General features: G+C 37.8%; 29 protein-coding genes (1 of these 29 running past the window's edge). 25 read left to right on the forward strand and 4 right to left on the reverse strand.

What is annotated here, in order from left to right:
• Nucleotides 1–1,325: 1,325 nt before the first annotated feature.
• The 5 genes from IEV15_RS01215 (at nucleotide 1,326) to IEV15_RS01235 (ending at nucleotide 29,373) form a co-directional block, all read left to right on the forward strand.
• Nucleotides 1,326–6,665, forward strand: a complete 5,340-nt coding sequence (locus IEV15_RS01215; RefSeq protein WP_188360666.1) for a RemA C-terminal-like gliding motility protein — start codon at nucleotides 1,326–1,328, stop codon at nucleotides 6,663–6,665.
• A gap of 428 nt (nucleotides 6,666–7,093) precedes the next feature.
• Entirely contained in the window at nucleotides 7,094–17,527 is a 10,434-nt protein-coding gene (locus IEV15_RS01220) for an NIDO-like domain-containing protein (protein ID WP_188360667.1), read from the forward strand.
• 439 nt (nucleotides 17,528–17,966) lie between these two features.
• Nucleotides 17,967–23,906 (forward strand): lamin tail domain-containing protein, encoded by a 5,940-nt coding sequence (locus tag IEV15_RS01225; RefSeq protein WP_188360668.1) that lies wholly within the window; start codon nucleotides 17,967–17,969, stop codon nucleotides 23,904–23,906.
• 874 nt (nucleotides 23,907–24,780) lie between these two features.
• Complete coding sequence (locus IEV15_RS01230) at nucleotides 24,781–28,959, forward strand: PAS domain S-box protein (protein WP_188360669.1); 4,179 nt, start codon at nucleotides 24,781–24,783, stop codon at nucleotides 28,957–28,959.
• A 12-nt stretch (nucleotides 28,960–28,971) separates the two neighbouring features.
• Nucleotides 28,972–29,373: a response regulator gene (locus tag IEV15_RS01235; RefSeq protein ID WP_188360670.1), complete on the forward strand. Its 402-nt coding sequence runs from the start codon at nucleotides 28,972–28,974 to the stop codon at nucleotides 29,371–29,373.
• A gap of 709 nt (nucleotides 29,374–30,082) precedes the next feature.
• Here the strand turns inward: IEV15_RS01235 and IEV15_RS01240 are convergent.
• Genes IEV15_RS01240 through IEV15_RS01255 form a run of 4 tightly spaced genes read right to left on the reverse strand, consistent with a single transcriptional unit; the run spans nucleotide 30,083 to nucleotide 35,431 of the window.
• Nucleotides 30,083–31,339, reverse strand: coding sequence for a tetratricopeptide repeat protein (locus tag IEV15_RS01240; protein WP_188360671.1), 1,257 nt, complete (start codon nucleotides 31,337–31,339; stop codon nucleotides 30,083–30,085).
• Between the two features lie 8 nt (nucleotides 31,340–31,347).
• Nucleotides 31,348–32,193 (reverse strand): hypothetical protein, encoded by an 846-nt coding sequence (locus tag IEV15_RS01245; protein ID WP_188360672.1) that lies wholly within the window; start codon nucleotides 32,191–32,193, stop codon nucleotides 31,348–31,350.
• A gap of 9 nt (nucleotides 32,194–32,202) precedes the next feature.
• The gene (locus IEV15_RS01250) at nucleotides 32,203–33,432 is read right to left on the reverse strand and encodes a tetratricopeptide repeat protein (RefSeq protein ID WP_188360673.1); all 1,230 of its coding nucleotides are present in this window, start codon (nucleotides 33,430–33,432) and stop codon (nucleotides 32,203–32,205) included.
• Nucleotides 33,433–33,457: 25 nt separating this feature from the next.
• Complete coding sequence (locus tag IEV15_RS01255; protein ID WP_188360674.1) at nucleotides 33,458–35,431, reverse strand: hypothetical protein; 1,974 nt, start codon at nucleotides 35,429–35,431, stop codon at nucleotides 33,458–33,460.
• Nucleotides 35,432–36,471: 1,040 nt separating this feature from the next.
• Here IEV15_RS01255 and IEV15_RS01260 point away from each other — a divergent pair.
• The 20 genes from IEV15_RS01260 to IEV15_RS01355 form a co-directional block, all read left to right on the forward strand.
• Complete coding sequence (locus tag IEV15_RS01260; RefSeq protein ID WP_188360675.1) at nucleotides 36,472–37,335, forward strand: ABC transporter permease; 864 nt, start codon at nucleotides 36,472–36,474, stop codon at nucleotides 37,333–37,335.
• Nucleotides 37,336–37,483: 148 nt separating this feature from the next.
• Complete coding sequence (locus IEV15_RS01265; protein WP_188360676.1) at nucleotides 37,484–38,728, forward strand: ABC transporter ATP-binding protein; 1,245 nt, start codon at nucleotides 37,484–37,486, stop codon at nucleotides 38,726–38,728.
• Complete coding sequence (locus IEV15_RS01270; RefSeq protein ID WP_188360677.1) at nucleotides 38,725–39,390, forward strand: class I SAM-dependent methyltransferase; 666 nt, start codon at nucleotides 38,725–38,727, stop codon at nucleotides 39,388–39,390. Before IEV15_RS01265 ends, IEV15_RS01270 begins: the two co-directional genes overlap by 4 nt.
• A 16-nt stretch (nucleotides 39,391–39,406) precedes the next feature.
• Entirely contained in the window at nucleotides 39,407–40,351 is a 945-nt protein-coding gene (locus IEV15_RS01275; protein WP_188360678.1) for a glycosyltransferase family 2 protein, read from the forward strand.
• 153 nt (nucleotides 40,352–40,504) lie between these two features.
• Nucleotides 40,505–41,746, forward strand: a complete 1,242-nt coding sequence (locus IEV15_RS01280) for a glycosyltransferase (RefSeq protein ID WP_188360679.1) — start codon at nucleotides 40,505–40,507, stop codon at nucleotides 41,744–41,746.
• Complete coding sequence (locus IEV15_RS01285; protein WP_188360680.1) at nucleotides 41,736–42,734, forward strand: glycosyltransferase family 2 protein; 999 nt, start codon at nucleotides 41,736–41,738, stop codon at nucleotides 42,732–42,734. The genes IEV15_RS01280 and IEV15_RS01285 overlap by 11 nt, the downstream gene beginning before the upstream one ends.
• 3 nt (nucleotides 42,735–42,737) lie before the next feature.
• Nucleotides 42,738–43,667, forward strand: coding sequence for a class I SAM-dependent methyltransferase (locus IEV15_RS01290; protein ID WP_188360681.1), 930 nt, complete (start codon nucleotides 42,738–42,740; stop codon nucleotides 43,665–43,667).
• 4 nt (nucleotides 43,668–43,671) lie between these two features.
• Nucleotides 43,672–44,754: a glycosyltransferase family 4 protein gene (locus tag IEV15_RS01295; protein WP_188360682.1), complete on the forward strand. Its 1,083-nt coding sequence runs from the start codon at nucleotides 43,672–43,674 to the stop codon at nucleotides 44,752–44,754.
• Nucleotides 44,755–44,775: 21 nt separating this feature from the next.
• Entirely contained in the window at nucleotides 44,776–46,602 is a 1,827-nt protein-coding gene (asnB, locus tag IEV15_RS01300; RefSeq protein ID WP_188360683.1) for an asparagine synthase (glutamine-hydrolyzing), read from the forward strand.
• Nucleotides 46,596–47,540, forward strand: a complete 945-nt coding sequence (locus IEV15_RS01305) for a glycosyltransferase family 2 protein (RefSeq protein ID WP_188360684.1) — start codon at nucleotides 46,596–46,598, stop codon at nucleotides 47,538–47,540. Before asnB ends, IEV15_RS01305 begins: the two co-directional genes overlap by 7 nt.
• Complete coding sequence (locus tag IEV15_RS01310; RefSeq protein ID WP_188360685.1) at nucleotides 47,522–48,652, forward strand: glycosyltransferase; 1,131 nt, start codon at nucleotides 47,522–47,524, stop codon at nucleotides 48,650–48,652. The genes IEV15_RS01305 and IEV15_RS01310 overlap by 19 nt, the downstream gene beginning before the upstream one ends.
• The gene (locus IEV15_RS01315; RefSeq protein WP_188360686.1) at nucleotides 48,649–50,025 is read left to right on the forward strand and encodes an asparagine synthase-related protein; all 1,377 of its coding nucleotides are present in this window, start codon (nucleotides 48,649–48,651) and stop codon (nucleotides 50,023–50,025) included. The genes IEV15_RS01310 and IEV15_RS01315 overlap by 4 nt, the downstream gene beginning before the upstream one ends.
• A gap of 276 nt (nucleotides 50,026–50,301) precedes the next feature.
• Nucleotides 50,302–51,468, forward strand: coding sequence for a glycosyltransferase family 4 protein (locus IEV15_RS01320; protein ID WP_188360687.1), 1,167 nt, complete (start codon nucleotides 50,302–50,304; stop codon nucleotides 51,466–51,468).
• Nucleotides 51,465–52,640, forward strand: coding sequence for a glycosyltransferase family 4 protein (locus IEV15_RS01325; protein WP_188360688.1), 1,176 nt, complete (start codon nucleotides 51,465–51,467; stop codon nucleotides 52,638–52,640). Before IEV15_RS01320 ends, IEV15_RS01325 begins: the two co-directional genes overlap by 4 nt.
• A complete protein-coding gene (locus tag IEV15_RS01330) occupies nucleotides 52,627–53,520 on the forward strand; it encodes an FkbM family methyltransferase (RefSeq protein ID WP_188360689.1) in 894 nt (297 codons plus the stop codon). The genes IEV15_RS01325 and IEV15_RS01330 overlap by 14 nt, the downstream gene beginning before the upstream one ends.
• A 4-nt stretch (nucleotides 53,521–53,524) precedes the next feature.
• Nucleotides 53,525–54,586 (forward strand): exostosin domain-containing protein, encoded by a 1,062-nt coding sequence (locus tag IEV15_RS01335; RefSeq protein ID WP_188360690.1) that lies wholly within the window; start codon nucleotides 53,525–53,527, stop codon nucleotides 54,584–54,586.
• On the forward strand, nucleotides 54,576–55,901 hold the full coding sequence (locus IEV15_RS01340; protein ID WP_188360691.1) for a glycosyltransferase family 2 protein: 1,326 nt from the start codon (nucleotides 54,576–54,578) through the stop codon (nucleotides 55,899–55,901). The genes IEV15_RS01335 and IEV15_RS01340 overlap by 11 nt, the downstream gene beginning before the upstream one ends.
• A gap of 42 nt (nucleotides 55,902–55,943) precedes the next feature.
• A complete protein-coding gene (locus tag IEV15_RS01345) occupies nucleotides 55,944–56,741 on the forward strand; it encodes an FkbM family methyltransferase (RefSeq protein WP_188360692.1) in 798 nt (265 codons plus the stop codon).
• A gap of 9 nt (nucleotides 56,742–56,750) precedes the next feature.
• Entirely contained in the window at nucleotides 56,751–57,569 is an 819-nt protein-coding gene (locus IEV15_RS01350) for a class I SAM-dependent methyltransferase (RefSeq protein ID WP_188360693.1), read from the forward strand.
• Between the two features lies 1 nt (nucleotide 57,570).
• A protein-coding gene (locus IEV15_RS01355) for a hypothetical protein (RefSeq protein ID WP_188360694.1) crosses the window boundary here: on the forward strand, nucleotides 57,571–57,671 show its beginning. It continues 649 nt past the right edge of the window; only the first 101 of its 750 coding nucleotides appear in the window; its start codon is at nucleotides 57,571–57,573; its stop codon lies off the right edge, out of view.

The raw sequence follows: 57,671 nt of genomic DNA on the forward strand, positions 1-57,671 counted from the left end.
AACTTTATAATTAGACTAATCACAATTCCTTATTGAGCTGTCAGTCTGAGCCGATAGAGCCATCGGGAGTCGAAGACTTATAAGTGACTTCGTAGAGCGTGATTCGTAGAGTATCAAGAGCACTTCGACAAGCTCAGTGTGACAAGCGGTGGTTTTCATTGGTTTTTGTCTAAGCTTAAGCATTTTTGCTAGTTAGCATAAACTTTATAATTAGACTAATCACAATTCCTTATCGACCTGTCAGTCTGAGCCGATAGAGCCATCGGGAGTCGAAGACTTATAAGTGACTTCGTAGAGCGTGATTCGTAGAGTATCAAGAGCACTTCGACAGGCTCAGTGTGACAAGCAGTGGTTTTCATTGGCTTTTGTCTAAGTAGAATCATTTTTGCTAGTTAGCACAAACTTTATGATTAGATTAATCACAATTCCTTATTGAGCTGTCAGTCTGAGCCGATAGAGCCATCGGGAGTCGAAGACTTTTAAGTGACTTCATAGAGCGTGATTCGTAGAGTATCGAGAGCACTTCGACAGGCTCAGTGTGACAAGCAGTGGTTTTCATTGGTTTTTGTCTAAGTAGAATCATTTTTGCTAGTTAGCACAAACTTTATGATTAGATTAATCACAATTCCTTATTGAGCTGTCAGTCTGAGCCGATAGAGCCATCGGGAGTCGAAGACTTTTAAGTGACTTCATAGAGCGTGATTCGTAGAGTATCGAGAGCACTTCGACAAGCTCAGTGTGACAAGCGGTGGTTTTCATTGGTTTTTGTCTAAGCTTAAGCATTTTTGCTAGTTAGCACAAACTTTATAATTAGATTATGTATCGTCCTAAAAAAAGTTTACAGTTTTTAATTAAATCCTAGTATTGGTTTACGGTTATAGTGTTTTCTTGATTTCTTTCGTTTTTTTAATTCAATTGGATTATTGGTTTGTTTTTAGTTTTGATTTTTTAATTTTCTTTTTGGTTTTTTCGCGACTACCTTTTTGCTTATTTTAACCCGCTACTTTTCTTACAACGCACACCTGTATTTTAACGTTAAAAAAGTGTATTACATAGAAATGTTGTACAAATGTTACCATATCGTTAAAAAAAAACCAAAAAGAGTTGCGTATTATTTAAAGATTTGGATATATTTGTTTGCCTATAAGAAGGATGCAGCTTTCAAAATACCATAAGAAACACAAGCCAAAAAAACCACTGCAACTTGATTATTTAAGGCCAACCGTACCCCAAACCCGGTTGTTTAAAAAACGCGTACTGTGTGTCATGATGCCCCACATCAAACAGAGTAGGTAAATTTATTTCTAAAAACAAAAACATACTGCATGATAACAACTTTACTATGTAAAGCTGCCCTTGGTAGACTACATTTAGGTCAAACTGTATTCAGGGCTTTCTTTGCTCTGTTGGTTTATTTTATGGTGTTGCCTACTGCTCAAGCACAAGTGGCCACCAATTATCTTTTTTCGGAAACTTCCGGGGTTGCTTATACGGAGATTACTGGAGGAACTGCACTAGTAGCTGAAGGAGTAACTTTTTCAAATGCCATTTCGGGAGCCGTTGCTCTTGGATTTGATTTCCATTTTGACGGCACCAATTACAGTCAAATTTATGTATCTGAAAATGGTTTTGTAACTTTCGGAGTAGCACCTGCTGCGACTAATTATACTCCAATTTCAAGTAATCCTCTAGCACCTTCTAATTATAATGGTGCTATTTCAGCATATGGCTTTAGGTTACATAATGCATCAGTTATAACCCCAACTTATGATGGTGTTTTTTCCAGCGTTCGATATGAAACAATTGGTGTGTCTCCTAATAGAGTATTCGTTGTTCAATATAAAAATGTAATCAGAAAGGCTCCAGCACCAGCACTTACCAATTATGTTGGACTATTAAATTTTCAAATTCGTATAAACGAGTCAACAAATGTTATAGAAACTATTTATAACACTTTCGATCCTACAGGAGCAGGTTCTATTACTACAGCACAAGTGGGATTAAGGGGTCCAAGCAATACTTTTGCAACTAACGTAAACAACAGAACTACAACACAAACCAATTGGTTGCCAACTTCTCCAGGTATTGCCAACACTACAGGGCTAGCTTTAAATACATCATTTTATAATAACTCAGTAGTCCGTTTCACATGGACACCTTGCTTTTCGCCCAGCAATTTAACGGCTACTTTACAACCGGATAATTCAACCGCTATTATGAACTGGACGGCACCCAATTTGCCACCGGCTTCTTATATGTATGAGGTGCGAACTTCGGGAGCACCGGGTAGTGGAGCCACAGGATTGTTTGCTTCGGGCACGACGGCGTTAACCACACAAAATATTTTGGGGCTGCAAGAAAATGTAACCTATTCTTTTTATGTAAAGTCAAGTTGTTCGCCTAATTGGGTGCCGGTAAATACGTTTCCGTCTTCGGTAACGGTTTCTCCGGTTTGTCCTAACGGTACTTTTCCTTATTTTGAGGATTTCGAAGGCGTAACGGTTCCCGGTTTGCCTTTTTGTACGCGTGTACAAGTGGTTGCCGGAAATGCAATGTTGACCCGCGATAATACAGCCAGTCCTTATTTTGGATTTGCTTCTAAAAATTTAGCCACACAAGGAAATTCGGCTTCTAATACTTGGTTTTTTACCCGAAAGATTCCGTTTCCTGCCGCAGGAACCTATCGAATTTCCTATAAATACGGTAGTTCGAGAGAGTCGGCTAATTTTGTTCAAAAAATGCGGGTAGCCTACGGTACTACCAATACGGCAGCCGGTATGACCAACGTGATAGCTGATCACCATACGATTAAAGAATCACCTTTAACCAATGCGATTTACATCACGTTACCGGCAGCGGGGGAGTATTTTATTGGCTTTAACGGCTATGCGAATGCTACGCAGGGGATTCTGCAAATCGATGATATTTCAGTCGATTATGGCAGTTGTGTGCCACCTACGAACTTGATTTCTGCACAGATAGGTTATACATCTGCAGTAATTAGCTGGACGCACACCACACCACAAGCTCCGGGAGGTTATCAATATTTTGTAGCCCCTACAGCTTCAGCCATTACCCCTATTAATACCACATTACCCACAGGCAGTGTTTTTGTTGGCGAAAATGTGGCTTTTGTAACTGGGTTAAATTCTTCTACACAATACCAATATTGGGTACGTTCCGTGTGTGTTGGCGGTGAGGTGAGTGAGTGGTCTTTATCGAATACTTTTACGACCAATGCACCTATTGTTTATTGTTCACCAAGTGGTGCCGGTTTTCCACAAGATCAACGAGGGATTACTAATGTGGCCTTTGGAGCCATTAACAATACTACGGGAATTGAAACAAATAATTACGGTGATTATTCGTATTTAAGTACCAATGTGCCTCAAAATACTACTGTGCCTATTGCCATCACCTACCGCACCGGATTTACTTATGATACGCAAATTTGGATTGATTGGAACAACGATGGTGATTTTGATGACGATCAGGAATTGGTTTATACGGGAATGTCTACCAACTCCAATCCAACCACCTTGTTGGCTTCCTTTTTTGTGCCAATTGAGGTAAACAATGGCGGGAATATAACCAATACTTTAGGAGAACATCGTTTGCGAATAGGAGGTATTGATTCACCATCCTTTTCAGGAGGGGCATTAACCCCCTGTAGAAACGGAGCGTATCAAGCTTTTGAGGATTATACCATTTATGTGATTCCACCGCCACCACCTTTAACAATTAACGTAGCAAATGATGTTATTTGTTTGGGTGATATAACCACCACAGTAGCTATTACTTCTGATATTGATGACTATCAAGTATATTCATGGTCGCCAAGTGCCGGTGTAAACGGAAACATCAACGATGGTTTTTCATTTAATCCGCTAATCACTACCGTATATACCTTAACAGCCACACAAACATCGGGGAATTTGGTTTCTAATTCTGTTCGATTTACGGCTGTAGTCAATCAACCACCATCACCTATAGTGATAAGTCCGGTTTCAGTTTCTACGTGTAGCGATGCACCACCAACGCCTTTGATTGCCAATGGGGGAGCTGTAGATGGCGAGGTTGTACTAGAAGATGATTTTAATGGAGCAACTACAATATTTACGACCGTAAACAATTCAACAGGAGGTAGTAATCCCGCTAATTCGGCATGGACCTTGCGTCCAAGTCCGTATCGTAACATCATCAGTAATGATGCTACACAGTTTTATGTATCGGATGGTGATTCACAGGGTTCCGGTGGTATTAACGATACGGAATTGATTTCTCCCGTATTCAGTTTATTAGGTTACACAGGAGCTACCCTAAGTTTCTGGCATTTTTACCAACGATTTAATTCAACCGGATCAGCCAGAGTTCAGGTGTCTGTTGATGGTGGTACCACATGGACTACCATACAAACTTATACTACCCAACAAGGAACGCGTCCTTCTTTTGTGAATGTACAATTGGATTTGACACCCTATATAGGAAACACCAACATGCGAATTCGTTTCAAATACAATGATATTTATGGTTGGTTTTGGGCAATTGATAATTTCAGAGTCTCAGCTTCTGCTCAAACGGATATTACATGGTCACCGAGTGCCGGTTTATTTACCGATGCAGCCGGAACAAATCCTTATAACGATGGGGAGGCTGCGGCAGTAGTTTATGCAAAACCCAATGTGCCAACAACTTATACTGCAACTGCAGAAAACCCGATAACTTTTTGTTTTACAACAACCACTGTGAATGTGTCGTTTATAGCACCGGGTAATGCATCTGGAGCACAATCCAGTTGTAATCCTGCCGATTTTACACCAATTACCTTAGCTGGTAATTCGGGTAATGTTGTGCGGTGGGAATATGCTGATAATGCTGCTTTTACAGTAAATTTAACTACAATTAATAATACCACCACAACATTAACGCCCGCTGAATTTGGCACTATAACTTCCAACCGCTATTTTAGAGCTGTTGTAGGCTCAGGTGGTTGCAGTAATGTGGTGTCTAATGGCGTTTTGGTTAGTGTGCCTTCTACAGTTTGGAATGGCGCGTGGTCCAATGGAAATCCTACTTCAGCAACAAAAGCGGTATTTAATATCGCAGGTTCTTATACACTGCCGGGTAGTTTATCGGCTTGTACCTTAGAAGTTGTAAGTGGTACGATTACAGTGCCTTCCAATGCCACCATGTGGGTTAAAAATAATGTGATTGTACAACCGGGAGCTACCTTGATATTTGAGAACAATGCCAGTTTAGTTCAGGAGGAAGATTTTGTCAATAGCGGCTCTATCATTTATAGAAGAGATGCCCAGCCTATGTATAAGAACGATTATACCTATTGGTCAAGTCCGGTAACGGGTCAAGACATTCGTTTGTTTTCACCGCTAACCAAACAAGATAAATATTTTACTTTTAACAATGTAGTGGATAATTGGAGTTCGGTGTTTACTGCCTCTGACCCGAGTCCGTCGCATATCATGGTGCCGGCACAAGGCTATATCATCAGAGCTCCCGAAAATTTCGCTACGTTCCCAACTACTAACAATTTTACCGGCGTATTTACGGGCGTACCAAATAATGGTCCTTATACGGCATCGATTAATGCTACGGGTACAAGCAATTGGAATTTAATCGGTAATCCGTATCCGAGTGCTATTGATATTCATCAGTTTTGGCAAGATACCTCCAATTCAAGTGTTGTAGATGCTACCATTTATTTGTGGACACATAACACACAGTATGCAGGTGGTGTTTATAATCCGAATGATTATGCGGTTTATAATTATACAGGAACGGCTGCTACTGCACCGGGACTCAATACATCAGTTCCAACACAGTATATTGCTGCAGGACAATCGTTCTTTATTGAAGGAGCTACAAATGGTGTAGCTACTTTTAGAAATTCCATGCGTGTGTCAGGTTCCAATAATTTGTTTTTCAGAACAATGAACACCCCTGTTACGGAAGATGCTTCTCATAGTTGGGAACGTCACCGTATTTGGTTGGGTATTTCGAATACTACTACCGGTGCTTATAAACAGGCCTTGGTGGGTTACATACAAAATGCTACCAATGGTATCGACCGCGGATTTGACGGGAAGTCGATTGAAGCAGGAAATACGTTGAACCTCTACACCTTTGCTGCTAATCAAATTTTAACCATACAAGGAAAAGCGTTGCCTTTTAACGATTCGGATTTGATTCCGGTGGGTTATCGAGCGGCCACTGCCGGTGGTTATTCTATTTCGTTGGATCAGTTTGATGGGTTGTTTGCCACACAAGCTATTTATTTAGAAGATTTGTTGTTGCAAACGGTTCATGATTTAAAAGTTAGTCCGTATCTATTTACTACTACCAGTGGTACACACAACCAACGTTTTCAATTGCGATTTACGAATGTGACTTTGGGTGTGGATGAGGTATTGTTGGGCTCCAATCAAATGATTGCTTTTAAATCAGGAGATGGATTGGTGGTGAAAAGTTCGGAAACACTATTAGAATCGGTTGCGGTTTATGATTTACGCGGTCGCTTGTTAGTTGCTAAAACGGCTGTCAATGCTTTGGAAACCCAGTGGGAACAATTGCCTTTTGCACAACAGGTTTTGTTGGTGAAGATGGTGGATGTTGATGGGGTTGAGGTGGTGCGGAAGGTGGTTTTTTAGTCGGGAGTTTGGAGTATGGAGTATGGAGTTTGGAGTAGGGGGTTTGGAGTATGGAGTTTGGAATATGGAGTTTGGAGTTGGGCAGAAATGGGTTTTTGTGACGTTTTTAGAGGAGAAGGTGGTGTTTGACGGAAATGTGATTGGCTTAAAATCAAAGAAAATAAGGATAAATACCTACAATATAAATAATTTGTATAAAAAGTGCTAAAAGTTACCCAAATGGCTTGTAAACACTAAGAATAACTAACTAAATAACCGTGTATGACTACAAAAAAACTAACTTTTTAACGATTTTATTAACTTTTTAACGATTTGTTAAGATTTGGTTAAAAACAAGGGCTTTCCTTGTGTATCTTGCTAGTCAGTTTTATACCGAACGGCGACCCCAAATCGAAAAACAAATTTCTAAACCAATTTATTTACGTACTATGAATGACAATTACCAATTGTTGGGTACACGTTTGGGGACGTGGCTCAAATTCGCAAAGCAAAAGAGCCATTTATTGGTGTTGCTTTTTCTTTTGACAGGAATTTCACAGGTGCAAGCACAAATGACTGTATCGGTCATTAATTCATCAAACACTACACCTGTATTGTCTCCCACTTATCCATCTTTAGCTTTGGCTTTAGATGATATAAATGCCGTGACGGCTATGTCGGGACCTGTGACCATCATCTTATCGGGAAGTGAAACGGCACCCGAGAAAGGATTTACTATTGGAAGCCTTACGCTAAACAATGCATTAAGTGCCACCAATACTTTGACTTTCCATGGTGCAGGCACTGCAACAATCAATGCAGGAGTGGGAACAGCAACCCCTGGTTCAGCTCTACCCGATGGTATGCTGAAATTGGTTGGGGCTGACTGGGTTACCTTAAGTGCTATTGTTTTTACGGATAGCAATGTTGCCAATCCTGCCACTATGGAGTTTGGTGTCGCCTTGTTTAAGTTAAACACCACTGATGGAGCACAAAACAACACGATTGTAAATTGTGTTTTTAATATGCAACGGGTTAATAATGCTTCAGGTTCGGGCCCAATGGCTGACGGAGCTGCAGCAATTACGTTAGTGAATGCAGTTCCTACTGCGGCTACTACAGCTTTAAGCGGTTTGACGGCTGCTTCAGGTTCTAACTCTTTCAACAAAATTTACGGGAACACAATTAATGGTGGGAATACTGGTATCTATATGTCCGGATTTGCGGCGTCAAGTCCTTTTACTGCCGGTGATTCTGGCAATGATGTGGGAGGAAATTCGCTAGCTACCGGAAATACTGTATTGAACTTTGGTGGTGGTGGTACTACGTCTCCTGCTGTGGGTATTCGTGCCAATAACCAGTGGGGAGTTTCTATTCGTTACAATACCATTGATAATAATAATGGTTCCGGAGTTAATCATGCAACTACCTTGAGGGGTATTTTTGCTCAAGCAGGAACTTCTGCTAATGCAACTGTCAGCAATAATTCAGTTACTATTCGTGGAGGTGGAACTACTACTTTGTTAACTGCAATAGATAATGGAATCGGATCAACAGCAGCTTCCAATACTATTGATATTAATAATAACACCATTCGTTTTTCATACACTACCGCAACAACAGGGGTGTTTACCGCGGTAAACAACTCTTCTTCAGCGGCTACTGTCAATATTAATAATAATAACATCCAACAACTAGGATCAACTAATTATCCATCAACCGGCACAGTTCCGGTTATAGCTGGTGGTTCTTCAGGGGGAACCTTAAATATTAACAACAATAGTATAGCCAACTTTACTATGACCGGTGCCTCGGGAACATTACGTGCAATTACTGCGGGTACTCCACCAACATTATGGAATGTTGACGGTAACACGATTGAGAATTTGAGTTATTCCACAGCGGGTTCAAGCGGAAGTATTGATGGTATTTATAATTTTGCAAGTGCACAAGCTATTGCAATTAATAATAATACCATTCGTAATTTTTCGACACCCGGAACCGGAACGTTACAGGGTATATATGTTTTTACCTCTAGTGGTACTCAGAAAAATTGTAACAATAATGCCGTATATAATTTCAGTACATCTGCCGGAGGGGTAGGAGGAGCAACAATGAACGGGATTCGTTGGGCTGTTGGGCCAATAGCACTTTCGGGTAATCAAGTTTATAACCTAAACAGTACCGGAAGTACAGGTGGAACTGGTGGTTCTATCAACGGTATATTTGTTTCGGGAGGTTCAACAAACTTTAATACGATATTTAAGAATAAAATTTATAATCTAAGCACTACCAGTACTAATCCGGTTGTATCCGGTATCTTAATTTCCGGAGGAACTTTCGGAACCACTGTATTTAACAATATTATAGGTGATTTACAAGCTCCGGCTGCTAATGCGGCTAATCCATTGAATGGAATTAATGTAACAGGCGGAACGGCAGTTCTTATTCATTTCAATACGGTTTTATTGAATGCCAGCAGTACGGGAACCAATTTCGGTTCGAGTGCTATTAGTGCATCAACTACTCCAACTGTAACATTGCGAAATAATATTTTCGTAAATAAATCATCGCGAAACGGAACGGGTGTGGCTGCTGCTTATCGCAGAAGTTCCACTTCTCTTGGAACTTATGGAGCGGATTCCAACAACAATTTGTTTTTTGGAGCGGCTATCTACTTTGATGGCACCAATACTGATGGATCCTTAGATGATTTTAAGGCTCGTGTTACGACAAGAGATACCAATTCAGTCACTGAAGACCCTACATTTGTTAGTACATCAGGGGCTAGTGGCCAATTTTTGCACATCAACACAACCGTTGGAACGCTAATAGAAAGTGGCGGTATTCCAATTGCAGGTGTAACAGATGATTTTGATGGTGATTTGAGAAATGAAACTACACCGGATATCGGAGCAGATGAATTTGCAGGAACTGCCGCTTCGGTGGTTGAAATTAATTCTGTGGCTGTAGCACCGGCAGTTAATCAGTGTATTGCTACCTCTCGCTTAGTTTCTGCCAATATTACAGCAGGAGCAGGAGCTATAAGTTCCGTCACTTTGAATTATTTCTTTAATGGAGTGGAACAAACACCAATTGCCATGACGGGAGGCTCTATCACTCCGGGAAGTACTTCAACGTTTACTGCTACAATTCCAGTAGCCAGTCCTGTTAATGCCACTGTAACGTGGAGTGTTACGGCAGTTGACGGTGTTACTTCAAAAAATTTAGGAGGTGCCTCTTATAGCGATGAACCCTTCTTTGGGGCTACTGCTGTTGCCTCCGCATCAACTGCTGCGGTATGTAGCGGCTTCTCCACTACGTTATCTGCATTTCTTGAAATTGTAACCAATAAAGCTTTAGGGAATGGAGGGACCAGTTCCTCCTCGGTGGGACAATCTTTCCTTCCCGGGTTTTGGGGTGGTGCAAAAACGCAGTATATTATTAAAGCCTCTGAATTAGAAGCTTTGGGATTGTTGCCGGGTTCTATTACCGCTTTAGGTTTTCAACCCACCTCTTCGGGTCAAACTTATCAAGGATTTTCCGTTAGTTTAGGTTATACTACACAGGAAACTGCTACCACCACATTTGTAACCGGTGGATTGACTCAAGTTTATAGCGGAACTGAAGCTGATGCCGGTTTTACACCTGTTGCCAATGTTTTAAACACACTTGCTTTCGGAACTGGAGCAGGTTCTGCCTCTAGTTTTGAGTGGGATGGAACGTCTAATATTTTAGTTTCCATTTGTTGGAGTAGGGTGCCGAGTGCATCTACTTCTTCAGCATCAAGCATGTTAGTGGATAATGTTGGATTTGCCAGTACAAATTACAGACAAAGAGACAGTTTAACACCTGAGACCATGTGTGCGGAGACTTCAGCTTCTTCAACAACTAATTTTAGACCTCGATTTACTTTTTATGGTACTTTTGGTATCCCTGCCGATTCGGTAGTGTGGTCTGATGGTACTTCAACAGTTGGCTCTACGGTTTCACCAACAACGCCAACTACCTATACCGCAACCTTATTTATTGATGGTTGCTCTATAACAACAAATGGTGTGACTATTGGTGTAAATCCATTACCTGCTGCACCTACAGCGTCCAATTCATCACAATGTGGTGTTAAGGTGCCAACGGCGTCAGTGGCAGACCCTAACGGATTTGTTTCGCCACAATTTAATTGGTATGCCAGTGAAGATGCCGAAACGCCTTTACAAACGTCAACAGCCACCACTTTTGCCGGTGCTATTGATGCTACTACTACTTTTTATGTTAGTGTGGTGAATCCTACTACTTTGTGTGAAAGTGCCAGAGTGGCGGTGACTGTAACGGTTGTACAACCAACACCTTTAACGTTGAATCCGGCTGCGGGCGTAACTTGTGTGGGTCAGCCAATTGTGTTGAGTGCCAGTAGCACTAATCTTGCTTATAATTATACTTGGACGGTAAGTCCACAGGCAGGAAGCGGTGTGTTAGGTACCTTGTTTGGTCCTTCGCAATCCATCACGCCTACTGCATCAGGAACGTATGTATTTACGGTTACCGCAGCCGATGCAAGTTGTACTATAATTGAAGAAATTACAGTGCAAGTGAACGGTTTGCCGGTTTTAAATGATGTAACTACCAATGACAGTTCGTTATGTGAGAATCAAATTGCAACTTTAAACGCTGTAGTACCTACAATTTTGACTTTTAACACCGGAACCGGTGCTGCTTTAGTACCAATGAGCGGAGCTACACAAGTTATAGGAAGTAGCGTTGATGATACTGTAACACCTTCAGATATTGCCATTGGTTTTGATTTTGTATTTAACGGTGAGGTTTACTCGCAATGTAGAATTTCGCCTGACGGTTGGATTCGTTTGGGAGGCGGTACCGCATCCAATCAATTTTCTAATTCAGTAACGAGTACTACCAATATTCCAAAATTATATCCGTATTGGGATGATTTGGCTACGGGAACAACAGGAAATGTAAGCACCTTAGTTGTTGGCACCGCTCCAAACAGAATTTTTGTTGTAGAATGGTTTGTAACTGTTCCAAGAGTTTTGGCAGGAGATGCTAATTCTACTTTCCAAGCCTTGTTGTATGAAGGAACGAACCGCGTAGAATACCGTTATGGAGCTATGGGACCTGCTACAGGACAAAGTGCTTCAGTGGGTTATACTATTGACGCTTCTACCTATTCCAGTATTACTTTAACTACCAATGAAACCAGTACAACGGTTGCAAACAATTCGAATGCGATAGTGCCGGAAGCGGGAAGGTTCTTTACTTTCGATACGGTTCAAAACAATATTACCTGGACTCCACTTACCGATTTATATTCTGATAGTGCCGCTACCGTTCCTTATGCTGGTGAGGCTACTAATCTAGTCTATGCAAAACTAACCACTGACAGAACTTTTACTGCCCGATTAACAGACGGTAATGGTTGTTTTTCAGAAGATTCGGTTGCTTTAACCTATTTGGGTGAATATATTGCACCTATAACCGGTGGGGCTGCTACGGTATGTTTGGGGTCTCCTACCGTTGTTGATTTTGATACGACTTCTATTGAAGCGTCGTGGTCATCAAGCAATCCTGAAGTGGCAACGATAGATCCGGAAGGCGTAATTACTGCTATATCAGCAGGAACGACAACAATTGGAGCTTTTTATTTTAATGAAATTACGGGTTGTACGTCCTATGCGGCTAACCCTCAAACGATAACTGTTTATGCTCCTGTTGCTTTTAATTTAGGAGCAACCAACGGCGGTCAACCTTTGAATGCCAGTATTTTGCCGGGCGGAAGCACTTCATTTAGTGTAGCTACAACGGGTGATGTATCGGGTTACCAATGGTTCCAATCTACTAATGGCGTTACTTTTTCACCTTTAGCTAATGATGCTACATTTAGTGGTGTAACTAGTGCTACTCTTACAGTTGCTAACGCACCAGAATCATTAAATAATACGTATTACAGATGTGTTGTTTATGCATTTAGCCCTTGTGCACCTTCCATTCAATCTGAATTCGCCTTTTTATCAGTTGCTAATTTATCCATTACTGCCAACCCACAATCTACAACCATTTGTTCAAGTGGACTTAATGCAGGAACGGCTTCATTTACAGTTGCTGTAGGTGGCCCTACTGATTTGGTAGTTTGGGAACTATTTGATGGAAGTGATTGGTTGGTAATTGATGACCAAGGCTTATCATTTGGAAGTGTAACTTTTGGAGGCGATGTGTTTTCAACAACCTTACTTGTTAATGGATTAGCTAGCTTAAACAGTGGATGGAAAGTAAGAGCCAATGCATTACTTTTTGATCCGGAAACTATTGTTACTTCTAACGAAGCTACTGTTACGGTAAACAACCAAGCTGTGGTAAACAGTTCGCCTGATAACAAAGTAGTTTGTTATTCGGGTGGGGTATCAACTTTTACGGTGGTATCCAGTGGTGGTACCGGTTTCCAATGGGAATATTCTGCTGATGGTGCGACTTGGACTAATGTAGCCAATGCTACCCCGGTTGGAGCATCCTATAGTGGAGCCACTACTGCAACTTTGACTGTAACAACTACCGGTGCTGTGGCACCAGACGGCTTGTTTTATTACAGAGCTAGAGTTAATTCACCTACTTCTTGTGAGCCTGCTTTTTCACAAGCGGCCACTTTGACCGTTAATGATCCTCAGATTGCTATTACTGCTTCTGCAACAAGTATTTGTTCGCCAGGAAACGAGCCGGTTAAATTAACGGCTTCGGGTGGTGCCACTTATAGTTGGGCACCTTCGGCTACTTTATCAGCTTCCACCGGTTTTGAAGTTTTTGCTAATCCAACGCAGACAACCACTTATACGGTTACTGCTACTGATGCCACCGGATGTGTAAAAACAGCTACGGTTACTGTAGTGGTATATCCTGCAGTAGTTGCTTCTATTGCAACACCCACCGATGAAGTATGTTTGGGAGATAGTGTCTCCTTAAATGCATTAGCTAATGTGTCTTCAGCTGTAAAAGATTATACTTTTCAAACGGAATCCGGTACTTATCAAGAGGTAAGTGCAGGTGCTACAACGATTCCGGGTGTATTAGCTGATACCTTTATCAGTACTGCACAACCTATTGGTTTTAGTTTCTATTATGAAGGACAAGAGTATACTCAATTTAAGATGAGTTCGAATGGCTTCCTAAGTTTGAACATGACGGGAACTAATGCTTTAACAACAAATAACTTATCTACTTTAAATTCCACGTCACGACCAATTATTGCCCCATTATGGGATGATTTGGACGGTAGAGCCACCGGAGGTTCTGTTGCAGCTTATGAAGTTACAGGCGTTGCTCCTAATCGTGTTTTAACCGTGGAGTGGAGAAATTTTGAATGGAATTGGGTATCTACTGTACCGGTTATCAGTTTTCAAGCAAAATTGTATGAGTCGACCAATATCATAGAGTTTGTTTATCGCTCAGAAACAGGTGCTGTTAACAATGGTTCGGCGAGTATTGGACTTAACTCCATTACCGGTTCCGGTACAGGAAGTTATATTAATGTTACTGATGTTGCTACTGCTGCAGTTAGTAGTACTACTGCGACGACCAATATCAATACAAAACCTGCCACCGGCACTATTTATCGCTTTGCACCTCCTTCCTTTACTTATGAATGGAGTTCGGAGCCGGCCGGTTTTACTTCTAATTTAATGAGTCCAACGGTTGTAGTTTCAGAAACGACAACATATACTGTGGTGGTCACCGCTAACACCGGATGTTCTGATACGGCTACTAAGACGCTGACAGTTAGTTCGGGAGTAACATTAACTGAGCAGCCTTTGGCAGTAGGACCACTTTGTGAAGGAGTGGACACATCTTTTAGTGTGGTAGCTTCCGGTCCTAGTTTACAATACCAATGGCGTAAAGATGGTTTAGCGATAGCAGGTAATGCTTCTGCAACAACAGCCACTTTAGAATTAAATGGCGTGTTGCCGTCGCAATCCGGTGCGTATGATGTATTGATTACTCCGGCTTGTGGTGAACCACAATTGAGTGCATCACAGGCTTTAGTGGTTTATCCAACACCAACGTTAGAAGCACTTGTTGATCAAGACTATTGTAGTGGTGAGACAGCAGGTGTTACTCCTTTGTCAGGAACACCATCGGGTGTAACCTATGATATTGTGGGAGGTGCCGCTGTTGGATTAGCTGATCAATTTGGGGTTACGGAGATTCCTTCGTTTGCCGTAGTTGTTGGTACCGCTACAGTAACTGTTACGCCAAAAGCCAATGGTTGTGAGGGTACACCTCGTAGCTTCACCATTACGGTAGGTCAAAAACCATCAGACATCAGCTTGAATACTTATAGCGATGCTATATGTTCTATAGATAATGGCGTATTATTGACCGCTTCCGGTGGTTTAGATGTTGCGGCCACTATCTTAAGTCAAGATTTTAATAATGGTTTGCAAGGATGGACTGTTACTAGCGGTGCAACGTCACCAACTCAAAGTAATTGGGCTATTTATACTGCACCTTATTCTTATTCTACGACATTCTCAGGTTTTAGTACTCAAAATGGAGGTGGTTTTATAAAAACAAATTCAGATGCGGGCGGTAGTGGTTCTACAACCAACACTGTATTAACTTCACCTGTATTTAGTACGGTAGGTTCTACATCTGCGGTATTGTCTTTTGAACATTTATATCAAGTATGGACTAGTGGCGACACTACAGTTCGTGTAGAAATATCCACTAATGGAGGTAGTACTTGGTCTTCATTAAACAGTTATTTAGGAACCAATGTGGGGGTAATTACTTCGAATAATCAAGTAACTGCACAATCTGCATTGAGTTTGGATGGTTATTTAAATGAAGGTAATTTAAGAATTCGATTTAACTATGTTTCTACTTGGGGTTACTACTGGATTTTGGACGATATTAAAGTTATAGGTGCCGGTCAAGGTGCGTTTACTTGGAGTCCGATTGAAGGTTTGTATACTGACTCAGCAGCTACTATACCTTATCAAGGAGAAGCTACTGCTTCAGTTTATGCCCGTCCTGCAGCTACGCAATCATTTGTAGCCACCGTTAATTCAAACAACGGTTGTTCTACTTCATCTGCACCGTCACAGATTAATGTTACGCAAGCCACCCAGTGGTATGCTGATTTAGATGGGGATGGTTATGGAGATGTATCGAATCCAACCAATTTCTTAAGCTGTAATGCTGCAGAACCCGGGTTCTCTTCAGTTCCAGGTGATTGTAATGACAACAATGCCTTAATTAATCCGGGTGTTGCTGAGATCTGTTTTGACGGTATCGACAACAACTGTGACGGTTCATTATTTGCTGATTGTACACCTATTGTTGTGAGTATTACCTCTAATGTTTGTGGTAGTGTAAACAACGGATTGAACAATACGATTCAAAGTAATCAAGTGAATTTAGGTCCGGGTTATGTAATTGGTTACCGTTTTGAAGTAACTAATACTGAAACCGGAGAGGTTCGTACAATAGACAGAAACATCCACCACTTTAAATTGACTATGTTTGGTGATGATTTCTATAACTATGGCACTACCTATACGATTCGTGTAGCAGCCATAATTAATGGTGAAGTGCAACCTTACAACGGAACTACCTGTAGTATTACCACTACTTCAGTGGGAAGTACTTCTATTGTTCCCGCTCAGTGTGGTAGTACTTTAGCAACGATGTCTTCGTCTATTAATGCGGTTGCGGTTAATCCAACACCAAGTAAATATCGCTTCCGAGTGGCTAGAGCGGATGCTCCAACAACCTTCTACTATGTAGAGCGTACGGTTCCTAATTTCAACTTAACGTTGGTTGCAGGATTGCCATTAACTTTTGAGACCGAATATTTGGTATCTGTACAGATTCGAGTAAAATTAGCCGGATTTGAGTCGTGGTCACAATGGAGTGCGGCTAGTTGTTCGGTATTTACGCCGGCGGCTCCAACTACAGCAGTAACGGAAGCTGATTGTGAATTTGTTGCGACCAGTAACACCGATGTGATTCATGCTACACCACTTGCCGGGGCTACGATGTATCGTTTCTTATTATTAGGATTTGATTTTGATGTTAATGATGACATGATCATCGTTTATGAGCAATATGTCGATACACCGAATCCTTACTTTACATTGGATATGTTTACCGGATTAATACCGGGCGTAAACTACAGTGTTTCTGTTGCTGCTGAATTATTTGGCACCTTTACTCCTTATGGAAAAGAGTGTTCGGTGACGACGCCCACAATTGCAGGTTGTATTGTTACTACTTCTTTTGGAAGTTTAACACCAGCGTGTACAGGGGCAGTTCAAACCATTAGTTCATGTACGTATGCAGGTGAGTTTAATACGGTTACTTTAACTGCCGAAAATACCTATACCTTTAGTTCCAGTATTGTTACTGATTTCTTAACAATTACTACTACTGACGGTGTAATTTTAGCAGCAGGAGTTCAGCCTGTGGTGTTCACTCCATATACCAGTGGTGCATACAGGTTGCATGTGACTACTAATTCCTCTTGTGGTACACAAAGCTCTTGTCGTACAACTCGTGTTTCTTGTCTTAGCGGTGTTGCTCGTCAAATTCCAACTGAGGATGACTCAGCGGATGCGACTTTAGTAACCGTTGATTTCAAGGCAGTGGGTTATCCGAATCCGTATGTAGATTATTTCTCTATTGCTATTCGTTCGAATAGTACTGAAACGGTACGTTATGCGATTTATGACATGACGGGTCGTTTGTTAGAGACGAAAGAAGTGAATCCTTCAGAGCTTCATAACAGTCGATTAGGTATGGCTTATCCATCGGGAATTTACAATGTGATTGTAGTTCAGGAGGATCAGACACAGACGATTCGAATGGTTAAGAAGTAGTTAGTGACTAGAGACTAGTGACTAGTGATTAGTAATTAGTGATTAGTGATTAGACTGATTTATTATAAGGGACCTCCGGAGAAATTCGGGGGTCTTTTTTTTTGGGTGATGGGAGATGGGTAATAGGTAATAGATAAAATAGGTGATGGGTAATAGGTAATAGGTAATAGGTAATAGGTAATAGGTAATAGGTAATGTGATGGTTGATAGGTGATGGGTAATAGGTAAAAGGTGAGATTTAGTGTTATAAGGTGGCTAGTTAGAGGTTGGACGACTCTATATTTATAAGATTTTGCTACGCAACAAAACGACGAAAGGCATAGATTGACGACTAACTGCAAAAAACGGCAGATAGTGTAAAAAAGGACTTTAAAGCTTTTATTTTCAGTAATTTATTATGTAATTTAGTGTCTTGTCAAAAAATTAAATCATACACTTTATGAAATCATTTTTATCTTTTTATCTGCTGCCTTTTTTGTGCTTTTTTGTGAGTGTGAGCTGGGGGCAACCTCTTCCAATTTCAGGACCTTATTCCCAAAATTTTAATTCTTTATCTTCCTCTACGTCCCCTTCCGGTGTCTTTCCTTCTGGTTGGGCTACGGCTGAAGTAGGGTCTGGAGCTAACAATACTTATTCTGTGGGAACAGGCTCAAGTAATGCCGGTGATACCTATAGTTTTGGTTTATCAAACGATGCAGATAGAGCTTTAGGAAGTTTGAGGTCAGGTTCTGTAAATCCGGTTCTTGGAGCACATTTCACAAATAATAGTGGTGCTACTATTACATCTATTACTATAAGTTACGTTGGTGAGCAATGGCGTTTAGGTACCTCCGGAAGAACTATTCCCGATCGCATGGATTTTCAATATAGTACTGTGGCGACATGTAATTTATGTCCTGGACCATGGATTGATGTTGATCAATTAGATTTTACAGCTCCAATTACCTCAGGTACAGTAGGTGCGTTAAATGGCAATTTACCTGAAAATCGCACTACAGTAACGCACACCATAACAGGCTTATCTATTCCTGTCGGCGGTAATTTGTATTTAAGATGGTTAGATTTTGATGCATCAGGAGCAGATGATGGTTTAGCTATTGATGATTTTACAATGTCATTCACAAATCCTCCGGCAACACCCAACGGCGGCATATACGAAAGCTATGCCATTCTAAGCACCGGAGGAAATAATACCTACTATGATTTGAATACAACTACCAGCAACCCCGATTTTCAAGGAGCAAATTTAGGTACGTTTTCAACCAATCAACAATTGTTATTAAATGGTGGTGAAAGTAAAACATTTGAATGCACACCCACAATAATCAACAACAGTGCGATCTTTTTCAGAGTCTATCCTAACGGAGGTACTCCAGGAGATTTTCAATCCATTAGCTTAGCCGGTCCTAATCCAATAAGTGGTGCCGGTGCGGGTTGTCAAAATAAATTCTGGAGCACAAGCAATGCGTCTGTAAATCTTTTAAACGGTCTATGTACCAATGGTCTCTATGTTTTAGAAGTCTTTATGACAGCTGATTACACAGGTGCAGGTGCGGGTACATTTTACGCCAGTAACGACAGTAACAACTACAAAGCAACTTTCACCGTCAACAATATAACCAATTCCGGTATTTATGAAAGTTATGTTTTATTAGATGCAGGTTCAGGAACTACCTATTATGATGTACAAGCCAACACGGGAAATCCTGATTTCGCAGGAAGTTTAGGGAATTTTTGTGCTACGGGTGGCGTGCTGACTTTAAAAGGAGGTCAAAATAATACTTACAAATGTGGTAATAATGATATTACTTTTGGTACTAATAAATTATTTTACAGAGTATATCCCGGCACTACTGCAACAGGTAATTTTATAGAAGTAAATTTGTCTAATGATCAAAATATTGGTGGGGCAGGAGTAGGTTGTCAAAACCAAAGTTGGTTAAACAACGGACTAAACACCAATCTCTTAAACGGTCTTGCTGCCGGTACTTATACACTGGAAGTATATTCCCAAGCAGGTTACACCTTTGGGGGTACCTGCCCTAGTATTCATTATGCTAGTAATGGAGGTGCCAACTACAAAGCGACATTCACCGTGGTAGCTCCAGCTTTTACCGCAACGCCAACAACTCCAGTCACTGCTGCTGCTGCTGCTAATTGTCAAGCAACAGTAAATTATACGGTAACAGCAGTAGATTTTACTTTGATGACCTATGCGTTTAGTGGAGCGACTCCGGGCAGTGGCAACGGTAGCGGTTCAGGAAGCACATTCAATAAAGGAACGACTACAGTTACAGTATCTATTCAAAGTTCTTGTGGTATGCAAGCTACTGCATTTGATGTAGTAGTAAATGATATGACACCTCCTACAGCGGTTTGTCAAAACATAGCTGTTAACTTAAATGCCCAAGGACAAGCAACCATTACCCCACAAATGGTAGACAATGGTAGTTCTGATAATTGCGGACCTGTAACATTGACTTTAAATAAAACTAATTTTACCTGTGCTGACGTCACGATTCAAGGATTACCCGTACCAACCGATTTATTTATTTCGGAGTATGTTGAAGGGTCGAGTAATAATAAATATATAGAGATTTATAATGGAACACCCAATGCCATAGATTTAGGGGCTTATGAATTGCATTTGTTTTCCAATGGTGTAGCCTCACCCACTACAATTAATGTGCTTTCAGGAAATCTAGCGAGCGGAGCCACAATTGTTTATAGAAATTCATCGGCTAACATTTATGGCGGGGCTACAGTTGTAGCATCTTCTATTAATTTTAATGGGGATGATGCTTTTGCACTATTCAAAAATGGGCAACCAATAGATGTGATTGGTCAAATTGGTGTCGACCCCGGTACAGAATGGAACAATAATGGCGTTTCCACGCTTGACCGAACGCTTCGCAGAAAAAACACAATAGTTTCCGGTGACACGAATGGCTCTGATCCATTTGATCCTTCAGCAGAATGGGATAGTTTTCCAATCGACACAGTAGATGGCTTAGGATCACACGCCATCGCCAATTCCAACGGTACACCCGTAACTTTAACTGTTTCCGATGGTGTGAATACATCCACTTGCCAGGCATTTGTAACGGTGAATGATGTAACACCACCAACGTTTACTACAGCTTTAAATGCTTTAAACCGAACCGTGGAATGTGGAAACACAAATGCTTTAAACGATGCTTTAGCATTAGCTCCGCAAGGAACAGATACCTGTGGAAGTGTAACAATTACTTTGGATTCAGATGATATAACTCCGGGTAATGGAAACACATATACACGCGTACGTATATGGAAATTAACCGATGCCTCAGGAAATCCGGCGTTGACAACGTATACTCAAACTATTACGGTGCAAGATACAACAGCACCTACAGCAGTTTGTCAAAACATTACCGTAAACCTTTCCCCAGAAGGTATAGCAATCATCACCCCGCAAATGGTTGACAACGGTAGTGCTGATGGATGCGGACCGGTAACGGTAGCAGTAAGTCCAACTACCTTCACTTGTACCAATGTAGGGACTTCCTCGGGAATTGCTAGTGATTTATTTATTTCAGAATATGTGGAAGGGTCATCTAATAATAAATACATTGAAATTTATAATGGAACGGGAAGTTCAGTAAATCTGGCTAATTATAGTTTGAGAAATTATGCAAATGGAAGTACTTCATTCACATCGGCAACATTATCCGGCACATTAGCGAACGGAGCTACTGTAGTTTACAGAAATACAAATGCTACAATTTATGCAGGTGCAAGTACAGTTTTATCGGTAATCAATTTCAATGGGAATGATGTGGTTGCCCTCTTTAAAGGGACAAGCCCTGTCGATATAATCGGTCAAATAGGTAATGATCCTGGAACATCATGGAGTGCTAATGGTGTTTCAACAGTGAATCAAACACTTCGTAGAAAGAGCAATATCACTGTCGGAGATACAAATGGAGCAGATGCATTTGATCCTTCATTGGAATGGGATAGCTTTCCAGAAGACACGGTAAGCGGCTTAGGTTCTCATACTATTACTCCCGGTCCACTAACAACACCTGTAACGCTTACGGTTACCGACGCTAGTGGAAACATCACAAGCTGTCAGGCTCTCGTAACTGTTTTAGATGTCACTGCTCCGGAAGTAACCACACCACCAAATGCGTTAAATGTAACACTACAATGTAGTGATACAGCAGGTGTAACGGCTGCATTAGCGATGGCTCCACAAGGAACTGATGCTTGTGGTACTCCTGTAGTCGTATTGACCAGTGATTTAGTAGCCAATGGTATTGGAAATGCGTATGTACGTACGCGTACATGGGTAGTAAAAGATGCCTCAGGAAACCAATCGCTTCCTTATACACAAGTGATTACAGTAATTGATACTGAAAACCCAACCTGGACAAACGAACCTGTGAATCAAAGCATCGAATGTTTAGCCGGGCAACCGAATGCAAACACGTTCAACAGTTGGTTGACTGGTTTCTCAGGAACCGATAGTTGTGGAAATGCCACAGTAACAAACAATTATAACGGACCGGCCATTACTTGTGCCAATCCGGGTACAGCAACGGTAACGTTCACGTTAACAGATGCTAATGGAAACTCTATTCAAAAAACAGCAACGTTTACTTTGTTTATCCAAGCACCAACGTTTGCATCTATTACGCAAACGACAGCCGAATGTGATAATCCAAATAGTCAATTTGCTTTAACCGGTTTGTTAGCCAATGCAACGGTAACGCTGGTATACACCATCAACGGTGGTGCCGAGCAATCAATTAACGGTGTGACAGCTTCAGCAGCAGGTACAGCAACGGTAACGATTCCATTACCTTCCAACGGTGACGGTCAAACGTTAACGGTTGTTCGTTTGGTTCGCACGGACGTACCAGGAGTGCAAGTAGAACCTACCACCGGAAATACCGTCGTGATTGAAGTGAATAACTCGACCATTTGGTATGAAGATGCAGACAATGACGGCTTTGGTAACCCTAATGTTACGATTCAAGATTGTGACCAACCCGCAGGTTATATTGCGGTTGCCGGCGATTGCAACGACAACGATGCCTTAATTAATCCTGGTGCTTCTGAGATATGCTTTGACGGTATTGATAACAACTGCGACGGTTCGTTATTTACCGGATGTACACCAATTGTTGTGAACATTACCTCAAATGTTTGTGGTAGTGTGAATAATGGATTGAACAATACGATTCAAAGTAGTCAAGTGAATTTAGGTTCAGGTTATGTAATTGGTTACCGTTTTGAAGTAACCAATACTGAAACCGGAGAGGTTCGTACAATTGACAGAAACGTTCACCACTTTAAATTGACCATGTTTGGTGATGATTTCTATAGCTATGGTACAACCTATGCGATTCGTGTAGCAGCCATTATTAATGGTGAAGTACAACCTTACAACGGAACTACATGTAATATTACTACTACTTCAGTGGGAAGTACTTCTATTGTTGCCGCTCAGTGTGGTAGTACTTTAGCAACGATGTCTTCGTCTATTAATGCGGTGGCGGTAAATCCAACACCTATTAAGTACCGCTTCAGAGTGGCGAGAGCGGATGCTCCAACGACATTCTATTATGTAGAGCGTACGGTTCCTAATTTTAACTTAACGATGGTTGCAGGTTTGCCGTTGACTTTTGGTACACAATATTTAGTAGCTGTTCAAATCAGAGTTAAATTAGCGGGATTTGAGTCGTGGTCACAATGGAGTGCAGCGGGTTGTTCGGTATATACACCGGAAGCTCCAACTACGTCCTTGACAGTAGCTTATTGTGAATATGTGGCTAGCAGCAATGCTGACCTAATTTATGCTACACCGCTGCCGGGTGCCACTATGTATCGTTTCCTACTATTAGGATTTGATTTTGATGCTAATAATGAGATGATTGTAGTTTATGAGCAATATGTTGATACACCGAATCCGTACTTTAGTTTAAGTATGTTCACTGGATTAGTTCCGGGTCTGAATTATAGTGTCTCTGTTGCTGCTCAATTATTTGGCACCTTCACGCCTTATGGTAAAGAGTGCTCTGTAACTACGCCAGGCGGGGCTCGCAATGCTCAAGATAATAACAACACAGCACCAAACCAAATACCACTAAACTTCAAAGCTACTGCAAATCCGAATCCGTATGAAGATTCTTTTGTATTACAAATACAATCCAATTCAAGTGCAGTAGTCCAGTACACCATTTATGACATGACGGGTCGTTTGTTAGAAACAAAAGAAGTGAATCATTCAGAGCTTCAATACAGTCGATTAGGAATGGCTTATCCATCCGGAATTTACAATGTAATTGTAGTTCAGGAGGATCAGACACAGACGATTCGAATGGTTAAGAAGTAGTTAGTGATTAGTGATTAGACTGATTTATTATAAGGGACCTCCGGAGAAATTCGGGGGTCTTTTTTTTTTGAGTTGCTGAGATGCTGAAACAAGTTCAGCATGACAGGGGTGGAGATAAATATAGTTGGGTGATGGGTAATGGGTGATGGGTAATGGGTGATGGGTGATGGGTAATGGGTAATGGGTGATGGGTAATGGGTGATGGGTGATGGGTAATGGGAGGAGTATGGAGTTGGGAGTATGGTGTACGTTGTACGTTACACGTTGTACGTCCCTGATATAGGTTGACCACAAAAGGCGAGTTATAGATAAAACCATTTTAGGGGGGTGATGATGACTTTGAATATGGCAGTTGGAATGGACTTTAGTTATCCTAAACATCAAAGAGGATTTGATGGGAAAGTTGAATAGCGTTTTTTTTTTTTTTTTGGAGGTGTGTTCTTTTAGTTTCAAGTGGGTTTTAGGGATTGATTATTAGCAGTTTGATATACAGTTGGTTGCTTTAGTTTTACTTCGTGTCAACTGATTTTGTAGAATTAATTCTATATCTTTGTAGGCCTTATTTACCTACTAATTGTTTTTCAGCCACTTGCTTAGCCTTTCCCCAGAGGATAAGAAGGAGTTACTGAGAAAGAACGACCCTTTCATTTATCCATTCATTTGGACCGTTAGTTCGTAAGTACAGCAATTATTATACAGAACGAAATGGATAAACGAAAAAGACCTACTTATTTGCCTATTGCCACTTATCAACTTGTTTTTTATTCTTGTATAAATAAAAAACTTGAACGAGGAGCACTTCTTTTGAATCGAGCACATCAAGTAGCGACACCTTATCCGTTATTAATATCCAGTTGCAAACCCTACTTCATTTATGCCACAAGCACATAAAAATACCGTTAGTTGGTGGACTATTTATAAAGAACACGTTCAAGCTGTTGTTTTGAACAAGGTCCCTAACGACCCAGAGAAAGTGTATTATTGGAGGAATACTGTTTTTTGTACTATTCTTATTTACCTCACGCCATTAAGTTTACTTGCCTTAGTGCCCAGTGTTTTTGTTGCCTTTGCTAATGGCGTTCCTGTGGTTGGGTTTATGGATTTGTTTGCTTTTTTGATGATTGTACTAGTTGCCGTAGTTCCCGGAATACAACTGGCACTTCGAAAAGCCATTTTTATCTTTGTTATTTATTCGTTGTCACTGGTTTTACTCTATTATTTGCCCTTGCCGGGTCCCGCATTACTTTTTTTATTGGCCATTACTATTTTTTCAGCACTTATTTATTCTACAGCTGCGGCGTATTTTTCAGCCTGGATCAATACGATTGTTTGTGTGATTTTTGCTCTTTTGATTTATTTTGAAGTGGCATCTCCTGTTACTTCCGACTATAGTATGGGAGCTTGGATTGCCGTGTCGTCTAATATGGTTTTGTTGAGTTTTGCTTGTGCCAAATGTTTGGATTTATTGCTTGGGGGCTTAACTAACGCCTTACAAGAAAATAAGGTTACTGAGGAAAAACTGGAAAAGGCCAATCGTCTTTATCATTTTATCAGTCAAATCAACCAGACTATTGTTCACGTAAAGGATGCCAAAACGCTCTTTCGAAAATCGTGTAGTATTGCCTTGGAATTCGGCAGGTATAAAAAAGCATGGTTGTGTAGTTATGAACCTGCTGAGAGAAAAATAGTGCTATTGGATTCCTCCGGTTTAACGGAACAAGAGGTTAAACGAATAACTGAAGAGCCTTATGAAGAAAATGGTCCGTTGGATTATGTGCTTCGCACCGGCCATTATTTTCTTAGTAACGATTTTGAACAAGAGGTTGAACATGTGAATTGGAAACCCTATGCTGAAAAACACAATATTGGTTCCTGTATTGTTTTACCCATCAAAAAAGGAGGTGCTGTTTTTGGGGCTTTTAGTCTTTATGCTACGGAATCCAATTATTTTGATCAGGATGATATTGCTTCTTTGATTGAGGTAACCGGAGATATTTCATTTGCTCTTGATTTCTTTGACAAAGAAGCCAGACATCAGCAAGCAGAGGAACGTTTGGTGCAAAATGAAAAGCGTTTTAGGGCTTTGATTGAAAACAGTTCGGATATGATTGTACTTTCTTCATTGGAAGGAAAAATCATTTATGGAAGTCCATCAGTGCCTAAATTTTTTGGTTATACCATTGAGGAGGTGGTAAACACGTCGGCTTTCGATTTTATTCATCCTGAAGATTTTTCCGTTTTATCCAAAAAATTAGAGGCCATTTTAGAAACTCCGGGTCATTCTTTTTCAAATCAACACCGGATACTGCACAAAAACCAACAATGGATTTGGTGTGAAGGTACGTTTGTAAACATGCTTCATGAACCGGGTATCGATGCGGTGGTTTTAAATTTCAGAGACATTTCTGAAAAAAAGGCAGCGGAATTGGAATTGCAAAAAAACTTTGAAGAATTGGAAGCCCTTTCTCAAGAGCAAACCACTATTTTAAATACGTTACCAGCCAGTATTGCTTTGCTGGATCATGAGGGGACTATCGTAAAAGTAAATGAGGCTTGGGTTCATTTTGGCAAAGCAAATGGCATGCCTGATTCTTATGAACATCTCCATAAAAATTACATTGAAGTAGCTGAAAAATCATTAGGGTCTGAGGCTAAAGACGGCAAGCATATGGCAAAGGGTTTACGCGGAGTATTGCGAGGAGAGCGGGATCATTTTACCATGGAATACCAATGTGATTCTCTTGATGAAAAAAGATGGTTTAGAGCGGAAGTGCGACCTTTCAAGAGTAAGCAACTCACAGGAGCGGTTGTTATGCATACTAACATATCCGAACGCAAAAGGGCAGAAGCAGAGATGTTGCTTCTTATCAATAATACCGAAGAGTCCTTTGTATTACTCAATCTGGATTTGAAAATTGTATCTTTTAATGTCCAATTTAAGAATTTGTATAAAAAATACATGGGTATACCTATTCATAAAGGAGATTTTATTTTGGACTATGTATTACCGGAAAGAAAAGAACTAGTGGCGGCTATCTATGAGCGAGTTTTGGCGGGGCATGTGGAAGAATCGGAATTGCATTTCCCCGGACCTGAAGACACAACGTATTATTTCTGCCTCAAATACAATCCTGCTAAAGATGAGTTTGGCAACATCTTTGGTGTTTTTGTCACCGCGGCAGACATTACCGAAAAAAGAAGAGCTGAAGAACAAAAAGAATTTGAAAGAAGAAATAAGGAAGCACTTATTAACAGTACCGATGATTTAATTTGGAGCATTTCACAGGAATTTAAACTCATAGCCGCCAATGTTTCATTTGTCAATGAATTAAAGAAATTCACAGGAGTAGCTATTAAACCGGGTGATGATGTGTTACTACAAGGCATTTATCCTGCTGACTTTATCGCTTATTGGAAATTACTTTACAGCAGGGCACTTACAGGGGAGTCTTTTAGAACTGAAATTTATACACCTCCAACAGAAGGAAGGGAGGAGACTTGGACGGAAACAAGCTTTAGTCCGATACTTCATAACGAACAAATAGTTGGTATTGCTTGTTATTCCAGGAATATGACCGAAAATAAAAAAGCGGAACTCGAGCTTCGTGCCAGTGAAACCCGATTAGCGGAAGCCCAGTCATTGGCTAAGGTAGGAAATTGGGAAACAGACTTAAGGAATTTCAACGTGATCTGGTCGGAACAAACGTTTGTCATTTTTGATTGTCAGCGAAACGATTTTAAATCCTCTCATCCTGATTTTCTTAATTTTGTACATCCCGATGATCGGGCAAAAGTAGATGCTGCTTTAAAAAATTCTTTGCCCACAAAAGGCATCCATTCGATTGAACACCGAATTATTACGAAACAAGGCGAAGTTAAATTTTTGGAAGAGCGTTGGCAAGTGCTTCATGATGAACAAGGTGTTCCAATCAAAGCGGTTGGTACCTGCCAAGACATCACGGAACGAAAAAAATCGGAGTATGAAATTCAATTTAAAGCGGAACTCTTAGATACTATCGGACAGGCAGTGATTGCAACGGATATGAATGGTAACGTAACTTTTTGGAATCAAGCCGCTGTTGCCATTTATGGTTGGACTTTTGAGGAGTCTTTCGGTAAAAATATTCTTGATTTAATTTCCGCCGATCCTACAAAAGTAGAGGGAGCGTTACTGATGCGAAAGTTGTCCAGGGGTCAAACGTTGTCCGGCGAATTTTATATGAAAAGAAAAACCGGCAATTTCTTTCCTGCCTATGTTTATTATTCTCCTGTATATGATGAATTTGGTAAACAGATAGGTGTCATTGGTGTATCTAACGACATTTCAGAACGCAAGGAAAACGAGATGGAACGGGCCAAAATTACCAATGATTTGTTGCAGCGAAATCGCGATTTGGAACAGTTTACCTTTATTATCTCACATAATTTGCGAGCTCCAACGGCCAATATTATCGGTTTTACAGAACTCTTACAGGATGAAATGCTGACAGCGGAAGAACAAAAGGAGCTGCTTTACGCACTTTCTTCTTCAGTAGCAGGTTTGGATGCTATTATTAAAGACATAAACGGCATCTTGCAAATGAAAAGCGATAGTAATGATAAAAAGGAAGATCTTCACTTTTCTAAATTAGTTGGTGATATTCGTACTACTATAGAGCACCTGCTTGAAAAGCATCAGGTTCAGCTACTCGTTGATTTTACGGAAGTGGATCAAATTTATACTTTAAAGGCCTATATGCACAGTATTTTTTATAATTTAATCAGCAATAGTATCAAATACAGTAGGCCGGATGTCTCTTCACGTATAGAAATTAGCACTAAATTCGATAATGGAAAAATAATTCTTATCTTTAAGGACAATGGATTGGGTATCGATTTGAAAACAAAGGGCGATAAAGTATTCGGATTGTACAAGCGATTCCATTCGCATGTAGAAGGAAAAGGAGTGGGTTTATTCATGGTCAAAACCCAAGTAGAAGCCTTGGGAGGCATAATCACTATTGCCAGTGAAGTGAATAAAGGAACAACTTTTACCATTATTTTTGAACCCTAAAAAGGAGCTAGTATGACTAAATCAACTAAGCAATTTATCATCGTTGACGATGATCCTTTTAGCAATTTTCTGTCCAAGACCGTATTGCTAAAATCATTTGGAGAAGTAGCGGTAAAGGACTTTTTGGTTCCTGAAGAGGCCTTGGATTATATTAAAGAGGAATATGAATATAGCTCACGTGAAGAAAAAATAGTTTTATTTTTAGATTTGAATATGCCCACTATTACAGGCTGGGAATTTCTGGAATTGTTTAAAACCTTTTCGCCCAGTGTAAGGAGTCAGTTCCGAATTTACATTCTGTCTTCTTCTATTGACCCTTTAGATATTGAACGAGCGAAGCAAAACCCATTGGTTATTGATTTTGTTGAGAAGCCTTTGAGTAAGGGGGCTTTGGTGGAGTTGTTTGGGGGATGAGAGGGTGATGGGTGATGGGTAATGGGTAATGGGTGATTGGTAATGGGTAATTGGTAATTGGTAATGGGTTTTGGGTAATCTTGATTAGACGTATTGTTGTAACGAATTTTCACCCATCATACTATTAAAATGGATTGTCAGTCTGAGCATGCCTGCCTTGAGTTTATCGAAGAGTCGAAGACTTCGCGATGTATCCTTCGACAGGCTCAGGAGGACATACTGCTATTAATTGATATGTATCTAAGGTTATGATTTTTACTAGTAGCACAAATTTATAACAACAAGAAATACAACAAAACAAAGTACTGTCAGTCTGAGCTTGTCGAAGGATGCATCGCGAAGTCTTCGACAGGCTCAGGTTAAACTACTACTTCCGCTTTTTTTTAATTGTGAATTGGAGTAGTTATTTGCTAGACGGAGTATTGATATCGTTTTTTGGAATGTACTGTTGTCGTAAGGGTTGAAAATTCCTGAAGCGGATAAAAAAACAATAAAATAATTACGCTTTTTATCCGCTGCAGGAATTTTTAACTCTTACTTAGACTGACTCTTGATTTTTGAGGGTGCCGAGATGAGTTATGATTTAAGAATAGTGAATTTTGAATGAGTTTCAAACGGTATACTAGTTGCACCTTCAAAATTAATTGAAGAATTTGGAATGTTTTTTATATTGATTAAATTTAACATGTTATCCGTTAAATTCTTTTCACTACTTTGCAGAACTCCATTTTTTTAGCCACTCATCTGCAAGCTTTCTGTCTTTGTATTCGTAATATTTAAACAATCCATACATCGCATCTTTATCACCTTTCGACGCATTATCATTCAACCATGCAATTGCAAAATCTGTCTGTATATCTAAAAGTTCACCTTTTTTCCATGCATCACCAAGTTTACCCATTTTATTTTTATTTCTTGAATATGCCTTTTCATAATAACTGAAAGATAAATTGAAATCATTTTCGTCAAAATAGATATTCCCTAAGTATCTCAATCCATCAGTGAGGTTTTTATCAGCTGCCATTTTTAACAATTTCAAGCCTTCATTTCTATTTACCGCTATACCATAACCATAATATGTCATTCTACCCAGTTCGGCCATTGCTTCTAAGCTGCCTGCTTTGGTAGCCATCTTATAAAACCTGACAGCTTCCTGAAGATCTCTTTGAACACCCTGTCCACTGTGATAACAGATGCCAATAAAATAATAATTTCCAGATGCATATGGACCGAGTAAACCCATTTCATAGGCTTTTTTAAAATACTTAAAGGCCAATTCATAATCTGTTGCAATTTTTGAAAAACTGTGAATTCTACCAAGCCAATGGTATCCTACTGGATAACCATTGTCACCAGCTTGCTTGAACCAATAGCTTGCTTCTTTTTCATCTTTTAAACTCTCGTTAAAGCCGTATAATATCCCAAGGGATATCATTGCTTTGGGATTTCCTTTTGCTGCCGAAGCTTTAAATTCGCTTACGGCAATACTATAGTCTTTATTTTTTAATGCGTTCGTACCCCTTACATATTCAAGCATCTCATCGTAAATTTTCTCTTCGTTCGTAAATTTGCTCAAATTGTTGAGGTTTTCTTCAATTTTATAAACTATTTTAAATTTATCTAAATCAACTTCAGACTGATTAGTGGTTGCATAAGACATGTATGCCTTCACTTCTTTTACTTGTTGTATAGTAAGGCTATTGTCTAAGTTGTGATAATCAGCCAGATTATCCAATGTCAGTATTTTTAGATGGCCTGTTTTAGGTGTCCATTTCCCAAGTAAGGATTCTGCCTTTTTTACTTTTTCAAGTGCTAATTCATAGTTGCCTTCTGCGTATGCTTTTTCCGCTTCCTCAAATTCAATACGAGCTTTTAATCCGTTTTCCTGAGCAAATATGCAATTGCATGAAACTATAAAAATTATTAGTAAAGTCTTTTTCATTTTTAAAATTTTTGAAGGTTTCATTTTTTAAATTATCCTCTTATACACATACAAGCTGGAGAGAAATTTTTTCCTTTAGACTCACCTTCTAGTTGAGAGTTGGAATTAATTTGTTCATTAACCCATTGCTTGACTCTGTCAATTACCGACTCCGGTTGTTCAGTTGCTGTGTTTGGAAACTCAACGAAAATATCGAAATTACCTTCATTAGTGATAACAATCTTTTGAACACCTCCAGGTTTAATTTGGGTAGGGTAGTGAAGAATTTCTCCTTTAGTAGTCACAAGTGCCACAACCGCTGTTTTAGTGGTGTTTTTATTGGTAAAAGTGGCTTGAAGCACTTTTTTACTTGTTGTAGTTGGCTTACTTATAATATGCACTTGTACTCCACCAATATTTTCATTAAAATCTTGAGTACTTGTATTCTTTGGATTCCATGTAAACACAATTTCAGGCTCAGCATCCCTAGTTGCTTCATTTTTTTTTATTCTGTTTTGAAGGTTTTCTGTAGCAATTTCAAGAGTGGCACCATATTCAATGGTTATGCTTTTGAAGGTGCAATTAAAGCTCCAGTCTTTAACGCTAATTTCTGCAATCACTGCTGCCGATTTTGGTGAAAGCAGGTATGTGGATGACCATTCAGGCTTTTTCATAAAAAAATCGTCTTTAGCTTTATTGTATTCCATTTCATTTGATACCGGAACTTTTTCTATTTTATTTCGGTCAAGACACCAATAGCCCTTTTTTGCATCTTTAACAGCATAGGTTCCAATAAACATATAATCTTGGCCAATTACTCTTTGGGAACTGAATAGAATGGTTGTTAAGATTAAGAAAAATAAAATATTTGTTTGTGCTGGAATTAGTATTTTTATCATTTTCATTAATTAATTAGTTTCTGAAGCGACCTCTGCCTTTTTTTTCCATTCATTAGCAATTTTCTTGTCTTTTTTGACTCCATAGCCATCTTTATACATGACGGAAATTGCTGTCATGGCATTAATATTACCTAATGATGCAGATTTTAAGTAAAAATCCATGGCTTGACTATAGTCAATTGTTGTTCCAAATCCAAACTGATAATAACTTCCTAATATATAAAGAGCTGTCGCATTCCCTTTATCTCCTGCCATCTTATACCATTTAATAGATTGCTTATAATCTTGAAGCTCAATTTGATAAATATAGCCCAAGTAGAACATAGAAACTTCAAAGCCTTTATTTGCACTGGTCTCAAACCACTTGATTGACTCATTGATATCTTTATATTCTGTATTATTTAATCCTAGGTAAATAGACCCTAAAGCCTCCATACTGTAAATGGACAATTCGTCTTCAAACTGTAATCCTTTTTTTAGCCATATAATGGCTTCTTTTAAATTATTTTGATAGTATAAATTAAGACCGTAGGAGGAATACATTGATTTATCTCCCTTTTCAGTCAATATTTTCATCCATCGACCCGCCTCTTTGTTACCTGAGTTTTGATGGAAGAGTAAAACTGCCAGACTTTTGATAGCATTTGGATCACCTTTCAACGCAGCCTTCTGATACCATTGCATAGCCGTTTCAACATTTTTTTCCACGTCTATACCTTCTTCATAGAATCTCCCTAAACAATACATAGAAAAAGCACTACCCTTATCTGCACCTTTTTTAAACCATTTCAATGCATCTGCATATTGCATCTTTTCCCAACTTTTTTTACCTTCAACATTCTCAGTCATTTCGTCCTCTTTTACTAGAAAAAGAATGTAGTCCTCTATTTTAATCACTCTTTTAACCTTATCGATGTCAACTGATTTCTCATTTGCATTAACATATTTCATATAACGATCCACTTCTTTTCGCTGCATTTTCGTATATCTGTCTTCTAAAGTAGTATAATTACAAAGTTCGTCAAGTGCTATAATTTTCATATACCCGGTTTTGGGTGTCCAATTGCCGAGTAATTCTTCTGCCTTTTTTGCTTTTTCGAAAGCCTGTTCAAAATTGTTCTCTGAGTAGGCGACCTCTGCTTCTTCATATAATAGCTTTGCTTTTAAATTATTGCCTTGACCATAAAGATTGGCAGAGCAAAAAAAACCTATAAACATTAAGAAAGTTAATAATTTCATTGACATATATTTTGGTAGTTATAAGTTAGTTATTCCAAAAATCATCTTTTTTCTTAATATCCTTTTTTTCGTCTTTTTTTGTTCCTGTTTCCCAAAAATCTGTATTCTTTTGAACACTTGTTGCTTTCTTACCTTTATAAACAAGATCCTTTTGGACAAAACCTGATTTTATTGATAAGTCTATTAAAGACTTTCGGTATTCCTCTGCAGTTTCTTCAGATCCGTAATAACCCACAAGCACAAGTTTTCCATTTGATACCGATGCTGTTTTTTGTAACTCGCTTGTGATTGCATTTTTAAAGGGCCATGTGCCATCATTATATTGTGCAATGGGAAAAGTATTCGTTATAAATATATCAGGGGACATATTATTTATTTTTGCCGGATCATAGATGTAAGCAAAAAAATACAGTTCATTTACTGGGATTTTATCTTTTGACAACGGCACACCTCCCTCAGGAAATTGATTAATTAAGTTAACCCTGAATTCTCTCATCAGTTTTGCTTTTTCTTCGGCCATTTCAGCTTCTAGTTTTTTCTTTAATTCAGCACGCTCTTTTTCGAGTTTTTCTTTGCGATATCTTTCCTCACTTTTAGCAGAAGCACTATTGATAAGTGTACCAAATGTTGAGACTAGTTCTCCAAAAGCTTTGTCTGTTTCATTAGAGTTTCTATAGGCATTTTGTACATCGGTTTGCCATTTCTGATTTTTGGCAGCTACTTGTTCAGAAACCAGATTATTCACTGCATTCATTTTTTGTTGAAACTCTCTCTCCAATGACTCAATTGAACTGTGATCTTTACTGAGTGTGCTCCCTTGTGAAAGATTATTTTTTGCGTTTCTTAGTCTTTCTGCTGCGTAAAAACTTTGCTCACGAGCAACCCAACTACGCTCCTCTTTTTCTTTTTGCTCTTTAATTGAGTTCATGAAGTTGTCGGTGTAGGCTTGTTGTTTTTGCATTGCATCTTGATACGCTTCGGCATCTAACTGTTCTTTTGTCTTTGATCTACTACTCGAAGTATTATTGGATGGTTTGTCATTCCAAAAATCATCATTACTAGAACTTGCAGAAGAACTTTTGCTATTCTCTTTTGTGTTGACAGTTGAACCTAGTGCTTCAAGCGATTCGAAAATTTCAGGAATTTCATCATCTTCAGGGTTTAATTTTTCTGCCTTTTTCAGAAGGTCCCTTGCACCGGCATAATTTTTTTGTTTGATTTGTGTGTTTGCCTGGCTTTTAAGTTTGTCTGCTTCTGCCTTGTTATTCTTTTTTACCAGATCTTCTTTCTGTTTTTTCTGTATTTGCTCAACTTCTTTTATTTTTTCATTTATCCACGGATCATTGGGGAATAAATTTTTTGCCGAACGTAGGTCTGCCATTGCACCCGTAGGATCCTCATTATTAATTTTTTCGCTTACTAGTTTTTTGATATTATCAAGCTTTTCTTTTTTCTCTTTTTCTGATAAAATCTTTTCGATTTCGGCATAAGCAGGTTGTGTATTTAAGTACAAAACAGAAACGACATGCTCTACGATCACATCAAAATCCTTAACACCATTTGATGAGGCATTCCCTAAAATCAACGAGTTTATACTGCCGAAACCACTACCACTACTTTTTCCTTCGTGAACTTGAACTTGTACTCGTTTGTTTACGCCAGGGCCGGTTATTTTAATTGATACGGTGGGGTCAGTACATTTGATATCTCTAATCTTTTCCTGTAGATATTCATAAGATAGATTATCCGAACTGCTATAACCTGTATAAGTTTTCCCTCTATAATTTAAATTGTTACTACCATTACATTCCGAGTCATATGATAAAACGATTGAACCCTGAAATACTGAAAGTTTCCAATCAAAATTTACTCTAACCTGAGCAATACCGTTTTGACTTGTAGGTAATGAATAGTCTAACACTTGTGATCCTTCAAGTGCTTGTGATTGAACCGAATTTGTAATCATCATGATCACAATAGCTAAAATTATTTTTTTCATATTTTATTAATGATTTCCAGTTTATTAAATTTCACTAATAGTAATAGATAATGAGAAAAAACTCTAAATAATATAAGTACTTGATACATTTTTATTAATCTGCTCTAGATGTCATTTGTTCGGATTTGATATACAGTTTTTGCAAATAAAGTCTTGCATGTATAAACTACACTTTATCAATCTTACAGCATAATTATCTTCTACTACTTTTTTTAGGAAAAAAATATTTTTGAAAAAAAATTAACAGTTAGATATATTTTGTTTTTTTTTGAATTCAAATATATAATTTTTTTTAAAAATTAACATTTAATACGAATAATTAATTTTTAATTATGAATTTGGTTATATGCACAAAAGATTTAATGTCATTTGAAATTTTCTTTAAGCAAGACCTGTTTTGCTAATAATATGCCTTGCAAGAGTGGTGGTTTCGTTTTTTGAAATGTGCTGTTGTTGTAAGGGTTAAAAATTTTTGGAGCGGATAAAAAAACCATAAAATAGTATCGCTTTTTTTTCCGCTTCGGAAATTTTTAACTCTTACTTTGACTGACTCTTGATTTTTGAGGGTGCCGGAATTTTCCTTTGAAAACCATATAACCGTGAACGTGAATCGGAGGGAAGTGACACCTTCAAAAGTTAATGACCTTCGACAGGCTCAGGAGGACATACTGCTATTAATTGATATGTATCTAAGGTTATGATTTTTACTATTAGCACAAATTTTATAACAACAAGAAATACAACAAAACAAAGTACTGTCAGTCTGAACACGCCTGCTCTGAGTTTATTGAAGTATGCATCCTTCGACAGGCTCAGGAGGACCTACTGCTATAATTTGCTATATCCATATTAATCATTCTTACTACTCAGCACAAATTTTTATATATTATCCATTACCTTTTACCCATTACCCATTACCCATTACCCATTACCTATTACCAATCACCCATCACCCATCACCATCTCATCACCCATTACCTTTTACCAATCACTAGCATAATTCCAATTAAAATTTTACATTTGACTTCCAAATAAAAACCATGGAAGAAGAGAACGAAAAATGGCTGTTTGAGATTTCGGGAAAGAAGTCGTATTGGTCCATTAATTACAAAGAAATCTGGCAGTACCGCGATTTATTGCTTTTGTTTGTGAAGCGGGATATTGTAACGTTTTACAAGCAGACCGTTTTAGGTCCGATTTGGTTTATCATTCAACCCCTTTTAACTTCGGTGATTCAGTTTGTTATTTTCAGTAAGATAGCAGAGATTCCCTCTGATGGCGTGCCTTACTTTCTATTTGTATTAGCGGGAAATATTTTGTGGTTTTATTTTTCGGATAGTATGAAATCTACTTCGGAGACGTTTACTGCCAATCAGAGTATTTTCGGGAAGGTGTATTTTCCACGAATTATTATGCCGTTCAAAGTTATACTCTCTAATCTTATCAAGTTTGGAATTCAATTCGCTTTTTTTCTGGTTGTTTTACTTTATTATTTCGCGCAAGGTGCCCCGTTACTACCTAATTGGTCTGTGCTTTTATTGCCGGTTTTACTCTTGGTAGTTGCCTTGATTGCGTTGGGTTTTGGGATGATTATTTCGTCTTTAACCGTAAAATATCGTGATTTGAACTTTGTGATTACGTTTGGCATTTCGCTGTATATGTATATCACGCCTATCGTTTATCCCACTTCTTTGGTTTTAGAGAAGATAGATCCGAAATACCACCCATTGATTTATATGAATCCGTTAACCGCCTTGTTTGATTTCTTTAAATATGCTTTTCTGGGTTCCGGTTCGCTGGACTTGTGGGGTTTGGTCTATTCGATTGTTTTTTCGGTAGTGGTTTTCTTTTTGGGTTTGTTGGTTTTTAATAGGACGGAGAAGAGTTTTATTGATGTGATTTAGGAGGTGCTGAGTGGCTGAGTTTCTAAGTGACTGAGGCTCTTAGGTACTGAGCTAATTATTATTCACTAATCACTCCCAACTAATTCCTCCCAACTCCTATTTCCCATTACAAAAAATAATGCTACTTTTAACCCATTGATAAAAACAAATGAGTCGCACGATATTAAAGGTAGAGCAGGTTTCCAAACAGTACCGATTGGGAAAGATTGGTACGGGAACGTTATCGCATGATTTGAACCGCTGGTGGCATACGGTGCGGGGAAAGGAAGACCCTTACTTAAAGATAGGTGAATCTAACGACCGCAGTACCAAAGGCGACAGCCAGTACGTTTGGGCTTTACAGGATATTAATTTTGAAGTAAAGCAAGGCGAGGTATTGGGGATTATTGGGAAAAACGGAGCGGGGAAATCGACTTTATTAAAAATATTATCACGGGTGACTTCACCGACGACGGGTTCGATAAAAACCCGAGGGCGTATTGCTTCTTTGTTGGAGGTAGGTACGGGTTTTCATCCCGAGATGACGGGAAGGGAAAACATTTATTTAAACGGTGCTATCTTGGGCATGACTAAGAAAGAAATCGCTTCTAAGATTGATGAAATCATTGCTTTTTCGGGCTGTGAACGTTATATTGATACCCCTACAAAACGCTATAGCAGTGGAATGACTGTGCGGTTGGCCTTTGCAGTGGCTGCTCATTTAGAGCCAGAGATTTTAGTAGTGGATGAGGTATTAGCAGTGGGTGATGCGGAGTTTCAGAAGAAAGCAATTGGCAAGATGCAGGATATTTCAAAAGGGGAAGGGAGAACGGTGTTGTTTGTGAGTCATAATATGGCGGCGGTGAAGAATTTGTGTACGAGAGGCCTTCTTATTGATAAGGGAAAAGTACTGTTTCAAGGAGCCATTGATGACGTGGTAACTAAATATTTGGAGACCGAAGAGATGTCATATTCTAAAGTATTTATAAACAGTAGCATTGTTTATAAGCTCATAAGAATTGAAAAATTTGAAATTTTATCGGAGATTGTCACCGGCGGTTCGTTTGAGTTCGAAGTACTCGTTGTTTCGGAGGTTGAGCAGTTGGTTGAGTTTTCAGTTGGTTTTCGCATGGTTGACACTACTCCTGTTTTTCAACTTTATTCAGGCCATGTTGGTGAATTGTTTTCGATGAAAATAGGAGAGAATAGGATAAGAGGGAGGATAAACAGCTTGCCGGTTATTTCCGGAAATTATAACATAACGCTTTGGTTAGGATCAAAAGGAACCAGTTATGATTTGCATAAAAATGTATTGCGTGTACTCGTTAGAGAAGGGGCAATAAAAGAGGGTGGTCCAATTTCTTCCAAGAATGGATACCCTGTAATCCATCAAACAAAATGGGAAATCGTATGAATTTAAAGTATGTTACGCACAAAAGAGAAGTGTTTTTTGAGGTTGCCACAAAATATATAAACGATACTACAGTTGTTTTGGATGTTGGAGCCGGCAAAGGTGATTTTTCAAATTTCCATAAAAGTTCAGATTTTTATTTGCTTGATGGAAATGAAGAGACTGTAGCTTTTTTAAAAGAGAAGCAACACAAGAACGTATATTCAGGAATGTTGCCACAATTGCCTTTTGAAAGTAATTTTTTTGATGTTATTCATTGTAGTCATGTTGTTGAACACCTTTATCCGGAACAATTTTATGAAACCTTAAAAGAAATGAATCGGTGTTTAAAAGCCGGTGGGGTTCTTATTATTTCTGCCCCTTTATTTTGGGATGACTTTTATAATGATTTATCGCACATCAGACCTTACCCGCCTGTAATTTTTAAAAATTATTTGTGTACTAATTCAAATGGACCAAGAACAAGAGTAGTTATTGATAGCAGTTATGAAATGCTTGAAGAAATTTATAGGTATAAAAAAGAGAAATTTTTTGCTGATTTAACAATCAACTCTACCAGTTTCTTATCAAAATTAGTGCTCAAAATTTTAAGTGGGTTTGAGCGTATGGGGTTAAAGTTCTATAAAAAGACAGGTTATACCATCGTATTGAAAAAAAAACATTAATTTTTTACATACCCGTATGACATTATGTGTCTCCATAATTATTCCCACTTATAACCGAGCTCATTTGATTGGTGCCACTTTGGATAGTGTTTTGGCACAAACGTATTCGCAATGGGAATGCATCGTGGTGGATGATGGGAGTATGGACGCTACTTCAGAACGTGTCATGCCTTACATTTACAATGATTCCAGATTTCAATTTTTAGTTAGACCGGATTCCCGTAAAAAAGGTTCAGCAGCCAGTAGAAACATTGGTTTTGAAGCCTGTAAAGGTGATTTGATTTATTGGTTAGACAGCGATGATTTGTTGGTCCCCAATGCTTTTGAAACGTATATTCAAGCCATGAATGAGGAATGTGACGCTGTGGTAGCTCGTGTGACGCAAACTGATTTAGCGACCGGTGAACCAATCAAATTAAACACTATTCAAAGTGGTAATTTACTGGAAGATTATTATGCAGGCAAGGTTACTTTCTATGTTTGTGGCCCTCTTTGGAAACGAGCCTTTTTGGAAAAACAACAGCAATTGTTTGACGAATCGTTGTCTATTTTAATTGATTGGGATTTTACAATGCGAATGCTGTATCAGCATCCGAATTTGATTTATTTAGAAGAATCTTTGGTTTATTACAGGCAACATGCAGGTTCTTTGAAAACGAATATCATTCAGTTGCATCCAGAAAAATTGGAAGCCGCTTTTGGTATTCGAAAAAAGCATTTAACGCTTATTCAAGAAAAAAAAATTGGCAATGTAGCCTCATTCAGAAAGCATTTCAGGGATTTACTTCTTCAAATTCTACGATTTACTTTAGAACAGAAAAATAGTGCTATGCAAATCAAGTATTTTAAAGCAGTAGTTCGGGAGGATGTTATACTTTGTGATTTTTTGCATTTGGGGACCACGGTTTTCGGGTTTTTGGTTTTTAAGATTTCAGGAAGAGGGTATCGGTGGTTGAGGTAGGTATGTGAGAATAGTGATTAGTGAATAGTAATTAGTGATTAGAAAAACGGAATAAGTTTCACGTCTTGTTTTTTTTGTAACACCTATTCGGAACTATTCTATTTCAATAACTCAGTAACTCACAAACTCAAAAATAATCCCTAAGTTTACACTATGAAACCCTTACGCATTTTATACGTGGTCACTACTTTTCCGAGTGTAACGGAAACGTTTGTGGCTACACAAATAGCAGATATGCTGGATAGGGGACATGATTGTACCATTTTTGCTTACAACGCAAGTAAAGATAACATTCGCCACCAACTCATTTCCGATTATAAATTAGAACAAAGAACCTTTACGCATTTTAAAAATGCCGATTCAAGATGGGAGATGGTAAAAGGGCTTTCACGGTTTTTTAAAACTTATGCTACCCAAATAAATTATAACTTGTTGTTTTCGCTTTTCAATCCCTTTACTTTTCAGTCAAAGGCAGTACATCGTAAATTGTATTGGGACCTACCCGTCTTCTTGTTGCAGAAAAAATATGATATTATCCATTGTCATTTTGGATTCAACGGCGTTAAAGTGGCCCGATTGAAAAAAGCAGGAATTTTAACCACTGAAAAATGTATTGTTTCTTTTCACGGTTCCGATTTGACACCGTCGAAAGTAGCCTCATATAAATTAATTTACCATGATTTGTTTGCCTATTTTGATGTGTTTACTATAAATACTCCTTATTTGAAAGGAATATTAACACAGGTAGCTTCAAATTTAAGAGATGTTCATGTGATTCCGGTGGGGTTTCATGAAAACTACCTGAAACCTTATTTGGATTTGCCTAAAAATGAAGTCTTTACTTTGGTTTTTTGTGGGCGTTTCATGGCGTTAAAAGGTCCAGATAAAGCCTTAGCAATAGTATCTGCTTTGGTGCAACAAGGTGTGACGGATATCCAACTTTTAATGATAGGAGAAGGCGAAGAGGAGTTGAATTTAAAAGCTCAAGCCCGGCAATTAGGCATCGAGAATCACATACAATGGTTGGGGGCTTTGTCTCAAGAAGCTGTTTTTGGTTACATGAGTACTGCATCAGTATTTATTTATTCAGGCAGAACAGAAGAAAGTACAGGAAGAGCTGAAACCCAAGGGCTGGTAATTCAAGAGGCACAGTTTTTTAAAGTTCCTGTGGTAGTTGCAGATGTAGGAGGCGTGAAGTATGGAATGAAAGATGGTGAGACAGGATTTTTAATTGCTGAAAATAATTTGGAGGCTTTTGTGGAAAAAGTACTATTTTTATGCCGAAACCCTATGGTAAGAGAAGTGATGGGAGCAAAAGGGCATCTATGGGTACAGGAGCATTATAGCATTCAAAAATTAGGTGACGTTTTAGTCGCTATGTATTATGGAAGTTGACTTACATTCACAAGAAGTACCGCAAGAAACCCCATTGGTTTCTATTATTATTCCTACCTATAATAGAGCTCATTTAATTTGTGAAACTCTAGACAGTATTCTTGCTCAAACCTACCCCAATTGGGAATGTATCATTGTTGACGATGGAAGTACAGACGATACGGATGCAGTGGTGGGAAAGTATGTAGATAAAGATGTACGTTTTCGGTATTATCACCGACCTGCTGACCGACCTAAAGGAGCGAATGCCTGCCGGAATTATGGGTTTGAAAAGAGTAAGGGGGCGTTTGTGAATTGGTTTGATAGTGATGATTTGATGGTTGATAGAAAATTAGAAGTTCAATTAAATAAATTATTAACTGATAATTTAGATTTTACTGTTTCCAAATATGTTAATTTTAAATCAGAATCAGAAATTTTTGAAGAAATTGCATTTAACAGAAATTATAATAAGGATTTAAATGCGGATAATTTTATAAAATACAAAGTATATTGGGCTACAAGTGATTTATTGTGTTCCAGAGGTTTAGCTTCAACTTATAAATATAATGAAACATTAAAATCATCTCAAGAATTCCATTTTTTTATTGGATTACTTTTAACGAAACCAAAAGGGAAGTATATTGATGCAGTATTAACCTTAAAAAGATTTAGTTCAGTTTCAATTCAAGTTGATCAATCAAAAGATCATGTTTTAAAATCAAAAAATTTAATATTAACTTATTCTAGTGTACTAAATGACTATGATGATTTGTTAAGTATTCAATCTAAACAATTTTTGGCAAAAAAATTAATGCTATACTGTACCTTTTTATCATATCATCTTAAAAAAAATCGTATAATTTTTTTAAACAATAATTTGAATAAAAAAATATTTGGATTAAAAAAATATATCTCAATTATAATTTTTTTATATATAATAAAACTAACAAATAACTATCATCTAATAAGTGAAGGACGAATTAAAAGGTTGTATTTTAAATTATAGGTTATGATAAAATGTATTTTGTGTGGGAGTTTAAATTTAAAAAAACATAATAAAATTAAAGTTGATGATTTAATTAATCTTTATATTGAAAATTTATGTATTGATGTGTCAAATGAATTCAAAGATATTAATCACATTTTTCCTTTAGAATGTAATAATTGTAGTCTAATGTTTTTTTATCCGTTAGTTGCAGGTTCAGAAATGTTTTATCACAATTTACAGATAAAAAATTTTAATTATTATTCTGAAGATAGATTAGAATTTAATCTGGCTAGTAAATATATAAGTAAAAATGATAATGTGCTAGAAGTAGGATCTGGTAGTGGTTATTTTGCCAGTTTGTTAAGTACTCGATCATACACAGGTTTAGAGTTTAATGATGAGGCAATATTGAAAGCTAAAGTAAATGGAGTAAGTTTAATAAAAGAATCTATTGAAGAGTTTTCAATAGAAAACCCAAATCAATTTGATGTTGTATGTTCATTTCATGTATTAGAACATGTAAGGAATCCGCATGATTTTATTTTATCAAAGTTAAAAGCTTTAAAACAAGGAGGAAAACTAATTATTTCTGTTCCATATGCTGATTCAATTTTAACAACTGATTTAAATCATACACTAAATTTACCTCCACATCATATATCTAGATGGAAATACAAAACATTTTTAAAATTAGAAGAGATTTTTAATATAACTTTAGACAAGCTAATAATAGAAGATGTTCATGATAAAAGAACCTATTTTGAGGTTTATATCAATTCTGTAATTTTAAAATTATTTAATTTAAATAAAAAGTTTCTTGTAAATCATAATTTTTATTTGAAAAACTACAGCTTTGTCAAGAAAGTAAATCGTAAATTAAATATCTATAAATTTATCAAGTTTTCTAAATATTCAGGAAAAAATATTTTGATAATAGCTACTAAAAATTAGAAAAATGAAAATCCTTTATATTTTCGAAAAATATCCTGGGACATACCAAATGTATATTCATAATTTGATAGAATTGCTTCGTAAAAAAAATTCTTTAAAAGTTTTAAGCTATTCAGTCCATAAAGAATCAGATATTGTAATCAATACTTATGGTTGGTTAGATCAATGGTGTAGGTTTAGAAATTATTTAGGTTTTAGCAAGTATAGATCCTTGGATATAAAGAAAATGATGTCTTTTGACATCGTTCACGTTCAACACAGTTTTCTTTTTTCTAAAATAATACCACTTTTTGAATTGCAGGATAGGCCAAAGATTATTATTACATTGCGTGGGGGTGATACCTACATAAAACCATGGGTAGATAAAAGATGGGTTGATTTTTATTCAAACTATGGAACAAAAGTTGATGCTTTTATCACAATGAGTCAACATCAGAAAGAGTATTTAAAAAAATGGGGTATTCCAGATGAGAAAATATACGTGGTCCCTATTTCCTTTGGGACGTATTCAAACGCTAAACCAAAATACCCAAACAAAGAAAAATTATATTTAGTATCTGCTTTTCGAATGACTTGGGAAAAAAATATTGCAGGAAGTATACTTTTAGCTAAAAAATTAAAGGATAAAGAAATTAATTTTGAATATGATATTTATGGTGATGGACATGATTTTGGGCAATTACATTATCTTGTTGATAAATATGAATTATCTGGATATGTAAATATAAAACATAAAATAGCAAATAAAGATTTGAAGCAAATTTTACCACGTTATGATTTTTTTTTGCAACTAAGTTTATCTGAAGCACTACCTACAAGTATTCTTGAAGCACAATCCCTTGGGGTTAACTGTGTTGTGTCTGATACTGGCGGGATGCCTGAAGTAGTTAATCAAGGTAAAGTAGGTGTGATTTCAACATTTGATGACTATGATTACTTCGTCAATCAAATATTAAATTTATGGGAAGATGAAGAAGCTTATTTCTATAGTTCTAAAAAAGCAATTGATTTTGTGAATAGTAATTTCACGATAGAGTTAGAGACTGAACGTCTAAATAAATTATATAAAACACTGCTAAATTGTTAAAATATAATAAACATTCACTTTATGTGTGGATTTCTTCTTGATTATCAATCATCCCAAAATTTTGGCAAAGTAAACTTTGTTGAACTCCTTTCGCTGTCTCAAAAACGTGGACCGGATGCGCAGGGCTATTGGAATCAGGAGTCTCTTATTCAGATGGGTTTTAATCGGTTGGCCATTTTAGAGCTCTCTTCAGCGGGTGAACAGCCGATGCACAGTTTTGGTGGACGTTATACTTTGGTTTTTAACGGGGAGATTTACAATCACTTGGCTTTGCGTAAACAATTGGACTTTACAAATTTTAGAGGACACAGTGACACTGAAACCATTACGGCTTGTTTGGAAGAGTGGGGTATTGAACAAACCATCCGTGTTTTGGACGGTATGTTTGCTTTAGGGATTTATGATCATGAAAGCAAAGCACTTCACTTGGTTCGTGATTTTGCCGGGATTAAACCACTTTTTTATGGTAAAAAAGGTAAACATATTGTAGCCGCAAGTCAATATGATCAGATTCGAAAACATCCTGATTTTGCTAATGAGGCTATTGACGTTCAAGTTTTGAAATTGTATTTGCAGCAACATTTTGTACCGGCACCTTTTGGATTGTATGAACATACATTTCAAGTATTGCCGGGAGAACACCTTACTTTTTTTCAAGACGGTTCGATGCAGCAAGAACGTTTTTGGGAGTTCTCAAATGCAGGAAACGATTTCATTACTGATGAAAAAGAAGCCTTACAACTCCTTGACGAAACGCTTGCTACTTGTGTTCAGGATCAACTATTGGCTGATGTACCACTCGGTGCTTTTTTATCGGGAGGGGTTGATTCCCCTTTAGTTGCTGCAAAGGCATCAGCAATTGATACCCAATTAAAAGTGTTTTCGATAGGTTCAGACAGTATTAAACACGATGAATCGGAAAGAGCTGCTGCCTTTGCCAAATCGTTAGGATGCTATCAAAAGACTTGGACTTTATCGGCACAAGAGGTTGTCCCTTATTGGAATGAAGCTATGGCGTCGCTTCACGAGCCTTTAGCTGATTTTAGTATTTTGCCCACTTTTTTGGTGGCTAAACTAGCTAAAAAAGAGGTGACTGTGGCTTTAAGTGGTGATGGTGGTGATGAATTGTTTTTTGGTTACGAGCGTTTTTGGAGTATAGGAAAAAATGCTCCTTATCAGCATTGGCCTTCTTTGCTTAAAAAAGGAATGTATGGAGCTGACAAATACTTGTTTAAAACGCGTAAAATAAACAGTGTTATATTGGCCAAAAGGCAAGATACAGCACATGAAGCCTTACATTCCAGGTTTAGAACGAACTGGATGGAAAGTATAGCTCCTGATTTGATAAATAGTCGATTACCTGAAAGCTGGAACGTTTATGATTATCCGAATACTTCAGACGAGCGAGTGTTGTTGCAGCATATGCAAAAAGCAGAATTTTATGGCATGATGCAAAAAACATTACGCAAAGTGGATTTAGCGAGTATGGAGAACAGTCTGGAAGTTCGCGTCCCTTTTTTGCAAAAAAAAATGATTGAAGCGAGTTTGCGAATTGACCCACTTTTAAATGGAGGTGGTGGGAAACAAAAGGAATTATTACAACAATTGCTTCAAAAAGAATATCCTTCTATATCAAGAGAAGCCGTTAAAAAAGGATTTTCTGTACCTTTAACAAAATGGATACGAGAAGATTTGAAAGACACATTTTTTGAAACTTTATTAGAAAGCGATGTATCCCGGTTTGGTTTTGAACGAAAAGAAATGGAAACCTTATTACAAAGCCATATGCAAGGCAAAGTGGATGCGAAATGGGCCTTGTTTACTTTATATACTATATTAAAATGTTAAGTATTATTATTCCTCTTTATAATAGTGAAATGTTTATCATCGGTTTGATAGAACAGCTTAATCAAGTTACCTATCCTACTTTTGAGGTATTATTTATTGATAACAATTCAACAGATAACACCATAGAAGTGTTGCATATAGAGCTACATAATGTGAAGTTTTCTTATCAAATCCTCAGTGAGTCTAAACAAGGAGCCGGTCATGCCCGCAATAAAGGAATAGCTGAAGCTCAAGGTGAGTATTTAGCTTTTTTAGATTGTGATGATAAAATTCATAAAGCAAAATGGGAAAAAGATATAGCTATTTTAGAAAAATATCCTGTTGAATTTGTGTTTTGTCGAACGAAACGATTTTATGAAGATGGAAGAGAATTATTACATCCTATTAATGGTTTTAGAGAGGGAATTAACAGTCCCCCAGCTTTAGGTCTAATTTGGTTACAACATTATTTTTATTTGCAAGGACCCGGTGCTATTGTTATAAAAACAGAAACAGTAAAAAAATTGGGAGGGTTTCATAGTATTAAAACCGGTGAAGATGCCTTTCTTTTTATTCGATTAGGATTGTTGTATACAGGTTTTTTTTATAGTGAAACGTTGTTTTCTTATTTCAGGCATGCTCAATCTACTATTTCAAAAACAAATGCCGCTAAAGATGGAACGGTTTGGTCGTATTTTAATTTAAAAAAACAACTTTATGCCGATAGTATTATAAAAAGCAATTCGGAGGCATTCAAAATCGTTCAGCGACAACTCCAATTGGATATATTGCTATTGCATCGTTCAGGGAATTCTTTAGAAAGCATAATCAATGACCCCATATTATTTGATTTCAAAAGAGATTTTTTACTTTTCAACCCAATTAGTTTGTTAATTAATCGCTTGTCTTCAAAACTAAAATTTAATCCTTTTTTTCAAGTATGGAAAAGACTAAATTAAAAATCCTTTACACCATTCCCAATTTTGATACGGCCGGAAGCGGCAAGGCTTTGTTGCAATTGGCAAAAGGTTTAGATGCTTCTTTATTTGAAGTAGCCATCTTGTGTCTGCACGACCGAGGAGCTTATTTTGAAACGGTTAAACAATCCGGGATTCCTATCTATATAGCTGATTTTTTACCTAAAGAACGGCCTTTGCTTTCCATGTTTCAAGCGTGTTGGAAGTTGGCTCAGTATTTTAAAACCTTTCAGCCGGATGTCATTCACAGTTTTCATTACAGTTCCAATTATACGGAACCTTTGGCGGCTAAAATGGCCGGAATACCGTGGGTGTTTACCAAAAAAAATATGAGTTGGGGTGGTGCGTCAAAAAACAGTTGGCGGTTGCGGTCTTTTTTAGCGACAAAAATAGCGGTTCAAAATACGGATATGCAACAAGCGTTTTATCCTTCGAGCAGTAAAACCGTTTTAATTCCCAGAGGTGTTTCTTTAACCGCATTCAAACCGGATGTCCCTAAGCCAGAGATTCGAACCAAGATGACAACGGACGCTGATAAACGCATTATTATTTGTGTCGCTAATTTAGTTCCTGTAAAAGGTATTGAAGTATTGATTGCCGCCTTTGAAAAAATTGCTGTTGCATTTCCCCAATGGGTGGTTTGGATTATAGGTGATGATAACAATGCGTATGCCGACCAATTAAAACAAACGGTTGTTGCAAAGCAATTGGAACATCAAATTCTTTTTTCAGGAAAACAGCTTGATGTGAAACTTTTTTTAGATTATGCCGAATTGTTTGTTTTGCCCACTTTGAATGAAGGAAGGAAAGAAGGGTCACCTGTAGCACTTTTGGAAGCAATGGCTAATGGTAAAGTAGTTTTAGGTTCCAATGTCCCCGGAATAAAAGACCAGTTGGCTAGTTTTCCTGAATTTCTTTTTAAAGCCGGAGGTGAAATTGATTTGAAAGAAAAATTAGAAAAATTACTTTTGTTAGACGCTGTTTCCTTGAAGAAAATGGGACAACAGTTCCAACAGCATGTTGCTTCTCATTATTCTTTATCTTTAGAAATTGAACGCCATAGTGCACTTTATAGATCGATCTCAAAAAAATGACAACCATAGAAACGCCCATCCTTCCTCTACGTCAACAGTTTATCGGTAATCGTGAAACTCTTGATTTGAAAGCCATTTGTATCTTTGCTGCAACCGGTTTTTTTATGGGTGCTGATACGTATTATCAGGAGCAAAAGGTGTTGTTGCCCGGAAAGCGGTATGTGTTGGATGGTGAAAAAATTGTTTCGGAGTCTGCTGCTTTTACTTGGTATCATACCCCTGTGGAACGACCTTTTGAGCAAGTTGTTACTGAGTTTGCTCAACTTTTTGAAACCATTATTGAGGAACAAGTGGGGAATCAAAAAGTGATTTTGCCTTTGTCGGGGGGATTAGACAGTCGCACACAAGCTGCTGCTTTACAGTATTTGCAAAAAGACGTTCATGCTTACAGTTATGAATTGGCTCATGGGCATCCTGAAACCCGTTACAGTGAACAAATTGCTGCCGTTTGCGGCTTCCCCTTTCAAAAAATGACGATTCCCGAAGGTTATTTGTGGGAAAGTATCGAAAAAATAGCGTCCATCAATGGGTGTTATACCGAGTTTACCCATCCGCGTCAAGTGGCGGTGATGGAGCAATGGGAGACCATGGGTGATGTATTCTGTTTAGGCCATTGGGGAGATGTTTTGTTTGATGACATGAAAGTGGCAGAGGAGTTGTCTTTTGAAGGACAAGTAAATGTATTGTTTCACAAAGTGCTCAAAAAAATGGGGGTACCTTTTGCAGAAGCGTTGTGGAAGCATTGGCATTTAGAAGGCGATTTTTCCACGTATTTGCGAGAACGAATTACAGCAGGATTACGAGCTATTAACATTCCAAACAGTGCAAATGCACAGATTCGGGCATTTAAAAGTTTGTATTGGGCACCGCGTTGGACGGCAATAAATCTCAGTTTTTTTGAAGCCATGAAGCCTATGGGGTTGCCTTATTTTGACAATCGCATGTGTGCATTCATATGTAGTGTTCCGGAACGTTATTTGGCTGGACGTCACCTTCAAATCGCGTACATTAAACTTCGGAATCCTGCCTTGGCAAAAATCACTTGGCAAGACCATCGACCGTTCAATTTGTACCATTACAGTTGGAATAAAATGCCTTGGAATTTACCGTTTCGTGTATTTCAGAAACTAAATCACACCGTTTTTACTAAAAAGCTGGTAAAGAACAATTATGAAAACCAATTTTTAGGAACCGCCAATGCTACTCAATTGCGACAGTGGTTGTATGAAAATCCGGCTTTTGACTCTTTGATAGACCCAGCTATTGTGAAACATTTCTATTCCGGTTTTCAACAAGAGCATTTGAAGTATTCGCATGTGGTGAGTACGTTGTTGACGTTGTCGGTGTTTGCGAAGAGAGAGGCTGCAGAGTAGTAGAGGCACCGAGGTGATGATTTTTTTTACCATATAAGGCATAAAAGTTTAAGGAATAAGTTCATTTAAGTTTTTTGAAATTGATACTTTTTACCTGATTTTGTTTTGCCCCGTCCCTAAAGGGAGGCAAAATCAGGACGTTCAGCGTTACCTAGTTTTCAGTTGAAATTTTCTTCACTAAACTTTATTATGAAAATGGGTTTTGCCTGATTTTGTTTTGCCTCAACTTTACCAACCAATCCCTTTTTTTTCTATTTTTACCCAATATGTTGTTTCATGAAAGTAGCTTTATACACCGGAGAATTGCCACCACCTGTTTTTATTGATCGTTTGATACAGGGTTTGGCTAAAGAAGGCGTGGAATTGATCTTGTTTGGAGCAATGAAGAAAAAGGTTAGTTATGCGTTTCCTACTATAACCGTAGTAGGCTATCGCGGAAAAATGCATAAGTCTTGGCAACTTTTTAAATACACGGTTTTGTTGCTGTTGTTCAAGGCCAAGGCCAAAAAAAAACTGGATAAAATTCTAGACCAACAAGAACGTTCGGGAACTTTGCAAAAATTAAAATGTTATCCTGTTTTGTACCACCAGCCTGATGTTTTTCATTTGCAATGGGCTAAATCTATAGGTGATTGGATGTGGGTGCAGGAGTTTGGGATGAAATTGGTGTTGAGTGCAAGGGGAACCCATTTGACAATAAGTCCGAAGGTATATCCTAAGTATGCGGAAAGTTATGCTTTACATTTTTCTAAAGTAGATGCCTTTCATACGGTTTCCAAAGCAATAGCAAAAGAAGTAGTATCCTATGGTGTTTCTCCCGAATTAATTCATGTTGGTTACAGTGGTTTGAATCTTAAAGATTTCGCTTTTAAAGTTAAAGCGGCATCAGCAAAAAAAATACATATACTCTCTATTGGAAGAGCACATTGGGTTAAAGGTTATTCGTATGCGATTGAGGCCATGTGTCTTTTGAAAAAGGAACAAGTTTCTTTTTCTTATACTATAATCGGTCTTGATGCCAATGAAGAATTACTTTTTTTACGAGCTCAATCGGGTTTAGAGGGTTGTATTCAATTTGAACCTTATTTATCTTCGGATGAGGTGTTGGAAGCGATACAACAGGCCGATGTTCTTTTACTGCCAAGTGTTGAAGAGGGAATTGCTAATGTGGTTTTGGAAGCTATGGCTTTAGGAACAGTTGTGGTAACGACAGCTTGTGGCGGGATGACGGAGGTGGTGACAGATGGTGTGAATGGATTTGTAGTACCTGTTCGCGATCCGAAAGCAATAGCAGCGGCACTTGTAAAAGTTTCTGAATTAGCTCTTGAAGACTATCAACGTATGAGTAAAGCTGCCCGAAGCACTATTGAAAAAAACTTTACGGAGCAACAAATGGTTGCAGCGATGCAAAAACTATATCAATCCTTAGAAACACAAGCATGAGAATTGGCCTTGTTTTGCCGGCGATTCCGGCCTATTCGGAGACTTTTTTTCGTTCGAAAATAAGCGGACTGGTTGTGAACGGGCATGAAGTAGTGTTGTTTGTGAATGGAGAAACTATGGAAACCCATTATTGTGGGGCACGTGTGGTGAGTTCTTTTTCTACACAAGGAAATAGCATACTTCTTTTGTTGAGGGCAAAAGTTACGTTGTTTGTTTTATTGGTCAGCCATTCTAAAACAGTGTTTCGGTTTGTAAAAAGTGAACGAAAGGAGCATACCCCATGGTTGACATTAATTTCCCGTTTGCTGCTGAATGCGGCACTCTTATCGGAGCGATTGGATTGGCTTCATTTTGGGTTTGCTACGATGGCTTTAGGACGAGAGCATGTTGCGGAGGCTATTGGAGCCAAAATGGCGGTAAGCTTTAGAGGGTTTGATTATTATGTGTACCCTATTAAAAACTCAGGTTGTTATTCGAAGTTATGGTCTAAAACCGTGCGGTATCATGTGTTGTCTGAATCCATGAAGTTAGGTTTAATTTCTTATGGAATCCCTGATTCAAGCATTTTTATAATACCACCGGCAATTGATACCGCTTTTTTTTCACCACACCCTGCTTTTCAACCCAACAAATCGTTACAGATTCTAACAATTGGACGATTGCATTGGATTAAAGGATTGGACTACACACTTGAAGCCCTTGCTTTATTACACCTAAAAGGAGTAGCCTTTCACTATACCATTATTGGAACAGGACAGGAAGAAGAACGCTTGCGGTTTACGGCCCATCAATTGGGTATTGACCCTTTTGTAACATTTGCCGGCAAACAATCATCAGAATACATTAAAAAGCAATTGGAGCAGACGGATGTGTATGTGCAATACAGCATACAGGAAGGGTTTGGCAATGCGGTGCTGGAAGCTCAAGCGATGGGGGTCTATTGTATAGTGAGTGATGCAGAAGGATTAGAGGAGAATGTAATGCATGGGAATACCGGAAGTGTAGTGCCCAAGCGAAATCCGAAGGCTTTGGCTGACGGTATCAAAGCATTTCTTGGAATAGCAGCAATAGAAAAGGTAAAAAGTAGTGAACAAGCTATAGCGAGAGTGAAACGTGATTTTTCGGTTGAGAAACAAGAATTGAAATTCAAAGCATTTTATGAAAATAGTTAAAAAGTTAAAAAAAAGGTATACTGAATTTAAAAGACATCCAGTAACTTCATATTTTCCAATTGGTGCTATTTACAGGTATGTTTACTTTAATGTAAAGGTTTTATTTTTAAAAGAATGTAATTATGATTGGATTAACGGGCTAAAGTTTATTGCCCGAAAAGGTGACGCCGGTATTGTAAGCAATATTTATCATGGTTTGTATGAATTTGAAGATTCCATTTTTTTACTTCATTACACAAAATCAAGCGATGTTTTTTTTGATATTGGGGCAAATTTAGGTCATTACTCTTTAATTTTATCAGGAAGCAAGAATTGTTTGTCCTATTCATTTGAGCCTGTGCCGGAAACTTTTAGTCAATTAAAAAAGCAAGTTTTACACAATAAATTGCATGATAAAATTTCTATATTTAATCTAGGTTTTTCAAATCAAACAGGTTTTCTATATTTTTCAACAGACAAAGGAGTTATGAATCATATTGTGTCTTATCAGGAAGAAAAATCAATACAAATTCCCGTAACTACTTTAGATGATTGGTGCAAAACTGTTCAGCCTACAATTATGAAAATTGATGTTGAAGGTTTTGAAAAATTTGTTATTGAAGGTGGAATACAAACTATCAAAAATACAAACTTGAAGGTAATCTTAATTGAATTTAACAAATCAGGCAAAAAATATGGTGTAACGGATGAAGAAGTTTATCAACGATTACTGGATTTTGGTTTTTCCCCATATGCATACAGTTATCAAACAAAAGAGTTACTTCTTTTAGAGAAGTATAACTTAAATAGATTTAACACGTTAATGGTTAGGGATTTGGCTTTTGTTGAAAAGCAACTTCTGTCCGATTACAGAGTTAAAATATTCTCAAAATGGTATTAGATTTATGATTAAAATTTTTATTCCTTCTATTGATTTTACAGGCACAAACAAACTCCAACTTTTTGTGTTAACCCGACCATTTTATACTGCGGAAGGTTGGCGTAATGATTTAAAATTAAAAGAACGATGGGGTATTGCGGATACGTTTCACTATACCGATAGTCCTGATGAAGCTTCTTTTATGCTTTTGCCCCTGCCTGTGAATTATTATGTCAATAGCGGACAATTGAAAGAACTGAAAGCCTATAATCTTCTGTGTCTGGAGAACGACATTAAAGGTTTTGGCTATATTTCAGGAGATTTTGGAAAAGCGTATCCTGAATTTTCTCAGTTTACCTATTTTAGAATGGGTGGTTTTAAAAGTCAGCTTTCTGATAAAAATCATGGTTTTCCCGTGTCTTTATCCGATCATTTCCAAAAAATATATGGTTTGGAAGAACCTATACCTCGCGATAAATCAGCGACTCCGAGTATTGGATTTTGCGGACACGCCACAGATTCAACGCTAAAAAGAGGAAAAGAATTGCTCAAGTGTGTACTGGAAAACGGAAAACGTTTTTTGCAAAACCCTTTTCGAAACGATTGGGAACCGCTTTTTGCTTCGGCTTTTGAACGATGGTATTTGTTGCAAACCTTAGCAAATGCTAGGGATTTGCACTGTAATTTTATTTTTAGAAAGCACTATCGGGGGGGAGTTGATAACCTAACAGAACAGAAACGTACCACTAAAGAATATTACGACAATCTTATGCAATCGGATTATGTGCTTTGCGTTCGAGGTGCCGGTAATTTTTCCGTGCGTTTGTATGAAACCCTTTTGATGGGTAAAATCCCTATATTTGTCAATACAGATTGCTTGTTGCCTTTGACCGATGAAGTGGATTGGAAACAACATGTGGTATGGGTGGAATGGGAGGAGCGGCATTTGATTACCTTTAAGTTATTGGAATTTCACAAAGCGATTTCAAACGAAGCCTTTAAAGAAATGCAATACAAGAATAGGAAACTATGGAAAGAAATTTTGACAGTGGCTCATTACATGAAAAAAACAGGAAATGCTCTTTAATTTTTTAACCTATATTCGGCCTATTTGGTATTTTAACCTCAAATCCAAAAAAGAGTGGGGGTACTTTCCAACTACTGAAGGTTTGGAGGGATTAGGGGGTTTGTTTCCAATTGATAATGGCTATACTTCAAAAGCCGGACAACAACGTGACCGAGCCTATACGGCATTTCAATCCGGTTATATAGCGTTTCAGGAGGAAACGGGTATAAATATTTGGGACTTAGAACAAATCCCGGTCATAGATGAATACCGTTTTCTCAGAAAAAACGTCCATACAGCTTGGGTGTTTTACACGTTGCTGCTTCGATTAGTTACTTTTCACAACCCCATCAAAGAGTTTTCCGGTTTTTTTAAAACGAGAAAAGTGAAACGTTTGGATTATTCCAACCAAGTTTTTGAGTACCCGGAATACGACACTTTTGAGAGTCCGTTAGTGCAAAGTCAACCGTTGGTTTCAATAATTATTCCCACGTTGAATCGGTATGACTACTTGAGCGATGTGCTTCGGGATTTAGAACAACAGGACTATACAAATTTTGAAGTGCTTGTAGTGGATCAAACCGACCCGTTTCAGGAATCGTTTTACCAAGGATGGCAATTGGATTTGCGGTATTGGTACCAAGAAGAAAAAGCCTTGTGGAAAGCCAGAAATGAAGCCATTCAATTGGCCAAAGGCGATTGGATTTTGTTGTATGATGATGATTCCCGAATTGATTCCAATTGGATATCGGAACATTTAAAAGCGATTGATTTTTTTCAAGCCGATATCTCTTCCGGAGTTTCGTTAAGTGTTGTGGGAGCTGAAATCCCAAAACATTACAGTTATTTTCGTTGGAGTGATCAGCTGGATACGGGCAATGTGTTGTTGAAAAAGGCCATTTTTCAGGAGATTGGTTATTTTGATTTGCAATTTGAAAAGCAACGCATGGGCGATGGGGAGTTTGGGTTACGTGCTTATTTGAACGGCTATAAAAATATTTCTAATCCGAAAGCGAAGCGAGTTCATTTAAAAGTCAGTCAAGGTGGGTTGCGACAAATGGGCAGTTGGGACGGTTGGCGACCAAAAAAGTTGTTTGGACCCAGACCGGTACCAAGTGTGTTGTATTATAGTAGGAAGTATTTTGGTAGAAGATTATCATTTTTTTACTTATTGCATTCTATAATTCCTTCAATCTTACCTTATAAATATAAAGGAAACAGAATTTTAACTGTAGTAGTGTATTTAACTTTTCCTTTGTTTTTTCCATTAATCGTTTTTCAAGTCTTTTATTCATGGCACCTGTCAACAGATAAATTAAAAAATCAACTAAATTAGTTGATTTGATATAATTTAATACATTTATTAAAAATACAAAATATGAAAATAAGGAAGCTGTTAAGTAATATCAAACACCGTTTATTACACAAAAAAGAGCAATGGGATATTGTTGAAGTGAATGGTAAAAGTATAAAATGTTTAAAAAATTCTTATAGAAAGACTAAAGATTCAGATGATGATTGGTTTAATGATTTATCAAAAAATTCTACTGTCATTTTTGATATTGGTTGTAATATTGGTTATACAGCATTACTTGGTTTAACTAATGAAAATGTAAAAAAAATACTTTTAGTAGATCCTAATCCTGAAGCTTTGTTTATTGCCCATAAAAATTTAATTGAGAACAATTTAATAGGGAAGACATCAACCTTTGTCTCTTTTGTTAGTGATACCAATGACAATGAAATTGACTTTTATACCATTGGTCATGGTGCAGCAGGCAGTATTTATAAAAGTCATGCGGAAACAGCAGCATCTCTTAATAGTTTCATTAAAGTTAAAACTGTAACTTTAGACTTTTTGAGTTCCTATTTTGATTTAGCTCCTGATTTTGTTAAGATTGATGTTGAGGGAGCTGAGTTTCAGGTTTTGGGGGGAGCAAAAGAAACAGTTTTAAAGAACAAACCTAAAATATTGGTTGAAATGCACTCCAACAAAGAGCTGTCAATGTTTGAAAATACTAATAATGTATTGAAATGGTGTCAAGAAATTGACTATGATGCTTGGTATCTAACAAACAAAGAGCTATTGACAACCCCTGAAACTGTCAAAAAAAGAGGGAAGTGTCATTTTTTATTGTTGCCAAAAGGTCATTTATTTCCAAGTTATTTAAATTAAGTAGAATTTATGTCTGAATTTTTAAAATGCAAAATCTGTGAATCTCAAATAGAGCTTCTTAATGAGAAATTCAATTTAGTTCAATGTACCTCTTGCAGTTTAATTTTTGCTAAGAAAATTTTTACTGAGGCGGAATTCATAGCTACTTATGATCAATTGTATAATCAAACTTCACAATATGGAACTCACGGAAATGAGTTTGAAAAACTAAAAAAAAATGGCACTGTTTTTATAGGACGACCCAAATTGAAAGTACTCCGTTATATTTTAAAATCGGATAATAAACACATCGTTGAAATTGGAGCCGGAGTAGGAATTGTAGCTAATTATTTAACTAAGTTGGGTTTGAATTATACCGGAATTGAGTTGGATGAACCTACTGCAAAAAAAGCACAGTCATTGGGCTATAATGTTCGGGTAGGTGATTTTTCAAAAGTGGAAACAATCGAAGGAAAATTGGATGCCATTGTTGCTTTCGAAGTGGTGGAGCACCTTCAGGATTTGCCTCTTTTTTTTGAATTAATTCAATCAAAATTAAAAAAGGGAGGCTATTTTGGCTTTACTGTTCCTAATTATAATAAACGTTTGAATTATGATAATCCGGGTAGTAAAATTTATCAATCGGGTCCACCTATTCATCTCAATTATTTTACCCTTGAAAGTATTGAAAAGATTGCGAAACGATTCGGTTTTAAGATTCATTTTTGTGAAACCAAAAAGTATCCTTATTTCAATTGGAATAAAAGAGATACGTATAAGTTCATTTTGAAATCATTACTTGGCAATTTTCATGGTGCCACAATCATGTGTGTTTTAAGCAAAGAATAAGATGCAGTTAGTTTTAAAAAGAGTAGCCGCTAAAATTTACAGTTTGCTAATTGCTTTCAAAGGCTTGCTTGGAAGGAAGACAGATACAACGCACTATTTTAC

It is taken from the genome of Flavobacterium orientale (assembly GCF_014638005.1).
Classification (GTDB): domain Bacteria; phylum Bacteroidota; class Bacteroidia; order Flavobacteriales; family Flavobacteriaceae; genus Flavobacterium; species Flavobacterium orientale.

Bases quoted from the DNA above. Each gene is read 5' to 3' on its own strand.
- IEV15_RS01215 (WP_188360666.1), top strand. From the start codon at position 1,326: ATGATAACAACTTTACTATGTAAAGCTGCCCTTGGTAGACTACATTTA.
- IEV15_RS01220 (WP_188360667.1), top strand. From the start codon at position 7,094: ATGAATGACAATTACCAATTGTTGGGTACACGTTTGGGGACGTGGCTC.
- IEV15_RS01225 (WP_188360668.1), top strand. From the start codon at position 17,967: ATGAAATCATTTTTATCTTTTTATCTGCTGCCTTTTTTGTGCTTTTTT.
- IEV15_RS01230 (WP_188360669.1), top strand. From the start codon at position 24,781: ATGCCACAAGCACATAAAAATACCGTTAGTTGGTGGACTATTTATAAA.
- IEV15_RS01235 (WP_188360670.1), top strand. From the start codon at position 28,972: ATGACTAAATCAACTAAGCAATTTATCATCGTTGACGATGATCCTTTT.
- IEV15_RS01240 (WP_188360671.1), bottom strand. From the start codon at position 31,339: ATGAAACCTTCAAAAATTTTAAAAATGAAAAAGACTTTACTAATAATT.
- IEV15_RS01245 (WP_188360672.1), bottom strand. From the start codon at position 32,193: ATGATAAAAATACTAATTCCAGCACAAACAAATATTTTATTTTTCTTA.
- IEV15_RS01250 (WP_188360673.1), bottom strand. From the start codon at position 33,432: ATGAAATTATTAACTTTCTTAATGTTTATAGGTTTTTTTTGCTCTGCC.
- IEV15_RS01255 (WP_188360674.1), bottom strand. From the start codon at position 35,431: ATGAAAAAAATAATTTTAGCTATTGTGATCATGATGATTACAAATTCG.
- IEV15_RS01260 (WP_188360675.1), top strand. From the start codon at position 36,472: ATGGAAGAAGAGAACGAAAAATGGCTGTTTGAGATTTCGGGAAAGAAG.
- IEV15_RS01265 (WP_188360676.1), top strand. From the start codon at position 37,484: ATGAGTCGCACGATATTAAAGGTAGAGCAGGTTTCCAAACAGTACCGA.
- IEV15_RS01270 (WP_188360677.1), top strand. From the start codon at position 38,725: ATGAATTTAAAGTATGTTACGCACAAAAGAGAAGTGTTTTTTGAGGTT.
- IEV15_RS01275 (WP_188360678.1), top strand. From the start codon at position 39,407: ATGACATTATGTGTCTCCATAATTATTCCCACTTATAACCGAGCTCAT.
- IEV15_RS01280 (WP_188360679.1), top strand. From the start codon at position 40,505: ATGAAACCCTTACGCATTTTATACGTGGTCACTACTTTTCCGAGTGTA.
- IEV15_RS01285 (WP_188360680.1), top strand. From the start codon at position 41,736: ATGGAAGTTGACTTACATTCACAAGAAGTACCGCAAGAAACCCCATTG.
- IEV15_RS01290 (WP_188360681.1), top strand. From the start codon at position 42,738: ATGATAAAATGTATTTTGTGTGGGAGTTTAAATTTAAAAAAACATAAT.
- IEV15_RS01295 (WP_188360682.1), top strand. From the start codon at position 43,672: ATGAAAATCCTTTATATTTTCGAAAAATATCCTGGGACATACCAAATG.
- asnB (WP_188360683.1), top strand. From the start codon at position 44,776: ATGTGTGGATTTCTTCTTGATTATCAATCATCCCAAAATTTTGGCAAA.
- IEV15_RS01305 (WP_188360684.1), top strand. From the start codon at position 46,596: ATGTTAAGTATTATTATTCCTCTTTATAATAGTGAAATGTTTATCATC.
- IEV15_RS01310 (WP_188360685.1), top strand. From the start codon at position 47,522: ATGGAAAAGACTAAATTAAAAATCCTTTACACCATTCCCAATTTTGAT.
- IEV15_RS01315 (WP_188360686.1), top strand. From the start codon at position 48,649: ATGACAACCATAGAAACGCCCATCCTTCCTCTACGTCAACAGTTTATC.
- IEV15_RS01320 (WP_188360687.1), top strand. From the start codon at position 50,302: ATGAAAGTAGCTTTATACACCGGAGAATTGCCACCACCTGTTTTTATT.
- IEV15_RS01325 (WP_188360688.1), top strand. From the start codon at position 51,465: ATGAGAATTGGCCTTGTTTTGCCGGCGATTCCGGCCTATTCGGAGACT.
- IEV15_RS01330 (WP_188360689.1), top strand. From the start codon at position 52,627: ATGAAAATAGTTAAAAAGTTAAAAAAAAGGTATACTGAATTTAAAAGA.
- IEV15_RS01335 (WP_188360690.1), top strand. From the start codon at position 53,525: ATGATTAAAATTTTTATTCCTTCTATTGATTTTACAGGCACAAACAAA.
- IEV15_RS01340 (WP_188360691.1), top strand. From the start codon at position 54,576: ATGCTCTTTAATTTTTTAACCTATATTCGGCCTATTTGGTATTTTAAC.
- IEV15_RS01345 (WP_188360692.1), top strand. From the start codon at position 55,944: ATGAAAATAAGGAAGCTGTTAAGTAATATCAAACACCGTTTATTACAC.
- IEV15_RS01350 (WP_188360693.1), top strand. From the start codon at position 56,751: ATGTCTGAATTTTTAAAATGCAAAATCTGTGAATCTCAAATAGAGCTT.